53 protein-coding genes (2 of these 53 cut by a window edge) are annotated in these 55876 nt (G+C 64.7%); 34 read left to right on the top strand and 19 right to left on the bottom strand.

From position 1 onward, the window contains the following. Positions 1-566 carry the 3' portion of an NAD(P)/FAD-dependent oxidoreductase gene (locus ABFK29_RS17770; RefSeq protein WP_005859122.1) on the top strand. 469 nt of this gene lie to the left of the window's left edge, so the window shows 566 of its 1035 coding nt (coding positions 470-1035); the start codon falls outside the window, past its left edge; the stop codon is at positions 564-566. Positions 567-692: 126 nt separating this feature from the next. Here ABFK29_RS17770 and ABFK29_RS17765 read toward each other — a convergent pair whose 3' ends face one another. The 5 genes from ABFK29_RS17765 to ubiA all read right to left on the bottom strand — a co-directional run bounded on the left by ABFK29_RS17765 (position 693) and on the right by ubiA (position 5955). Next, on the bottom strand, positions 693-1136 hold the full coding sequence (locus ABFK29_RS17765) for a MaoC family dehydratase (RefSeq protein ID WP_040604606.1): 444 nt from the start codon (positions 1134-1136) through the stop codon (positions 693-695). Positions 1137-1239: 103 nt separating this feature from the next. Further along, positions 1240-2112 carry a TIGR01459 family HAD-type hydrolase gene (locus ABFK29_RS17760; RefSeq protein ID WP_005859117.1) on the bottom strand — a complete coding sequence of 291 codons (873 nt, stop codon included), beginning with the start codon at positions 2110-2112 and terminating at the stop codon, positions 1240-1242. A gap of 288 nt (positions 2113-2400) precedes the next feature. After that, positions 2401-2727 (bottom strand): hypothetical protein, encoded by a 327-nt coding sequence (locus tag ABFK29_RS17755; RefSeq protein ID WP_005859115.1) that lies wholly within the window; start codon positions 2725-2727, stop codon positions 2401-2403. A gap of 24 nt (positions 2728-2751) precedes the next feature. After that, positions 2752-4908, bottom strand: a complete 2157-nt coding sequence (locus tag ABFK29_RS17750) for an OmpA family protein (RefSeq protein ID WP_005859113.1) — start codon at positions 4906-4908, stop codon at positions 2752-2754. Positions 4909-4971: 63 nt separating this feature from the next. After that, positions 4972-5955: a 4-hydroxybenzoate octaprenyltransferase gene (ubiA, locus tag ABFK29_RS17745; protein ID WP_005859112.1), complete on the bottom strand. Its 984-nt coding sequence runs from the start codon at positions 5953-5955 to the stop codon at positions 4972-4974. 12 nt (positions 5956-5967) lie between these two features. Here ubiA and ABFK29_RS17740 point away from each other — a divergent pair, with 12 nt between their 5' ends. The 4 genes from ABFK29_RS17740 to ABFK29_RS17725 all read left to right on the top strand — a co-directional run bounded on the left by ABFK29_RS17740 (position 5968) and on the right by ABFK29_RS17725 (position 9819). Then, positions 5968-6699 (top strand): 16S rRNA (uracil(1498)-N(3))-methyltransferase, encoded by a 732-nt coding sequence (locus ABFK29_RS17740; protein ID WP_040604604.1) that lies wholly within the window; start codon positions 5968-5970, stop codon positions 6697-6699. A 308-nt stretch (positions 6700-7007) separates the two neighbouring features. Beyond that, complete coding sequence (locus tag ABFK29_RS17735; protein ID WP_005859108.1) at positions 7008-7859, top strand: GNAT family N-acetyltransferase; 852 nt, start codon at positions 7008-7010, stop codon at positions 7857-7859. Next, complete coding sequence (locus ABFK29_RS17730; RefSeq protein WP_005859106.1) at positions 7856-8380, top strand: hypothetical protein; 525 nt, start codon at positions 7856-7858, stop codon at positions 8378-8380. Before ABFK29_RS17735 ends, ABFK29_RS17730 begins: the two co-directional genes overlap by 4 nt. A gap of 68 nt (positions 8381-8448) precedes the next feature. Next, positions 8449-9819 carry a glutamate--cysteine ligase gene (locus ABFK29_RS17725; RefSeq protein WP_005859104.1) on the top strand — a complete coding sequence of 457 codons (1371 nt, stop codon included), beginning with the start codon at positions 8449-8451 and terminating at the stop codon, positions 9817-9819. A gap of 122 nt (positions 9820-9941) precedes the next feature. Here the strand turns inward: ABFK29_RS17725 and ABFK29_RS17720 are convergent, their stop codons facing one another. From ABFK29_RS17720 to ABFK29_RS17705, 4 genes are all read right to left on the bottom strand, one after another. Next, on the bottom strand, positions 9942-10562 hold the full coding sequence (locus ABFK29_RS17720; protein ID WP_005859102.1) for a DUF805 domain-containing protein: 621 nt from the start codon (positions 10560-10562) through the stop codon (positions 9942-9944). Positions 10563-10731: 169 nt separating this feature from the next. Next, the gene (gene ggt, locus ABFK29_RS17715; protein WP_040604568.1) at positions 10732-12309 is read right to left on the bottom strand and encodes a gamma-glutamyltransferase; all 1578 of its coding nucleotides are present in this window, start codon (positions 12307-12309) and stop codon (positions 10732-10734) included. 468 nt (positions 12310-12777) lie between these two features. Next, positions 12778-13236: an ATP-binding protein gene (locus ABFK29_RS17710; protein ID WP_157136484.1), complete on the bottom strand. Its 459-nt coding sequence runs from the start codon at positions 13234-13236 to the stop codon at positions 12778-12780. A gap of 23 nt (positions 13237-13259) precedes the next feature. Continuing rightward, positions 13260-13589, bottom strand: coding sequence for an STAS domain-containing protein (locus ABFK29_RS17705; protein WP_005859096.1), 330 nt, complete (start codon positions 13587-13589; stop codon positions 13260-13262). Positions 13590-13694: 105 nt separating this feature from the next. Between ABFK29_RS17705 and ABFK29_RS17700 the strand changes: the two genes are divergently transcribed. From ABFK29_RS17700 to ABFK29_RS17670, 7 genes are all read left to right on the top strand, one after another. Beyond that, positions 13695-14867, top strand: a complete 1173-nt coding sequence (locus ABFK29_RS17700; RefSeq protein ID WP_040604567.1) for an acetyl-CoA C-acyltransferase — start codon at positions 13695-13697, stop codon at positions 14865-14867. 175 nt (positions 14868-15042) lie between these two features. Continuing rightward, on the top strand, positions 15043-15609 hold the full coding sequence (locus ABFK29_RS17695; RefSeq protein WP_005859092.1) for a helix-turn-helix domain-containing protein: 567 nt from the start codon (positions 15043-15045) through the stop codon (positions 15607-15609). Between the two features lie 28 nt (positions 15610-15637). Then, positions 15638-16006 carry a GFA family protein gene (locus tag ABFK29_RS17690; RefSeq protein ID WP_005859090.1) on the top strand — a complete coding sequence of 123 codons (369 nt, stop codon included), beginning with the start codon at positions 15638-15640 and terminating at the stop codon, positions 16004-16006. Positions 16007-16009: 3 nt separating this feature from the next. Continuing rightward, a complete protein-coding gene (locus ABFK29_RS17685) occupies positions 16010-18472 on the top strand; it encodes a GcvT family protein (RefSeq protein ID WP_005859088.1) in 2463 nt (820 codons plus the stop codon). After that, positions 18469-19359 carry a homocysteine S-methyltransferase family protein gene (locus ABFK29_RS17680; protein ID WP_005859086.1) on the top strand — a complete coding sequence of 297 codons (891 nt, stop codon included), beginning with the start codon at positions 18469-18471 and terminating at the stop codon, positions 19357-19359. Before ABFK29_RS17685 ends, ABFK29_RS17680 begins: the two co-directional genes overlap by 4 nt. A 91-nt stretch (positions 19360-19450) precedes the next feature. Beyond that, a complete protein-coding gene (locus tag ABFK29_RS17675) occupies positions 19451-21895 on the top strand; it encodes a GcvT family protein (protein ID WP_005859084.1) in 2445 nt (814 codons plus the stop codon). Positions 21896-22143: 248 nt separating this feature from the next. After that, positions 22144-22788 (top strand): RluA family pseudouridine synthase, encoded by a 645-nt coding sequence (locus tag ABFK29_RS17670; RefSeq protein WP_005859082.1) that lies wholly within the window; start codon positions 22144-22146, stop codon positions 22786-22788. Positions 22789-22864: 76 nt separating this feature from the next. Here the strand turns inward: ABFK29_RS17670 and ABFK29_RS17665 are convergent, their stop codons facing one another. Beyond that, on the bottom strand, positions 22865-24304 hold the full coding sequence (locus ABFK29_RS17665; protein ID WP_005859080.1) for an aldehyde dehydrogenase family protein: 1440 nt from the start codon (positions 24302-24304) through the stop codon (positions 22865-22867). A 170-nt stretch (positions 24305-24474) separates the two neighbouring features. Here ABFK29_RS17665 and ABFK29_RS17660 point away from each other — a divergent pair, with 170 nt between their 5' ends. The 3 genes from ABFK29_RS17660 to ABFK29_RS17650 all read left to right on the top strand — a co-directional run bounded on the left by ABFK29_RS17660 (position 24475) and on the right by ABFK29_RS17650 (position 27340). Further along, positions 24475-25128: a peroxiredoxin gene (locus ABFK29_RS17660; protein ID WP_005859078.1), complete on the top strand. Its 654-nt coding sequence runs from the start codon at positions 24475-24477 to the stop codon at positions 25126-25128. Positions 25129-25435: 307 nt separating this feature from the next. Continuing rightward, entirely contained in the window at positions 25436-26476 is a 1041-nt protein-coding gene (locus tag ABFK29_RS17655; RefSeq protein ID WP_005859075.1) for a succinylglutamate desuccinylase/aspartoacylase family protein, read from the top strand. A 75-nt stretch (positions 26477-26551) separates the two neighbouring features. Further along, positions 26552-27340, top strand: coding sequence for an exodeoxyribonuclease III (locus tag ABFK29_RS17650; protein WP_005859073.1), 789 nt, complete (start codon positions 26552-26554; stop codon positions 27338-27340). 154 nt (positions 27341-27494) lie between these two features. Here ABFK29_RS17650 and ABFK29_RS17645 read toward each other — a convergent pair whose 3' ends face one another. After that, positions 27495-27737 (bottom strand): hypothetical protein, encoded by a 243-nt coding sequence (locus ABFK29_RS17645; RefSeq protein ID WP_157136483.1) that lies wholly within the window; start codon positions 27735-27737, stop codon positions 27495-27497. Positions 27738-27902: 165 nt separating this feature from the next. Between ABFK29_RS17645 and trxA the strand changes: the two genes are divergently transcribed. The 3 genes from trxA to ABFK29_RS17630 are packed head-to-tail and all read left to right on the top strand — an operon-like array spanning position 27903 to position 29698. Beyond that, a complete protein-coding gene (gene trxA, locus ABFK29_RS17640) occupies positions 27903-28817 on the top strand; it encodes a thioredoxin (protein ID WP_005859070.1) in 915 nt (304 codons plus the stop codon). A 27-nt stretch (positions 28818-28844) separates the two neighbouring features. Next, positions 28845-29483 carry an LON peptidase substrate-binding domain-containing protein gene (locus tag ABFK29_RS17635; protein WP_005859069.1) on the top strand — a complete coding sequence of 213 codons (639 nt, stop codon included), beginning with the start codon at positions 28845-28847 and terminating at the stop codon, positions 29481-29483. A 29-nt stretch (positions 29484-29512) separates the two neighbouring features. Beyond that, positions 29513-29698 carry a Trm112 family protein gene (locus tag ABFK29_RS17630; protein ID WP_005859068.1) on the top strand — a complete coding sequence of 62 codons (186 nt, stop codon included), beginning with the start codon at positions 29513-29515 and terminating at the stop codon, positions 29696-29698. Between the two features lie 18 nt (positions 29699-29716). Here ABFK29_RS17630 and ABFK29_RS17625 read toward each other — a convergent pair whose 3' ends face one another. Further along, the gene (locus ABFK29_RS17625; protein WP_005859067.1) at positions 29717-30688 is read right to left on the bottom strand and encodes a threonine ammonia-lyase; all 972 of its coding nucleotides are present in this window, start codon (positions 30686-30688) and stop codon (positions 29717-29719) included. 149 nt (positions 30689-30837) lie between these two features. Here ABFK29_RS17625 and ABFK29_RS17620 point away from each other — a divergent pair, with 149 nt between their 5' ends. From ABFK29_RS17620 to rpsO, 3 genes are all read left to right on the top strand, one after another. Beyond that, positions 30838-31362: a DUF1643 domain-containing protein gene (locus ABFK29_RS17620; protein WP_005859066.1), complete on the top strand. Its 525-nt coding sequence runs from the start codon at positions 30838-30840 to the stop codon at positions 31360-31362. 112 nt (positions 31363-31474) lie between these two features. Then, positions 31475-32689, top strand: coding sequence for a calcium-binding protein (locus tag ABFK29_RS17615; protein ID WP_005859065.1), 1215 nt, complete (start codon positions 31475-31477; stop codon positions 32687-32689). A 399-nt stretch (positions 32690-33088) separates the two neighbouring features. Then, a complete protein-coding gene (gene rpsO / locus ABFK29_RS17610) occupies positions 33089-33358 on the top strand; it encodes a 30S ribosomal protein S15 (protein WP_005859064.1) in 270 nt (89 codons plus the stop codon). Positions 33359-33427: 69 nt separating this feature from the next. Here rpsO and ABFK29_RS17605 read toward each other — a convergent pair whose 3' ends face one another. The 3 genes from ABFK29_RS17605 to ABFK29_RS17595 all read right to left on the bottom strand — a co-directional run bounded on the left by ABFK29_RS17605 (position 33428) and on the right by ABFK29_RS17595 (position 36202). Next, positions 33428-34039 carry a glutathione S-transferase family protein gene (locus tag ABFK29_RS17605; RefSeq protein ID WP_040604566.1) on the bottom strand — a complete coding sequence of 204 codons (612 nt, stop codon included), beginning with the start codon at positions 34037-34039 and terminating at the stop codon, positions 33428-33430. A 74-nt stretch (positions 34040-34113) separates the two neighbouring features. After that, positions 34114-35382, bottom strand: a complete 1269-nt coding sequence (locus tag ABFK29_RS17600; protein WP_005859062.1) for a cation:proton antiporter — start codon at positions 35380-35382, stop codon at positions 34114-34116. A 127-nt stretch (positions 35383-35509) separates the two neighbouring features. Beyond that, positions 35510-36202, bottom strand: a complete 693-nt coding sequence (locus tag ABFK29_RS17595) for a nitroreductase family protein (RefSeq protein WP_005859061.1) — start codon at positions 36200-36202, stop codon at positions 35510-35512. A 344-nt stretch (positions 36203-36546) separates the two neighbouring features. On the opposite strand from ABFK29_RS17595, the gene pnp reads away from it, so the two are divergent. Next, the gene (gene pnp / locus ABFK29_RS17590) at positions 36547-38688 is read left to right on the top strand and encodes a polyribonucleotide nucleotidyltransferase (protein WP_005859060.1); all 2142 of its coding nucleotides are present in this window, start codon (positions 36547-36549) and stop codon (positions 38686-38688) included. Between the two features lie 86 nt (positions 38689-38774). Here pnp and ABFK29_RS17585 read toward each other — a convergent pair whose 3' ends face one another. Further along, a complete protein-coding gene (locus tag ABFK29_RS17585) occupies positions 38775-39170 on the bottom strand; it encodes a nuclear transport factor 2 family protein (RefSeq protein ID WP_005859059.1) in 396 nt (131 codons plus the stop codon). Positions 39171-39379: 209 nt separating this feature from the next. On the opposite strand from ABFK29_RS17585, the gene ABFK29_RS17580 reads away from it, so the two are divergent. Beyond that, positions 39380-39745, top strand: a complete 366-nt coding sequence (locus ABFK29_RS17580) for a YigZ family protein (RefSeq protein WP_005859057.1) — start codon at positions 39380-39382, stop codon at positions 39743-39745. Positions 39746-39961: 216 nt separating this feature from the next. On the opposite strand, the gene ABFK29_RS17575 is transcribed toward ABFK29_RS17580, so the two are convergent. Continuing rightward, complete coding sequence (locus ABFK29_RS17575; RefSeq protein ID WP_005859055.1) at positions 39962-40648, bottom strand: response regulator transcription factor; 687 nt, start codon at positions 40646-40648, stop codon at positions 39962-39964. 165 nt (positions 40649-40813) lie between these two features. Between ABFK29_RS17575 and ribA the strand changes: the two genes are divergently transcribed. From ribA to ABFK29_RS17560, 3 genes are all read left to right on the top strand, one after another. Continuing rightward, entirely contained in the window at positions 40814-41890 is a 1077-nt protein-coding gene (gene ribA / locus ABFK29_RS17570; protein WP_005859053.1) for a GTP cyclohydrolase II, read from the top strand. A gap of 69 nt (positions 41891-41959) precedes the next feature. Next, on the top strand, positions 41960-42961 hold the full coding sequence (locus ABFK29_RS17565; RefSeq protein WP_005859051.1) for an LLM class flavin-dependent oxidoreductase: 1002 nt from the start codon (positions 41960-41962) through the stop codon (positions 42959-42961). After that, entirely contained in the window at positions 42961-43476 is a 516-nt protein-coding gene (locus ABFK29_RS17560) for a L,D-transpeptidase family protein (protein WP_005859050.1), read from the top strand. The genes ABFK29_RS17565 and ABFK29_RS17560 overlap by 1 nt, the downstream gene beginning before the upstream one ends. Positions 43477-43611: 135 nt before the next feature. Here the strand turns inward: ABFK29_RS17560 and ABFK29_RS17555 are convergent, their stop codons facing one another. Continuing rightward, a complete protein-coding gene (locus ABFK29_RS17555) occupies positions 43612-44808 on the bottom strand; it encodes a M24 family metallopeptidase (protein WP_005859048.1) in 1197 nt (398 codons plus the stop codon). A 720-nt stretch (positions 44809-45528) separates the two neighbouring features. Here ABFK29_RS17555 and ABFK29_RS17550 point away from each other — a divergent pair. From ABFK29_RS17550 to ABFK29_RS17515, 8 genes are all read left to right on the top strand, one after another. Continuing rightward, positions 45529-46632 (top strand): ABC transporter ATP-binding protein, encoded by a 1104-nt coding sequence (locus tag ABFK29_RS17550; RefSeq protein ID WP_040604565.1) that lies wholly within the window; start codon positions 45529-45531, stop codon positions 46630-46632. A gap of 114 nt (positions 46633-46746) precedes the next feature. Continuing rightward, on the top strand, positions 46747-47859 hold the full coding sequence (locus ABFK29_RS17545) for an extracellular solute-binding protein (protein WP_040604598.1): 1113 nt from the start codon (positions 46747-46749) through the stop codon (positions 47857-47859). A 154-nt stretch (positions 47860-48013) separates the two neighbouring features. Further along, positions 48014-49117, top strand: coding sequence for an extracellular solute-binding protein (locus ABFK29_RS17540; RefSeq protein WP_005859042.1), 1104 nt, complete (start codon positions 48014-48016; stop codon positions 49115-49117). 129 nt (positions 49118-49246) lie between these two features. Beyond that, positions 49247-49537: a DUF1330 domain-containing protein gene (locus ABFK29_RS17535; RefSeq protein ID WP_005859040.1), complete on the top strand. Its 291-nt coding sequence runs from the start codon at positions 49247-49249 to the stop codon at positions 49535-49537. After that, a complete protein-coding gene (locus ABFK29_RS17530; protein ID WP_005859038.1) occupies positions 49534-51246 on the top strand; it encodes an ABC transporter permease in 1713 nt (570 codons plus the stop codon). The genes ABFK29_RS17535 and ABFK29_RS17530 overlap by 4 nt, the downstream gene beginning before the upstream one ends. A gap of 3 nt (positions 51247-51249) precedes the next feature. After that, entirely contained in the window at positions 51250-52434 is a 1185-nt protein-coding gene (locus ABFK29_RS17525; RefSeq protein WP_005859035.1) for an ABC transporter permease, read from the top strand. Positions 52435-52591: 157 nt separating this feature from the next. Beyond that, a complete protein-coding gene (locus ABFK29_RS17520) occupies positions 52592-53842 on the top strand; it encodes a PAS domain-containing protein (RefSeq protein ID WP_040604564.1) in 1251 nt (416 codons plus the stop codon). Positions 53843-53925: 83 nt separating this feature from the next. Then, on the top strand, positions 53926-55185 hold the full coding sequence (locus tag ABFK29_RS17515) for a PAS domain-containing protein (RefSeq protein WP_005859031.1): 1260 nt from the start codon (positions 53926-53928) through the stop codon (positions 55183-55185). 83 nt (positions 55186-55268) lie between these two features. Here ABFK29_RS17515 and ABFK29_RS17510 read toward each other — a convergent pair whose 3' ends face one another. Then, positions 55269-55876, bottom strand: partial view of a branched-chain amino acid aminotransferase gene (locus ABFK29_RS17510; protein WP_005859028.1) — the 3' portion only. Its footprint extends 265 nt past the window's final position; 608 of the gene's 873 nt are visible here — the last part of the coding sequence; the start codon falls outside the window, past its right edge; its stop codon occupies positions 55269-55271.

Below are 55876 nucleotides of genomic sequence, written 5' to 3'. Positions count from 1 at the left end.
CCTGCTCCGCACTAGTGGCGGCGCTTCAGGCGACAGGCGTATCGGTGGTGCCCGACGCCGAGGACGCGGGCGCGGTCATCTGGGCGACCGGTTGGCGCGGCCTTGTGGAGCTGTCGGAGGCGCTTGGGCGCAAGGTTGGCGATGGGGTGAAAGGCCAGTCCGCGGCGTTGCGGTTCGAGGCGCGCGATGCGCCGCAGCTCTTTGTCGGCGGTCTGCACATCGTGCCGCATGCGGACGGGACGGTCGCCATCGGCTCGACGTCCGAACGCGACTTCGAAGATGGGGCTTCTCTGGATGCGCAGTGCGACGACCTGATCGCAGCGGCGCGCCGCGCGGTGCCGGGTCTCGCCGGTGCGGAGGTCGTGTCCCGCTGGGCTGGGGTGCGGCCCCGGGCACGGACGCGGGCGCCGGTGCTGGGCGGCTGGCCGGGGCGAGAGGGACACTACGTCGCCAACGGAGGCTTCAAGATCGGCTTCGGCATGGCGCCAAAGGTGGCGGAGGTGATGGCGGATCTTGTGCTCGATGGGACGGACGCGGGCATACCTGAGGGCTTCAGGCTGGACTGAGCTACGTCGATGCGCACCGGAGCGGAACGCCGGTTTGTGCGCCTGGACTGGCGAGGGAGTGGGCGCTGAGCTTTCTTTTTGAAAGCTCGCCTGCCCACCAGCCGAAAGACTCGGAGGTTTTTCGGCTTAGTCGAACTTGCGGGAGGGGGCGAGGACCTTGGCCTCGCCGATGACGACCTTCTTGCCGTCGACCGAGCAATGCGTTTCCAGCGTCACGCGGCGCTTGCCGATGTCTATGTCGGTGACCTTGACCTCGGCATAGACCATGTCGCCGGGGCGCACGGGGGCAAGGAACTTCAGCGACTGTCCGAGGTAAACGGTGCCGTGCCCGGGAAGCTGTTCGCCGATGACCGCGGAAATCAGCCCCGCGGTCAACATGCCGTGGGCGATGCGCCCTTCGAAGATGGTGTCCTGCGCATAGGCGTCGTCGAGGTGCACCGGATTCCGGTCGGTGGAGACCTCGGCGAACATCTCGATATCCTGATCCGTCACCTGTTTGCGGAGGTGACGGGTCATGCCCATCTCGATGTCTTCGATGCAGATCGTTCCGCGAGGCAGGTTGTCCAACATCTTGCCCTCCATGAGCATCCGTTCGGTAATAAAAGCGTCATCCCTAGGCGGGATTGGTAATTTTATTACTTTGCGGACGCAGCGAAAGCAAGCGGTAATTTTATTACCCCAGCGTTCCCATGGAGAAGGTCGGTGCCACCTTTTCCTTTTGCAGGTAAGACTTTAGCGCGTCCGGTTCCGGCTGCTGCGACGTTTTGGTCTCGGCCCGGGCGAGACCGCCGGTGATGAAGAGGGAATCGAGATCTTCGCCCATAGCGCCCAGAATGTCGGTGTGCGGTCCGTCGCCGATGGCAAGGATCGCGCTGTCGGGAACGTCGTCGCGATGCGCGGCCAGACGCCGGCGGGCCAGGTCGTAGATCGCCGGATGCGGCTTGCCGAAATAAAGGCTTTCGCCGCCCATCTCTGTATAGAGCTTTGCCAGTGCCCCGGCGCAGTACTCCCGGCGCTCTCCACGGTCGACCACGATGTCGGGGTTCGCGCAGAGCAGTTTCAGACCCTTCTGCTTGGCATAAAGGAAGTCGGGACGGTTCACTTCCGGTTCCGCGTGGGGATCGAAGGGTCCGCAGCAGACGATGCCCTCGGCCTCCTGCAGCGGTACGCGGCTCACCTCGACGGGGTTATCCAGAATCTGCAGCGGCTCGAAGAAAGACTGATCGAAGTCGAGCCCCATGAAGTACACCTTCGACCCCACGGCGCCCTGGAACATCGCGGCGCGTGCGGCGTCGCCGGATGTGGCGATGTCGTCGTAGGCGTCTTCCGGCACCTCGAATTTCGTCAATTGCTTTGCCACCTCGTGGCGGGAACGCGGCGCGTTTGTCACCAGAACCACGGCGCCGCCTTTCGCGCGGTAGTCCTGGAGGGCGGCGACGGCGGAGGGGATGGCCTTGATGCCGTTGTGCACACAGCCCCACAGGTCGACGAACAACGCGTCGTAGCGGTCGGATACGTCGGAAAGGGCAGAGATGATCTGGGTCATTAGGGAGTCCTAGTGGTCAGGAGTGTCTGGCCCCTGCATAGAGGCTGCCCGCGCAATGGGACAGGCTTTTCAGACAGCAGAGCGTGGGTGTTCCAAGGGGTGGTTTGCGGCGGGCGCAGAGGTCGCGCACGTCCGGGTGCCATGTCTTCGGTCAGACTGTCGGGACCGGTCCTGGCCGAATACGAACACTGCACCGCAGCCGATTGCTGCGCAAGTCTTGCCGCCTGTGGCATTCGCAGAGCGTTGATCCTGTCCCTGCTTGGCCACGGGCGTCCCGCGAGAGGCCTCTCAGCCTTGGCTCATCCGTTCGGCGTAGGCGCGCATTTCCTCGGCTTCCTGGCGGGCTTCGCGCAGGCCGTCCATTGCCGCCGCCAGTTCCGCCTCCGTCTGGGCAAGCTGATTGGTCAGCTCCGCCTCACGTTGCTGGAGGTAGGTGATCGCCTGATCCCGGGTTTCTTCCGCCTCGTGCAATTCCTGGCTCATGCGTTCGAGTTGATCGACATCGGCCTGGCTGACGCGGCGAAAGCGGTGGATCAGCCAGTGGGCGAACCAGCCCAGGCAAAAGGCGACAAAAAGAATGATCGCCGTTGCGATGATGAACTGGGTTCTGTCCATTTGTTTTTCTGTCCCTCAGGCATGTTAGCCGTCTTCGCCGGTTTCCGGCTTGAAATTCGCATCGCGTACCGCGCCTTGTGGCACCGCCTTGTCCGCCCCGATGCCGGCGGCGGCCTCGGTGGCTTCCGGGTCCTGCATCGGCGGGTTGTCCGTCGCTGTGTCGGTGGCGGCGTCCTCGCCGTTCGGCTCCTCCGCGTCGGTTGCGTCGGCAGCCGACGCGTCGCTGGCGTCGGTCGTGTCCGTGTTCGTGTCTGTGGCGGCATCCGCCGCGGCGTCGGCGGTCTCGTCCACGGCAGGTTCGGGTGCGTCCGTCGTTGCCGCATCGGTCGCCTCCTCCGCGGCGTCCTCTGCTTCGGCGACGGTTTCTTCCAGCTCGTCGATCAGCAGCTTGAATTCGATCCGGCGGTTGGCTTCGCGGCCTTCTTCGGTGTCGTTGTCGGCGATGGGCTGCGCTTCGCCGTAGCCCTTCACCTCGTACATCCGAACCGGCACGCGGCGTCCGCGCAGCGCGTCGAGCACCGACTGTGCGCGATCCCGGCTGAGCTGCTGGTTCATCGACTCGCGGCCCTGGCTGTCGGTATGTCCGCCGATTTCCAACGGGATGTCGCCGCAGGTCTTCAGCAGGTCGGCCAGTTCATCGAGGATGTCGCGGGCGGAAATGTCGAGGGTGGCAGAGCCCGGCTCGAAGTTGATCTTCCGCGTGCCGACCACTTCCTTGATCATGCCGACGCATTGCTCGGGCGTGGGAATGCCCAGCGTCGGGTCCAGCCGTTCGACGTAGGTCACATTGATGTCGAAGGTGGCATTTTCGCCGAGCTTGCCGGCCAGCAGCGTCGCGATCTGCGCGCTGGCCTCCTGGTTGCCGGTCTGGCCCGTCACGATCACATCGTCGGGTGTGACAGTGATAGAGCCATTGGCCAGCATCGACAGCGCCTCCAGCCCGGCGAGGGTGCGCACCGGCCAGTCGGAAGGCAGGTTGTCGGCAAGACGGGCGGCGGTATAGACCGCCTCCGACCCGAAGCGCGCACGTGCGTAGCTGTCGGCAGTCTGGCGGGCGATCTCCGTGGTCAGGCGGCCGCGCAGCTGTACCTTGCCCTCGGGCGACAGGGTGGCGGTGAAATCCGGCGGACCCTCTGCGTCCTGTTCCGGTGCCTTGGGCAGCACGGCATGCAGCGCGAAGACCTCCGGCAGGGTGGTCTCCAGTTCGCCGACGATGCGGTCGAAGGTGCCCTGCGGGGTGCCTTCCAGCGCCACAAGCGTGACATCGGCGTTGGAGAAAGTGATGGAGCCGCCGCCCACTTCCTTCAGCTTGGCGATCCCCAGTTCTACGGCGTCCGCCCAGCGGCGCGACGGCACGCCAAGGCCCAGTGTGCAGATGGCCTTGCCTTCAAGCCCCGCGCGCGCGGCGGCGCGCAAGATACGACCGCGCGCCTCTTCGGTGTCGGCAGAGCAGGCGTCGAAACGTGCGCCATCCTCGTCGATCAGGAAGCGCAGGGTGAAGGGCGTGATCACGGGGCGCGGTGCGGACAGATCGAGCGCCAGACGCAGGCCATCGGGCTTGCGTCGGGTGAGATTGGTTTCCAGACGGGCGCGCGCCTCGGCGCTTTCGGTCATCGCCTTGATTTCCACCCGGTCGGCATCGACCGAGACCTTGGACCTCGGCAGGTCGCGCAGCGCGCTGGTGGCGTAGCGCAGGGCCTGTTCCCAGCCGTCCGGCGCGGGGAAATCGGCGGACTCGAGCAGGTCGGACACCTCCTGCCCGCCGGCAATCTGGCGGAAACTCTCGATCAAGTCCTCGCGGTCGGTGGAATGCGGCACGAGCCCGATGATCGAGACACCCGCGTCGTTCCTCAGGATCTCGATCGAGAAGCGGGGCGGGGCCACGTCCTCCGGCTCTTCCACCAGCATCTGGTCGATCACGCGGGAGGCATCGACGACGCGTCCCGCGGTCGACAACGCCTTGAAGCGCGCGGCCTCGTCCGGTGCGGTGCCGATCAGAAAGACCTGCAGACCGTTTGTGTCCACCTCGGCCCAGGGCAACCCCTCGCGGTCGAGTTCGTTCAGCACGCTGGACTGCGAGGCTGTCTCGATCATCTGCGAGGAAAAGTAGGCAGTCAGTACGCTCAGCCCGCTGGCAGCGACAAATGTCCCGGCAATGGTGAAGAGCGAAGAGAGCCGCATGTACGTGGTGACGTCCCGGTTTCGAGTGTTACGTTAGATACGCAGTCCAAACGGTCTGTGCAATCAGGCGATTATGGCGGCGGCGAAAAACAGCACGACCAGAAGACCGGCATCGCGATTGGACCGGAAGAGCTGTAGCAGCCGGTCGTTGTCATCCAGTTTAAGCCGGCGCAATTGCCAGAGCATGTGCCAGCCCATCGCCCAGGGTCCGGCGAGAGCGACGACCAGTTTCAGGATCTCGCCGTCGGGCGCAGCCAGGACGATGGCAACCCCCTGCAGCGCGACGGTCAGGGCCAGGAACCAGGCGAGCCAGCGCGGCGTGGCCTCGTCGCCAAAGAGGCGGGCTGTGGACTTGACCCCGATCAGGGCGTCGTCCTCCTTGTCCTGATGCGCGTAGATGGTGTCATAGAACAGCGTCCATGCCATGCCCGCGACATAGAGGAAGACGGCGGGCCACTGCAGCGTGCCGGTGTGTGCGGTCCAGGCCAGCAATGCGCCCCAGTTGAAGGCGATGCCGAGGAAGATCTGCGGCCACCAGGTGAACCGCTTGGCAAAGGGGTAGACCGCCACAGGCGCCAGCGACAGCACGCCAAGCGCGATGGCCATGGGCGGGAAGGTCAGCAGGATCAGCAAGGCGATCAGCGACTGCGCCACGGCCCAGGCCAGCGCCTGCTTCGCGGTCACCTGCCCCGACGGGATAGGCCGCGAGGCGGTGCGCGCCACCGAGCCGTCGATGTGGCGGTCGGTGATGTCGTTCCACGTGCACCCGGCGCCGCGCATCAGGATGGCCCCGACACCGCACCCGACAAATATCCATAGGTCGAACCAGCTTGCCCGGCCGTCCGAAACCATGGCCAGTGTCAGCCCCCACCAGCAGGGCAGAAGCAAGAGCCATGTCCCGATTGGCCGGTCGGCCCGGCTCAGCCGAAGGTAGGGGCGTGCAAAGGCGGGGGCGCGATGATCGACCCAGTTGCCCGTCACGGCATCCGAAACGCGCCCCGAGGCTTCGGGTTTCTGCGCCTCTGGCGTCTGCTGCGCACCGGTCATATGGTCCCCTCCATGTCATTCGAGAAACCGAAAATCCGCCTCTGTGTAGACCAGCCTTTGGCCGAGGAACAGGCGGTCGCACTGTCCCGCGACCAGGCGCACTACCTCTTCGGCGTCATGCGGCTCGAACGGGGTGCGCGTGTCGCCCTGTTCAATGGACGGGACGGCGAATGGGCGGCCGAGGTGGCGGATGCAGGCAAACGCGGCGGGACCCTCGTCTGCCGTGACAGGCAGGCGGCGCAAGGAACGCCGCCAGACCTGTGGCTGCTGTTCGCGCCGGTCAAGAAGGCCCGCACCGACTTCATCGTCGAGAAGGCGGTCGAGATGGGCGTGCGCCGTATCCTGCCCGTGCAGACCGACTTCACCAATTCCGAGCGCCTGCGTGTCGACAAACAGCAGGCGCACGCGGTCGAAGCGGCAGAACAATGCGGCGCCACCTTCGTGCCGGAGGTTGCAGAGATGGCACGGCTGGAGCGTCTCCTGTCGGAGTGGGACACCACGCGCCAGATACTGTTCTGCGACGAAACCGCAGCCGGTGCCCCCACGATCCTGGGCGGCCTCGAACCCGGGCCATGGGCGGTGCTGATCGGCCCCGAAGGCGGGTTTTCCGACCGGGAGCGCGCCCGGCTGGCGGAGATGGACTGCGCGCGGGCGGTCAGTCTCGGGCCGCGAATCCTGCGTGCGGAAACAGCCGCGGTCGCGGCGCTCGCGCTCTGGCAAGCGCACCTCGGCGACTGGACATGACGGTCGCACGTGGTCAACGGACTGAAAACCCTCCGGCCTAGGCGCGCCTTTCAAATCGGGTCTTCAGGTATTTATGGCCAAGATGAAGGAGACGCGCCTTTGACTTCATCTTGGCGACAAATACCTCGGGGGAGGCGCCCGCAGGAAGCCGGGGGCGGAGCCCCCTCCAAGAGCGGCCGGCCAGAGCAGGCGCGTGCCGGGAGGCGGCTTGCTTCCGTGATGGCGGCACGGCATCGTAAGGCCTCTGGCTCCGGCAAGGTGGAGCGCACTGTTCGTGGCGCGAAGATCCGGTGTGAAGGAACGATAAGATGATCCGCAAGGCCACACAGGCAGATATCGGGCAGATGGTCGCGTTTCTCGAGGAGCGGATCGCGCATTCCATGTTCCTGCTCGGCAACCTCGAAGCGCATGGAGTGGGCAACACCAAGCATCCGCATGGCACGTCTTTCTTCCTGCGCGAGACGGGCGAGGGCATCACAGGTGTCTTCGGCGCGACCAACGGCGGTTTCCTGATGTGCCAGTTGCCCGGTCTTTCCGCCACCGAGGCACAGACCTATGCACATCTGCTGAAGGGCTACACGGTGACCGGGATGACCGGCGACGTGCGCCAGATGGATGAGATACTGAGCGCCCTGCGGATACCGGCGGATGCGCTGTCCCTGAACCGGGTAGAGCCGCTCTATCGGCTGACGCTGTCGGGGCTGGGCGCCGCGCCGGCTGTGCGGCAGGCACGGGAGACCGATGTGACCCAGCTTGCGGACTGGTGGGCGCGATACCTTTCGGAGACCGGCACCTGTCCGCCTGCGCGTATAGACCGCGAAGCCGCGGTGCGCGCGCGCGCCGCGGTCGGTTCCCCAGACACGCAGATCATGGAAGAACGTGGCAGGCCAGTGGCCATGGCGCGGATCAACGCGCATGCGCGGCGGGCAGTGCAGGTGGGCGGCGTCTTCGTTCCGGAAACCCTCCGCGGCGAAGGCCGCGCCGGGCGAGTCGTTTCCGGCCTGCTGGCGACGGCCCGGGCGCGCGGGGCGGAACTGGCGATCCTCTTCGCCGCGTCGCCCGTGGCGGCGAGGGCCTACGAGAGGATCGGCTTCGTCCGTTGTGGCGACTATCGCGTGACGATCCTGCGCGATCCGTTGCCCCTGGGGGCCGCAGCATGATCCGCGCGGAGGCACGCAGGCTGTTGTGGCGGTGGCGCGAGGTGGCCGCCGCGGCCTGTGTCGCGGCGCTGGGGTTTTTCTGGGCCGTCGCGGCGACCGGTCCGGTTCTGGCGGTGATCGGCTGGACGCTGGTGGCGGCCGGGGGGCTGCTGGCGGCGGCTGGCGTGCAGCGCGCGCGCTTCCGTGTGGGCAGCGACGGACCGGGCGTGGTCCAGATCGTCGAGAAGCGGATCAGCTATTTCGGGCCTCTCGACGGTGGCGTGGTGGACCTCGAGTCTTTGTCGAGCGTGGTCCTCGACCCCTCCGGCAAGCCGCCGCACTGGGTGCTGCGCGTGCCCGGTCAGGCGCCCCTGTCGATCCCCCTGACAGCGCGTGGCGCGGAGGGCTTGTTCGATGCTTTCGCCAGCCTGCCCGGCATCCGGACCGAACACATGCTGAAACAGATGAAGGCGGGGTCGCGCATCCCGGTCGTGATCTGGCGCGCAGGTCCCCTGCGCAATGCACCAGATCGGTTGCATTGACAGTCCGCGAGAATGCCGACAGGACGGTAATCTGAACGAAAACGAACAAAGATCGGGAGCCTCCCACCATGTCCATCCCACAGTCCGGCGGCGGCCCCATCGAATCGTTTGACCAGATGGCGGATTACCTCGCCTCCGGATGCAAACCCAAGGAAGACTGGCGCATCGGGACGGAACACGAGAAGTTCGGGTACTGCAAGGACACCCTGAACCCGTTGCCCTTCGAAGGCGAACGTTCCATCCGGGCCGTGCTGGAGGGGCTGCGGGACCGCCACGGCTGGGCGCCGGTCGAAGAAGGCGGCCATCTGATCGGCCTGACCAAGGACGGGGCGAATGTCTCGCTGGAGCCGGGAGGCGCGCTGGAACTGTCCGGTGCTCCGCTGGAGACGATCCACCAGACCTGCGACGAGGTCAACGAGCACCTGCGCGAGGTCAAGGGCGTTGCGGACGAACTGGGCGTCGGATTTATTGGGCTGGGCGCGGCACCGATCTGGACGCACGACCAGATGCCGCTGATGCCCAAGGGCCGCTACAAGCTGATGGACGCCTACATGCCCAAAGTGGGCACCACCGGCCGCGAGATGATGCGCCGGACCTGCACGGTGCAGGTGAATCTCGACTTCGGGTCGGAGGCGGACATGGTGCAGAAGATGCGCGTGGCGCTGGCTCTGTCGCCAGTGGCGACCGCGCTCTTCGCCAACTCGCCGTTCTTCGAGGGCAAGCCGGTGGGCGTGAAATCGAAGCGGATGCAGATCTGGGAGACGCTGGACGACTCGCGCACCGGGATGCTTCCCTTCGTCTTCGAGGAGGGCTTCGGCTTCGAACGCTGGGTGGAGTACGCGCTGGATGTGCCGATGTACTTCGTCTACCGCGATGGCAAATACGTCGACGCGCTTGGCATGTCGTTCCGCGATTTCCTGGAGGGCAAGCTGCCTGCGCTGCCGGGCGAAACGCCAACCCTGTCCGACTGGGCGGATCACCTGACAACGGCCTTCCCGGACGCGCGGGTGAAGAAGTTCATCGAGATGCGCGGTGCGGACGGTGGCCCGTGGCGGCGGCTGTGCGCTTTGCCGGCCTTCTGGGTGGGTCTGATGTACGACCAGACCGCGCTGGACGCGGCCTGGGACCTGTGCCGCAACTGGACGGCAGAACAGCGCGAGGCGCTGCGGCTGGCGGCCACGCGCGATGCGCTGGCGGCGGAGGTCGACGGTATCCGGATGCACGACCTCGCGCGCGAGGTGCTGGAGATCTGTGAAGCGGGCCTGAAGGCTCGGGCGCGTCCCGGTGCGGGCGGTCTTGTCCCGGACGAGACGCATTTCCTCAGCGCGCTGAAGGAAAGCGTCGAGAGCGGTATGACCCCGGCGGACGAGCTGCTGGAGCATTATCACGGCGACTGGAACGGCGATCTGAGCCGGATCTACGCCGCCTATTCCTACTGAGGCGCCGCGGACCCCGATGGCGAAGGGCGGAGAATCTCCGCCCTACATCGGGTCATGCTTCCTGGCGGGACATGGCGTACGTACGGCCTGAAGCGACCGGCGTGTCGGGGCGTGGTGCTGGATCACTCGGCCGGAATTTCCTTGAGGATATTGCGGCGGTAGTAGTCGCTGATCTCCGCCTTACGGGCCTGTTGCATGGCGGGACTGGGTGCGGCGTCCACCTGCAGGATGACGTGGGCGCTGTCCCACGCCGTCGACTTCTTCGGCCCCTTGGCGCCACGTGCCTTACCGGCAGGCATCGGGTTCGCCCCGCCGGACGCCGCCTCTCGCAGCGGGCGATCCGGGCCGTCGTGCGGGTTTGAGCCGTACCGGTTCATGTCGTCGGACGGAAGCAGCATGAGGAATATGAACCAAAACGGACCGATCAGCGGTACGATCAAGATGAAGTACCACCAGCCGGAACGTCCCGTATCGTGCAACCGACGCATGCAGAGCGTCAGGCCAGGGACGAGGAGCGCTGTCATCACAAGGCCGTAGATCTGCATGACCATCCCCGGGGCACCGGTGGCGGGATCGAACAGCAGAGCCAAGGGAACCGTGTCGGTCGCGATGACCGCGACGAGGCCTGCCGCCTGCGCGACGTAGGCCAGTTGCACCCACCAGAACTCGGCCCGGGTTGCGCGGCCGCCGAAGTCCAGGGCGCGGGTGAAGAAACGGCCGATGGCCTTGAAGGGTCCGGTCATGGGGCAAACTCTCCGACGGTTGACACCTTAAGGTTGAGGTGTGACCGGGGCGAGATTGCGGCGGCGTTAAGATTTATTGACGGCTTTCGAGATCGATTCCCGCGAAAGGGGCGTCGGGCCGACGCCGCTTGCAGTGAGGCGGCGCACGGGGAAGGGCGCCGCCCGCCGGTCAATAGCCAATGGCGCAGCCATCCTTGCGCGGATCGGACGCGCCTTCGAGCACACCCGACGGATGGATCAGGATTGCCTGAGCGCCGCCGATCGGGGTGACGGGCGTGTCCACGGCGTGCCCCTTTTCGGCCAGTGCGGCGGCAACCTCGGGCGCATACCCACGCTCCACCATCAGCTTTCCGCCTTCGGCAAAGCTGCGCGGAGCGTCGAGCGCCGCCTGAGGGTCCATGCCGTAATCCGTCATGTTGGACATCACTCGGGCGTGGCCATTTGGCTGGTACTGCCCGCCCATGACTCCGAACGGCATAGTCACGCGGCCTTCGTCCCGCACCATGGCCGGGATGATCGTGTGCAGCGGGCGCTTGCCGCCGGCCATCTCGTTGGCGTGGCCCTCGGCCAGCGAAAACCCGGCCCCACGATTCTGGAAGAGGATGCCGAACTTCTCGGAGGCGATGCCGGAGCCGAAGCTGTGGAACACCGAGTAGATCAGCGACACAACCATGCGGTCGCGGTCCACGACGGTCAGATAGATCGTATCCTTGTGCACCGCCTCGGAGACTGTCGTGGCCGAAGCCATCGCACGGTTGGGATCGATCAGCGCGGCGAGCCGTTCCGCCGTCTCGGGCGCCTGAAGATGGGCGAGGCCGGTCATCGTGTCGGGGTCGGAGAGAAAGCGGTTGCGGGCGTCATACGCGAGTTTTGCAGCCTCCGCCTCCACATGCGCGCGCTCGACGCCGAAAGGATCCATCGCCGCAAGGTCGAAGTGGGACAGGATGTTGAGCATCAGGTGCGCGGTGATGCCCTGTCCGTTGGGCGGATGCTCCAGCAGTTCGCGGCCCTTGTAGTGGCCCGCCAGCGGGTCGGCAAAGGTTGTCCGGGCGGCGGCGAAGTCCTCGGTGGTGTGGCGGCCGCCACCGGCGTTGAGCGCGGCCAGCATGTCCTCGGCGACCTCGCCTTCGTAAAAGGCGCTGCGGCCGTGTTTCGAGATGCGGCGCAGGACTTCTGCCTGCCCGGGCAAGGCAAGGATGTCGCCGGTCTTCAGGGGCTTGCCGTCCTTAAGGAAGTGGTGGCGGGCGGCGCCCTGAAGGTTTTCGTGCGCCTGCGCGTAGTCGAAGGCGACGCGCGGTGGGATCGGCACGCCCTCGTCCATGTATCGGATCGCCGGGGCCAGACTGTCGGCAAGGCCCAGCTTGCCCCAGCGCTCGGACATTGTGCAGAAGGCGTCGATGGCGCCGGGGACGGTGACGGCATAGGGATGGTCGAGCGGCACCGTGCTTTTCCCCTCATCGCGCAGCAGCGCGGCGTTGTGACCGGCGGGCGCCCGTCCGGAGCCGTTGACGGCCACCACGTCTTCGGTGCCAGCGGGCGACACGAGCGCAAAGCAGTCGCCGCCGATCCCCGTCATGGCCGGTTCACAGAGGCCGAGCAGCACGGCCCCGGCGATGGCGGCGTCCATGGCGTTGCCGCCCCTTCGCAAGACATCCACCGCCGTCGAGGCCGCCAGAGGATGCGAGGTGGCGCAGAGGCCGTTCATGGCGAGGACGGGGGACCGTCCGGGTTTCTGGAAATCGCGCATGCTCTGCCTCCCTGAGTGTTGCGCGCAGGATAGGCGGCTATCCGGGGGCGTCAATCCGTGCGGTGGAGGGAGACAGAACCTCGACGCCGCGCACTGGGTGGGGGCTGATAACGCGCGGCGCCGAGGTGAAGCCATATGCAGCTACATTCCAAGGTATGCTTCCGGAACGGGGCGCAAATGTGATCCGGGCCAGGTCTTTTCATGGCCGGGACGGCGCCGCGCAAGCAGGGTGCGCAAACGCAAGAACACGCCCGCGAAGGGGCGTGTTCTGGATGCATAGAACCTCGGTACCGCGCACTGGGTGGGGGCTGAAAACGCGCGGCACCGAGGTGAAGCCATATGCAGCTACAAGACTGAAGATGACGCTCCAATCGGGCGCGATTGTGGCTGCCGTAGGGTCATTTCGGGAACAGGCACCGTTTGGGCAGGCGCGGGCGGCAGTTCTTCCACAGGCACGAACGGCGATTGTCAGGATGCGTGGGACAGAAGCATTTCCAGCGCGAGGCGGTTGGTGCCTTCGGTGCAGGAATAGTCGAGGTCCGTCACGAGCGTACGGATGAGGTGCCAGCCAAATCCGCCTTCGGGAAGGTCGGCGATCGGGACGTCCAGGTTCGCGGCCATGCCCTTTGGCGGGGTATGACCCGGCATGGCGACGCCGGTATCGCGGAACTCCGCGCGCAGGCTGTCGGGGCGAAACGTCAGGTGCAGACTGATGGTCCCGGCGCATCCGTCGGCATAGGCGTGCTCGACGATGTTGTTGAGCACCTCTGCCACGACGATTTCCCAGGAGAGGTCCAGGTCGGAAAAGGGCGGGCGACGGTCGAGATGCGCGCGTACCTGATGGAGCGCCAGAGTGACGGCCTGCGGCGTGTTACCTAGAACACCTTGAATGACGAGCGTGCCGCCATCCCGCAGTTCTGCATTCATCTCGGCCTCCACGGCACGGCCGGTCAGGCGTTCAGCGCGGTGACGGCGGTCTCGTGGATCTGGAATATCGAATCCATGCGGGTCATGCGAAAAACCTTGTCGACGGCCGGGGACAAACCGGCCAGTTCCAGCTTGGCATTCGGTGGCATCAGCTTCATGGCGGCGACAATCGCGCCAAGGCCGCTCGAATCGATAAAGTCCACCCTTTCGAGGTCGAGCACGACGCGGCCCGACGCATCCCCGAGAATCTCGCGCATCCGATCCTTGAAGGCGATTGCGACGGCGGCGTCGATGCGGTCGGCGTCGACCCGGATGATGGCCACGCCGTTGTCGGATGTGGTGCTGAGTTGCATGTCTGCCCTTTCCCTGGTGCGGCGCACACCGCGTCCCTCGGCGACGGACCCTAGACGCGAATCCTTACCATTCGGTATGCATGTCTTCAGATGGGAGGGTTCCAAATGAAGGACGTAGTTATCACCGGGGCGTCTCGGACGCCGATGGGCGGATTCCAGGGTGTCTTTGCCGAGCAGGAAGCGTGGAAGCTGGGCGGTGCTGCGATCCGCGCCGCGCTGGCGGGTCATGCGGACCGCACCGTGGACGAGGTTCTGATGGGCTGCGTGCTTCCGGCGGGACAGGGACAGGCACCGGCCCGGCAGGCAGGCTTCGCGGCCGGACTGGGCGAGAACGTCCCGGCGACGACGCTGAACAAGATGTGCGGCTCGGGCATGAAGGCGGCAATGCTGGCATGGGACCGGCTGGCGCTTGGTCACGCGGATTGTATCGTGGCCGGCGGCATGGAGTCGATGACCCTGTCGCCCTACCTGCTGCCAAAGATGCGCAGCGGCGCGCGCATTGGCCACGGCCAGGTCGTCGACCACATGTTCCTCGACGGGCTGGAGGACGCCTATGACAGGGGCCGCCTTATGGGCACCTTCGCGGAGGATTGCGCGGAGGCGTTCCAGTTTACCCGTGAGGCGCAGGACCAGTACGCTTTGGCCTCGCTGTCCAACGCATTGGACGCGGAACGCTCCGACGCCTTCGAGAACGAGATATGCCCCGTGACGCTGCACACGCGCCACGGGGAAGAGGTCATCACCCGTGACGAACAGCCCGGCAAGGCGCGCCCCGAGAAAATCCCGCTGCTGAAACCGGCGTTCCGCAAGGATGGCACGGTGACAGCGGCGAACTCCTCGTCGATTTCGGACGGGGCGGCGGCACTCGTCATGACGACGCTCGATTCGGCGGTGCGTCGGGGTGTGCTGCCCCGCGCCCGGGTGCTTGGCCACGCCAGCCACGCGCAGGCGCCGAAGGATTTCCCGACCGCGCCGATCCCCGCCGCCCGCAAGCTGCTGGACCGGATCGGCTGGAAGAAGAACGAGGTGGACGTCTGGGAGGTGAACGAGGCGTTTGCCGTCGTGCCCATGGCCTTCATGAAAGAGATGGGCCTGCCACGCGATGTTGTGAACGTGAACGGCGGGGCCTGTGCGCTGGGGCATCCCATCGGAGCGTCGGGCGCGCGGATCATAGTCACCCTTTTGAACGCGCTGGAAAAACGCGGCGCGCGTCGGGGTGTCGCGGCGATCTGCATCGGCGGCGGCGAAGGCACGGCCATCGCGATCGAGCGCATCTGAGAGGTTCGCGGCGGGGGCTGTTCGCCAGTCCTCCGCCGACCGGTCCCGGCATGGCTGTGCGCCCGCGCGTAGGGCAGCGGGGGGCTTGGATTAACCCGCGCGGCGCCGTGAAAATTTTCCTTGATATTTCATCCGCTCCCGGCATCATGAAAAAAGCAGGGAGAATTTCACGAGCATGCAGATGGACGCGCCTCCGGCCACGCTTGGCTCTGACTTGCGGACGCTGCGCCGGACGCGGGGTCTGACCCTGCAACAGCTTGCGGACAAGCTGGGTCGCTCGGTTGGATGGTTGAGCCAGGTGGAGCGCGATTTGTCGGAGCCCTCGATCACCGATCTGCGCCACCTCGCGGCGGCGCTTGATGTCTCCGTCTCCATGCTGGCCCGCCAGGATGCGGCCGCGCCGGAAGAGGTCGGGCGGATCGTGCGGCAGGGCATCCGGCGGCCCATCGGTTCGCGCGTGTCGGGATTGGTGGAGGAGCTTCTGTCACCTGACCTCGCCGACGATTTCGAGATGGTGCACTGCCGGTTCGAGCCGCATTCTCAGATCGGCGAAACGGTGACACGGCCAACGCAAGAGCTGGCCTTCCTGCTGTCGGGGCGCCTGGAAATGACCATTGGCGAGGACCGGTTCAGCATCTTTCCGGGCGACAGTTTCCGGATCAGGGGAGAGCCTTTCCGCTGGGAAAACCCGCATGACGAGGCGGCGGTTGCGATCTGGGTGATCGCACCGCCGGTGTATTGAGCGCGGCGACGGAGAAGGGGCAGATACGATGATCGAGGGTTTTTGCCTGTGTGGCGCGGTCCACTTCCGGACGGAAGCGCCGCCGCAGGGGGCCAGCGCCTGCCACTGCCACCAGTGCCGGCGGATGTCCGGGCACGTCTGGGCCTCTGCCTATGTGCCGAAAGACGCACTGACGATCACGGGCGACGTACGCTGGTTCGACAGCTCGGACGCGGCGCAGCGCGGCTTCTGCCCGACATGCGGTTCTTTCCTCTTCTGGCAGGCGCACGCGGAGGACACGATCAGCTTTGCCCTCGGCGCGCTGGACGCGCCAACCGGGTTGCGGCTGACCAAGCACATCTTCACTGCCGACAAGGGCGATTACTACGACATCGCGGACGGCGTTCTCCAGAGGTGATCCATGACTGACAGTGCGACACAGGATCAGGGGCGGCTGCTTGCGCAGGCGCGCGTGGTCATCATCGGCGGCGGGGCGGTCGGTGTGTCCTGCGCCTATCACATCGCGCGCGCCGGCTGGGACGTCGTCTTGCTGGAGAAGAACCAACTGACCGCCGGGTCGACATGGCATGCGGCGGGGAACTGCCCATCGTTCTCCACTAGTTGGGCGGTCATGAACATGCAGCGCTATTCGCTGCAACTCTATCGCCGGCTGGCGGCCGAGGTCGACTACCCGATGAACTACCACGTTACAGGGTCGATCCGACTGGGCCATTCGCGCGCGCGCATGATGGAGTTCGAGCGCGCCCGCGGCATGGGCCAGTATCAGGGCATGTCTCTGGAAATGCTGCAGGTCTCGGACCTGAAGGACCGCTATCCGTTCCTCGAAACGCACGACCTGGCGGGCGCCCTCTACGATCCGGATGACGGCGACATCGACCCGGCGCAGCTCACTCAGGCCCTGGCCAAGGGCGCGCGTATGGCGGGCGCCCGGATCGAGCGGTTCTGCGGCGCGACCGGGATACGGCGCGAGGGCGACGACTGGATCGTCGAGACGGAGAAGGGCGAGATCCGCTGCGAACAGGTGGTCAACGCCGCAGGATACTACGCGCAGCGGGTAGGCGCGTGGTTCGTGCCGTATGGCGGGCGCACAGTGCCTATGGCGGTGATGAGCCACCAGTATTTCCTGACCGAACCGATCCCGGAGCTTGAGGCCTGGTCGAAGGACAACGGCAAGCTGCCGCTCCTGCGCGACGTGGATTCCTCATATTATCTGCGGCAGGAGAAATATGGCCTGAACCTCGGCCCCTACGAGCGGAACTGCAGGGCGCACTGGGTGACGCCCGACGATCCCATGCCGGAAGATTTCTCGTTCCAGCTCTATCCCGACGATCTCGACAGGCTGGAATGGTACATCGAGGACGCCATGGCACGTGTGCCGATCCTCGGGCAGGCGGGTGTCGGCCGGGTCATAAACGGCCCGATCCCCTATGCCCCGGACGGCCTGCCGTTGCTCGGCCCGATGCCGGGGGTGCCGAACGCCTACGAGGCCTGCGTCTTCACCTTCGGCATCACGCAGGCGGGCGGCGCAGGCAAGGTTCTGGCGGAGTGGGTGACGGAGGGCCGGACGGAGTGGGACATGTGGTCCTGCGACCCGCGCCGGTACACCGGCTATACCGATCCCGACTATTGCCTCGCCAAGGCAATGGAGACCTACGGCCACGAATACGCGATGCACTTCCCCCGTCACCGCTGGCCCGCGGCCCCCGACCGGCGGTTGTCACCGCTCCACGAGCGCCTGTCGGCGGCGGGCGCGCAGTTTGCACCCTACAACGGCTGGGAAAGGGCTACATGGTTCGCGCATCCAGACGACGATACCTCGGATGCCGCGACCGAAACATGGGAACGCGACGGCCCGTGGCAGCCCCGCGTGCGCGAGGAATGCGAGGCCGTGCGCGACGGGTGCGGCGTGCTGGAGATCTGCGGCTTCACCCGGCTGATGGTCAGCGGTCCGGGCGCGCGCGCCTGGGTCGACAGCCTGACCGCCTCCCGCCTTCCGGCAGAGAAACGCGTGGGCCTGCTGTATTTTACCGACGATCGCGGTCGAATCCTGACGGAGATGACGGCGCTCAACTACGGGCCGGATCAGGTCGGCCTCATCACCGCCGCCGTGGCGCAATGGCACGACCGAGATCTCCTGACGAACGGCGCGCCGGAGGGCGTCACGGTCGAAGATCTCTCGGACGCAGCGGACTGCCTTCTGGTCACCGGCCCGAAGGCGCGCGAGGTGCTTGACCAGATTTCCGACGCGGACCTGTCGCTGCCGTGGCTGTCGGTGCAGCACGACGCCACGGTCGCGGGCAAGGCCTGCGCGCTCCTGCGGGTTGCCTACGCCGGAGAACTGGGGTGGGAGATCCACTGCGATCCGGACGACGCCCCGGCGATCTGGGGGGCGCTGACGGTCGCAGGGGCGAAACCCTTCGGGATGTTCGCGCTCGACAGCCTGCGGATCGAGAAGGGCTACCGGACTTGGAAGGGCGACCTGTCGTCGGACTACACGCTGCTGGAGGCCGGGCTCGACCGTTTCATCGATCTGTCGAAGTCCGACTTTCCCGGCAAGGCAGCCCTTGTGGCGCAGGCCGAGGCAGGTGTGGCGAAACGCTTCGCGCCGCTGATCGTGGCGGCCGAGGGCTGCGATGCCCTCGTGATGGCGACCGTCTGGCAGGACGGCGAAGTGGTCGGGGAAGTCACCTCCTCGGCCTGGGGTTATCGGGTCGGGGCCTCCGTGGCGCTGGCGATGCTGCGCGCGGATCTGGCTGCCCCGGGAACGGAAGTCGAGGTCGACATCTTCGGCAGACGCTGCAAGGCCAGGGTCCAGAGCGACGCACCGCTCTGGGACCCGAAGAACGAAAGGATACGGGCATGAAAGTCACGCTTCTCGATGGCGGCATGGGGCAGGAACTGATCCACCGCGCAGGCGACCGGCCGACGCCGCTGTGGTCCACGCAGGTGATGATCGACCGGCCCGGCCTCGTGCAGGAGATCCACGCAGACTATTTCGCGGCGGGCGCCACCGTCGCGACGGCCAACAGCTATGCCGTCCTGCGCGACCGGCTCATCCCTGCCGGGATCAAGGACCGATACGAGGAACTGGTCGAGGCCGCCATGGCAGAGGCGACGCAGGCCCGCGATGCCTTCGGGGGCGGCAAGATCGCCGGCAGCACAGCGCCGCTGGGCGCCACCTATCGCACCGACAAGCACCCGGATCTGCACGAAGCCATCCCGCTCTATGCCGAGAAGGCCCGCCTCATGGCGCCCCGCGCCGACCTGATCCTGATCGAAACCGCCGCGTCGCTCCTCACCTGCCGTGCCGCGCTCGAAGGCGTCCTGCAGGCGGGCCGGCCAGTCTGGCTGTCGATCAGCGTCGACGACGAGGACGGCTCGCGCCTGCGCTCCGGCGAAAAGGTCGCCGACGTTCTGCCCATCGCGCGCGACGGAGCTGCGGCTGTGCTGATCAACTGTTCCGCGCCAGAGGCGATGCCGGCCGCGCTCGACATTCTGGCGCGCGTGGACCTGCCCATCGGCGCCTACGCCAATGCGTTCACCCGGATCACGAAGGACTTCCTGAAGGACCAACCCACCGTCGACAGCCTCGAGGCACGCCGCGACATGGGGCCGGAAACCTATGCGGGACATGCCATGTCGTGGCTGGACCACGGGGCCACGATCCTCGGCGGCTGCTGCGAGACCGGCCCGGCCCATATCGCCGAGATCGCCAGCCGCCTGCGCGCCGCCGGGCATGAGATCGCCTGATGTCTTCTCTGCTTTCCAAATACTCGAATTCGCGCCCGAAGGGCGCGCGGGTCGGGTCGCCGCAGGCGAGCCGAAACCCTAGGAGCCGGTCATGACCCTTCCCACGCAGGCCCGCGTCGTCATCATAGGGGGCGGTGTCATCGGCTGTTCCGTTGCCTACCATCTGGCCAGGCTCGGCTGGTCGGACATCGTCCTGCTGGAGCGCAAGCAGCTCACCTCCGGCACCACTTGGCACGCGGCGGGCCTGATCGCGCAGCTCCGCGCCACGGCCAACATGACGCGGCTCGCGAAGTACAGCCAGGAACTCTATGGCACGCTTGAGGAAGAAACCGGCACCGCGACCGGCTTCCGTCGCACCGGGTCGATCACCGTGGCGCTGACCCGCGAACGACACGAGGAGCTCAGGCGGCAGGCGGCGATGGCCCGCGCCTTCGGTGTCGAGATCGACGAGATCGGCGTGGCAGAGATCGCGGCGAAGTATCCGCATCTCAACACCGACGGCGTTGTCGGTGGAGTCTATCTGCCGAAGGACGGGCAGGGCGATCCGGCCAACATCGCGCTGGCCATGGCCAGGGGCGCCCGGATGCGCGGCGCGGTGATCGCGGAAGGCACGAAGGCGGTGCACTTCACCCGGCAGGGCGACCGTGTCGGCGCCGTCGACTGGCGGGCGGAGGACGGCACGTCGGGCACCATCGCCTGCGATCATGTGGTCAACTGTGCCGGGATGTGGGGGCGCGACGTCGGGCGAATGCTGGGCTCCGACGTGCCGCTTCAGGCCTGCGAGCATTTCTACATCGTCTCGGAACCCATCGCGGACCTGGGCGCGCTGCCGGTCCTGCGGGTGCCGGACGAATGCGCCTACTACAAGGAGGACGCAGGCAAGCTGATGCTCGGCGCTTTTGAGCCGAAGGCCAAGCCCTGGGCGGTCAAGGGCCTGCCCGCCGACTTCGAGTTCGACCAGTTGCCGGAAGACTTCGACCACTTCGAGCCGATCCTCGAACAGGCTGTGCACCGGATGCCCGTGCTGGCGAAGGCGGGCATCCACACCTTCTTCAACGGGCCGGAGAGCTTCACCCCGGACAATGCCTACTACATGGGGCTCTGCCCGGGCACCGATAACGTCTGGGTCGCGGCGGGCTTCAACTCCATCGGTATCCAGTCGGCGGGCGGCGCGGGCATGGCGCTGGCGCAATGGATGGTGGATGGCGCGAAGCCCTTCGATCTGGGCGACGTGGACATCGCCCGCGCGCAGGGGTTCCAAACCAATCCCGCCTACCTCTCGGCTCGGGTGTCCGAGACGCTGGGGCTGCTCTACGCCGATCACTTCCCCTACCGTCAGAAGGCCACCGCGCGTGGCATCAGGCGTTCGCCCCTGCACGACCGGCTGGAGGCGCATGGCGCCGTCTTCGGGGAGCTCTCGGGCTGGGAACGCGCCAACTGGTTCGCCGGAGCGGGGCAGGCGCGGGAATATGCCTATTCGTGGGGGCGGCAGAACTGGTTCGACAATCAGCGGGTCGAACACATGGCGCTGCGCGACGGTGTTGGCCTCTACGACATGTCCTCTTTCGGCAAGCTGCGGGTGGAAGGGCGCGATGCGGCGGCCTTCCTGAACCACGTCTGCGGCGGCGATGTCGATGTGCCTGCGGGGCGGATCGTCTACACGCAGTTCCTGAATGCGCGTGGCGGGATCGAGGCGGATGTGACGGTGACCCGGCTGTCGGAAACCGCCTTCCTCGTGGTCACACCTGCCGCCACCCGGCGCGCGGATGAAACCTGGCTGCGCCGTCACGTTGGGGATCGCAACGCCGTCATTGCCGACGTGACGGCGGGCGAGGCGGTCATAGCGGTCATGGGGCCGCGCGCCCGGGCGGTTCTGGAAGGTTGTTCGGACGGTGATTTCTCCAACGCGACCAACCCCTTCGGCACAGCGCGGCAGGTCCATGTCGGGATGGGCGAGGCGCGGGTGCACCGTGTGTCCTACGTGGGCGAACTGGGGTGGGAGGTTTATGCCTCCGCCGACATGGCCGTGCATGTCTTCGACGCGCTGATGGCGGCCGGAGAGCCCGAAGGCCTTCGGCTGTGCGGCCTGCACGCAATGGATTCCTGCCGGGCGGAAAAGGCATTCCGCCATTTCGGCCACGACATCACCTGCGAGGATCATGTGCTGGAGGCCGGGCTGGGTTTTGCCGTCAAGACCGACAAGCCGGACTTCATCGGGCGCGACGCCGTTCTGGCCAAGCGTGAGGCCGGGCTGGACCGACGCCTCGTGCAATTCCTCCTGACCGACCCGGAACCGCTGCTCTATCACAACGAACCGATCCTCAGGGATGGGGAGATCGTCGGACATCTGTCCTCCGGCGCCTATGGCCATGCCTTGGGGGGCGCGATCGGTTTGGGCTATGTGCCCTGCACCGGTGAAAGCGCCGATGCGCTGCTGTCGTCCGCTTTCGAGATCGACGTGGCGGGTGTCCGGGTGGCGGCGCGCGCCTCGCTGAAGCCGATGTACGATCCGAAGGGCGCGCGGACCCGGGCCTGAGACAAACGCCTTCCGGCGCGCCCGTTCAATGCCTTGGCGGGGTCTTCATGCAGAGGGCTTGGATGGCCTTGGCATCCTTTGGTTGTCTGCGGGTACAGGGGCCCGGCCTCGGTTTTGGACCTGAGCGCGCAGTAGGTATTTTTGCCAAGATGAAGGAGGCGGTTGCGTGCCTGTCATTCCGGCGGGCGCTGTGAGGGCAGGGTGTGTGCCCCTTGCCGAGGCAGGGGCATTCTGGCAGAGGCTGCGGCATGAGCGAGTATTCTCCGCCTTCCGGCGACATCGTGGTGCTGCATGAAGACAGCGATCTGCTGGTGGTAGACAAACCGGCGGGACTGCTCTCGGTGCCGGGAAAGGGCGCGGCGCTCGCGGATTGTCTGCTGAGCCGGCTCGAGGCGGCCTTCCCAACGGTGCGGCTGGTGCACAGGCTGGACCGCGACACATCCGGCGTGATGGTGTTCGGCCTGACGGCCCACGCACAGCGGCATCTGGGCGCGCAATTCGAGGCCCGGAAGACAAAGAAGACTTATGTGGCGCGCGTGGCCGGGAGGCTCGCGCCAAAAAGCGGCGAGGTAGACCTTCCGCTGATCGTCGACTGGCCGAACCGTCCGCGCCAGATGGTCTGTCACGATAACGGGAAGCCTGCGCTGACCGGCTGGAAGGTGATGAAGGCGTCGGACGCGGAAAGCCGGGTGCGTCTTTTCCCGCACACCGGACGCAGCCATCAGCTTCGCGTGCACATGCTGGCGCTCGGGCATCCGATCCTGGGCGACGAATTGTATGCTCCGGAGACGGCGGCGCAGTATCCGCGCATGATGCTGCATGCGGAAGAATTGCGGTTGAGCCATCCGGAAAGCGGCCGGGGCATGAGCTTCCGCCAGCCCGCGCCGTTCTAGGCGGCGCGCGGCGCATGTCGGACAAGCAAAAGGGCCCTTCCGGGCCCCTTCGGTCATTCAGTGCAGTGTGCGCCGGTTATTCCGCGGCCCAGCCGGAAACGGCCTTCACCTCGACGAAGTCGTGGATGCCCCAGCTTCCGCCTTCGCGGCCATTGCCGGAGGCTTTCATTCCGCCGAACGGCGCGCCCGGGCCGCGGGACTTGCCGTTCGTTTCCACCATGCCGGAGCGCAACTGCCGCGACAGGCGGTGGCGGCGTTCGGTGTTCTCGGACTGCACGTAGTTGGTCAGGCCGTAGGGGGTGTCGTTGGCAATCCGGACGGCCTCTTCCTCGGTGTCGAACTTCATGATCGAAAGCACCGGGCCGAAGATCTCCTCGCGCGCGATGGTCATGTCGTTTGTCACGTCGGCAAACACGGTCGGGCGCACGTAGAAGCCCTTGTTCAAGCCGTCGGGACGCCCGGTGCCACCGGTTACCAGCCGCGCGCCTTCGTCGATGCCCTTCTGGATCAGATCCTGGATCTTCTCCCACTGGGTCTTGTTGACCACGGGTCCGATGTGGCGGCCTTCTTCGGAGGCGGGACCGACCGTCACCTTGGCGGCGGTGGCGGCGGCTTCCTCGACGGCGGCGTCGTAGCGCGATGCTTCCACCAGCATCCGCGAGGGCGCGTTGCAGGACTGACCGGAGTTGTTCATCATGTGCAGCACGCCACGCTTCACAGCCTTTTCATCCGCGTCGGCAAAGACGAGGTTGGCGCCCTTGCCCCCCAGTTCAAGGTGCACACGCTTCAGCGAATCGGCGGCGGCCTTGGAGATCAGGATGCCCGCACGGGTGGAGCCGGTGAAGCTGACCATGTCGACATCCGCATGGGACGACAGTTGCGAACCAACGCCCGCGCCATCGCCGTTCACGAGGTTGAAGACGCCCGGCGGCAGGGCGGCCGCATCCATGATTTCGGCGAAGACCATGGCATCGATCGGGCTTTCCTCCGATGGCTTCAGGACCATCGTGTTGCCAGCCACCAGCGCCGCGCCGACCTTCAGCGTGATCTGGTTCATCGGCCAGTTCCACGGGGTGATCAGCGCGCAGACGCCGACCGCCTCGTGCAAGATGCGGGTGTCGGGATGATCCGGGTTCAGCGGCTTTTCCCACTCGAACGCCTTTGCAGCGTTGATGAAGTTCTTCAGGTGGTTGAGGCCGGCGCCGATCTGTGCCGACCGTGCGAGGTCGAGCGGGGCGCCCATCTCCATCGAAATGGCCTTTGCGAGGTCCTCGGTGCGCTCCTTGTAGGCGGCGTAGACACGTTCGAGCGCGGCGATGCGGTCCTCGGGCGGCGTGGCCATCCAACCCGGAAGCGCGGCCTTCGCGGCGGCGACGGCGGCATCCGTGTCGGCCTGACCGCCAAGCGAGATCACCGCGCAGGGGTCCTCGGTCGAGGGGTCGATCACTTCGTGGTCGCGACCGTCCAGCGGGTCGACCCAAGCACCGTTTATGTAGAATTGACGACGTTCGATCATCTGAGTGACCCTCCCAGTCCGGTGTTTTCCCGACCGTACGGTCGGATAATGGCATTACTCTTGCACCGAGGAGAGGTGGGTGCAAGGGAGGGGTTTACAAGGGCAGTCTGGAACGTATCTAAGTCCCGCAACCCTGAACCCGAGACAGTCGGACAGAAAGGACCCCTGCCATGGCATTGCGCATCAACGACGAGATTCCGAACCTCCACGTCGCCACCGATTTGGGTGAGTACGACCTGCATGACTGGATCGGCGACAGCTGGGCGATCCTGTTCTCGCACCCCAAGGATTTCACTCCGGTCTGCACGACCGAATTCGGCGCCGTTGCACAACTGGCGGACGAATGGGCCAAGCGCGGGACCAAGGTGATGGGGATCTCCGTCGACGGCGTCGAGGAGCACAAGAAGTGGAAAGGCGACATCGAGAAGACCGCAGGCGCGACCGCCGGTTTCCCGATCATCGCGGATGACGGGCTCGAGGTTGCGAAAGCGCTCGACATGCTGCCCGCCGACGCCTACCTGCCGGATGGCCGCACCCCAGCGGACAGCGCCACCGTGCGCTCGGTCTTCATCATCGCGCCGAACAAGAAGGTGCAGCTGATGATGACCTACCCGATGTCGGTGGGGCGCAACTTTGCCGAGGTGCTGCGCGCTCTGGACGGGCTGCAGCGCACGTACAACCAGCCTCTCGCGACGCCGGCCAACTGGGAGACCGGTCAGGACGTGATCGTGGCCCTGTCGCTGGACAACGAGGCGGCTGCGGCGAAATACGGCGAGCTGGACATCAAGCTGCCTTACCTGCGCTTCGCGAAAAACCCGGACTGAGCCGGAAAGCCCCCGGCCAGCGACAGGGCCCGTAGGCAAGATGAATCGACGCCTCCGCAGACATTTGCGGGGGCGTTTTCGTTCGCCTCTTGGGCGCTCGGCCGTTTCGGATGAGCGGTTATGCGTGACGGCTGGACGTGCTCTTGCACCGGGGGCGCGGGTGGACCACGTGCCAAAGCGCGGCGGACGGGCTCGCAAGGTTTATTGACAAATGGCTTTCATGGTCGCGTTCGGCGCCTGTGCGCATGGCGGCCCGGCTTGAAGTTTCCCCGAAATCCGTTCCCTATGAAGGGGAAAGGGGCAAGACATGCGTGAACCGTTCCAGTTGGGCAACGAAATCGTGAGACCGGGCGAGCGCCGGACCGTGGACCTTCCGGTCTCCGTTCTGTCGGATCACACGCCGGTCACGCTGTCTGCGCATGTGATACATGGCCGCAAACCCGGACCGGTGATCTTCGTGTCGGCAGCGGTGCACGGCGACGAGGTCATCGGAGTGGAAATCGTGCGCCGCCTGTTGCGGGCCGGGCCGGTGGGGCGCCTGTCGGGCACGCTGATCGCCGTGCCGATCGTGAACTCCTTCGGGTTTCTCAACCAGTCGCGCTACCTGCCGGACCGGCGTGACCTGAACCGGGTCTTTCCGGGGCACAGCGAAGGGTCGCTCGCGGCGCGGCTGGCAGAGTTGTTCATGACCCAGGTCGTGCGGCGCTGCGACGTGGGCATCGATCTGCACTCTGCCGCCGTGGGGCGCGAGAATTTTCCGCAGATCCGTCTGACACCGGGCAGCGCGCGTCTGCGGGAACTGGGCGATGCCTTTGCCGCGCCGGTGACGATGATCTCCAAGGTGCGGGACGGATCGCTTCGGCTGGAAGCGGGGGCGGCGGGCGTGGACGTGCTGCTGTACGAGGCGGGCGAGGGGCTGCGGTTCGACGAATTCGCCGCGCGGGCCGGTGTCGCGGGTATCCTGCGGGTGATGGAAAAGCTCGACATGATCCCGGGTCGTGGCGTGCCGAAGGCACGGGGGCTGTCGGTCTTCTGCGAGCGCTCCGCGTGGGTCAGGGCGCCGTCCGGGGGCCTGTTGCGGACCCTGAAGGGCAACGGCGAATACGTCGACAAGGGGACCGTTCTGGGAATCGTGACCGACCCATTCGGCGAGCAGGAGGCCGAGGTCCGGACGGACACGGCGGGCATCGTCATAGGGCGGACGAACCTGCCGGTCGTCAACGAAGGCGACGCGCTGTTCCATATCGCCCAGCCCGCGCTCCGCAAACAGGCCGAGGCGGCGGCCGACGGCGGTTTCGATGGACACCTCGACGCGCCCGCGCTGTTCGACGAGGACGAAATCATCTGAGCGCCGGACCCGCGGGAGGTTGCGCACCGCGCGGTGGCTTGCGATACCGCCCGGGCAGCAGACGAGGACCGCCCGATGAGCTTTACCCTTGCAACCTGGAACATCAACTCTGTGCGCTTGCGGAAGGCGCTGGTGTCGAAACTGATGCAGGAAGAGGCGCCGGACGTGCTGTGCCTGCAGGAGTGCAAGTCCCCGGTGGAGAAGATCCCCCACGAGGTCTTTGCGGAGCTGGGCTACCGATACATGGTCGGGCGCGGGCAGAAGGGCTACAACGGCGTGGCCATACTGTCGCGGCTCCCGTTGGAGGACGTGGGCGACAAGGACTTTGCGGCCCTCGGACATGCACGCCACGTGGCGGCGCGGCTGGAAAACGGCGTAACGATCCACAACTTCTATGTCCCGGCGGGCGGTGACGAGCCGGACCGCGAGAAGAACATCAAGTTCGGGCAGAAGCTGGATTACCTGACGGAGATGCGCGACTGGTTCCACACGGAGCGACCGGAAAGGGCGATCCTCGTGGGCGACCTGAATATCGCCCCGCGCGAGGACGATGTTTGGGACCACAAGAAACTGCTCAAGATTGTGTCGCACACCCCTATCGAAGTGGAACACCTGGGGGCCGCGCAGGATGCGGGCGGCTGGGTGGACATCACGCGAAAGGACATCCCCGACGGCCGGCTCTTTTCGTGGTGGTCCTACCGCGCGAAGGACTGGGACGCGGCGGACAAGGGGCGGCGGCTGGACCACATCTGGGCCACGCCCGACATCGCGGACGCAGGCCATTCGAGCCGTATCCTGCGCGCCGCCCGAGGTTGGGAACAGCCCTCCGACCACGCCCCGGTGTTCGCGACCTTCGATCTTTGAAAGGAGGTGGGGTGTAACCCCACCCTACGCTTGGCCGGACGGTCCGGGCGCGTGTGCCACGATCGTCCGTCTGGCGCTGTCGTGAAACGGTTGCGAGGGCGCGGCCCGCGGTGTGGCGAGGTCGGTATACCCGACGCACAGACCACGGCTTGTCTCAGGGGGCCTGCGGGGCTGCCGCGCCATCGGGCAGGGCCATTGGCCGGAGTAGACTGCGTGAAACGACGTCCTCTTCTTCGAAACCCATGCGTGGCGCGAGGGTCGCGAAGACGATCAGGGACACCACAAGCGACACGAATGCGGTGAGGCGTCCGTTGAACGGCCTGAACGGGGTGACCACGGCGATAGCGGAAAAGGCGATTGCAAGGCCGATCAGCATGACCGGAATATCCGATGACACGGGATGCCCTCCTCTGACTACGCCGTCTGCGATCATGGTTACTCAGGTGTTATTAACAAAGGGATAAGGCACGCCCGGACACCTGCGGCGCGCCGCACCCTTGCAACATGTCCCTGCGTGAGCCATCTAGCTGTCTGACGCATTCGAACCCGGAGGGGAGAGACGATGGAGCTGAATCTGCAGCCGCAAGGCCAAACGGCGGGCGATCTGGTCAAGGACATCACCGAGGCGGACTTCATGGCAGAGGTCGTTGACGCCTCCATGAAGACGCCGATCATCGTCGATTTCTGGGCGCCGTGGTGTGGCCCTTGCAAGCAACTCGGGCCTGCGCTCGAGAAAGTCGTGACCGCCGCCAAGGGCGCGGTGAAGATGGTGAAGGTCAACGTCGATCAGGCTCAGGCGATTGCCGGTCAGCTGCGAATCCAGTCGATCCCCACGGTCTATGCCTTCTGGCAGGGACAGCCGGTGGACGGCTTTCAGGGCGCGTTGCCGGAGTCGGAACTGAAGGCCTTTGTCGATCGTGTGGTGCAGGCGGCCGGTGGTGACGCGGGCGGCGGTCTGGATGACGCGCTTGCCGCCGCCGAGGAAATGCTGGAGCAGGGCGCTGCCGCAGATGCGGTCGAAGTGTTCGCCGCCGTTCTCGAAGAGGACCCGGTGAACGCCAAGGCCTACGGCGGGATGGTCCGCGCGCATATCGCCACGGGCGATCTCGATACGGCAGAGGCGGTCCTGAACGGCGCTCCGGTGGAGATTTCCAAGGCTCCTGAGCTTGAAGCCGCACATGCGCAGATCGAACTGGCAAAGCAGGCCGCGCAGGCCGGCCCGGTTGCCGAACTGACCGCGCAGGTGGAAGCGGAACCCGACAACCTTCAGGCGCGCTTCGACCTTGCGAAGGCGAAATACGCGCATGGGGATTCGGAAGGTGCCGTGACGGAGTTGCTGGAGGTGTTCCGGCGGGACCGGGAGTGGAACGACGGCGCGGCCAAGGCCCAGCTCTTCACCATCTTCGAGGCGCTGAAGCCCAACGATCCCGTGGTGCTCAACGGACGCCGCAAATTGAGCTCGATGATATTTGCCTGACCGGGCATGCGGTCTAGGTAGCCGGGTATGACACGCATTGGCGATCTCCCGGACATCATTGCAGTCTTTCCGCTTCCCGGGGCACTTCTGCTGCCCCGTGCAAGGCTGCCGCTTCACATCTTCGAGCCGCGTTATCTTCATATGCTGGACGACAGCCTGAAGACGGACACACGCCTGATCGGCATGGTGCAGCCGCTTGCCACGCCGGGGCGAGAGGGCGGGCTGAACAAGATCGGTTGCGCTGGCCGCGTGACGCAGTTCTCGGAAACAGAGGACGGGCGTTACATGATTACCTTGTCCGGAGTCTCACGGTTCCGGGTGAAGGAAGAGCTGGAGGGTTTCCATCCCTATCGGCGGTGTCGTGTGAGCTGGGAAGGCTTCGACCGGGACAAGGCAGGCCCGGAAGCGGACCGTTGCCTGGATCGGGACTCGTTCCTCGATCTGCTGGACCGGTATTTTTCCGCACGGGACCTGTCGGTGGACTGGCAGACCCTGCAAGAGGCGGAAGACGAGCTGCTGGTCAACTCGTTGTCGATGCTTCTGGATTTCGGGCCAGAGGACAAGCAGGCGCTCCTTGAGGCGCCGTCTCTGACGACCCGCCGCGAAACGCTGGTGACGCTGATCGAATATGCCCTGCGGGGCGGCGAAGAGGATGTGCTGCAATGAATGCTAAAACGCAGGATCCTGGGCAAGGGATGGCCGAGGCGGTGAGCTTCGACCGCAGGATGCTGGAGGCGCTGGTCTGTCCGGTGTCCCAGTCGGTCCTGAGCTACGATGCCGACCGGCAGGAGCTGGTGAGCGAACCCGCCGGTCTCGCCTATCCGATCCGCGATGGCATCCCGGTCATGCTGGTGGACGAGGCGCGTCGTCTCGACCCTTGAAGACAGCGACCGGCCGTGTCAGGCGTAGTTGAGCGCGCGGGCGAAGACGCCGGTATCGGCATTGCCGCCTGACACGGTGCAGATCACGTTGTCCGACTCAAGCTCGTCGCCGTGAAAGAGGGCTGCCGCGAGCGCCACGGCGCCACCGGGTTCCGCCACGATGCGCAGTTGACGGAAGGCCATGGCCATGGCGCGCAGCGCCTCTTCGTCGGACACGACCACACCCGGCCCGCACAAGCGGCTTACGATTGGGAAGGTGATTTCACCAGGTTGGGGCGTCAGGATGGCATCGCAGAGACCGCCTGCCTCGACCTTGTTGCGCTCGCGCATACCTGAGCGAAGCGACCGAGCCGTGTCGTCGTAGCCCTCTGGCTCGGCGGGACGCACGCGGAACTCCGGCGCGCGGGCCTCCAGCGCCAGAGCGATCCCGGCCGTCAGCCCGCCGCCGCCGCAACAGGTCAGCACCTCTGCCTTTGAAATGCCGAGGTCCGCCGCCTGTGCTGCGATTTCCAGCCCACAGGTTCCCTGTCCGGCAATCACCTCGGGCTCGTCATAGGGGCGGATCAGGGTCAGTCCGCGCGTCTCGGCGATTTCTGCCCCGATCGCCTCGCGGGAGGCGCCGCCGGCTCGATCGTAGAGGATGACCTCCGCACCGTAGGACCGCGTGCCCTCGATCTTCGCCGAAGGGGCATCGGCGGGCATGAGGATCACTGCGGCGGTGTCGAGCAGGCGGGCCGCATAGGCCACGCCCTGCGCGTGATTGCCGGAGGAAAAGGCGATCACGCCCCGGGCGCGCAATTCGGGAGAGAGAGCGCTGAGCGCCGCGTAGCCGCCGCGGAACTTGAAACTGCCGGTCTTTTGCAGGCACTCCGGTTTCACGTAGACCGCCCGCCCGGCCAGCGCGTCGAGCGCCGGGGAAGACAGGAGCGGCGTGCGGCGCACGACGCCGTCTAGACGCGTTGCGGCGGCCTCTATCATCTGGATGTTCATTAATATCTCCGGGGGAGGCGGCGCACAGCCCCGCCCTACATTTTGTCGCGCGGGGAAGGTGCTGTGCACGCCGCGCACTGTCAAGCGTTGCCAGCCGGCGTCACCCCCGATCTTGTGCCGGGGCGCGCCAAGCGGCACAAGGCGTGGCGATGATTGAACGGATGGCGGAAGCGGATGGAATTCGGAGCTGGGCGTACTATTCGCCTTGCGAAGCGTGGCGCTACGGGCTGCGGCGGGTCTGGGGGGAGGGACCCGAACTTCTGTACGTCATGCTGAACCCCTCGACTGCGACAGAGCTGGCCAACGATCCGACCATCGAACGTTGCCAGCGGCGGGCCGTTCAGCTTGGGTTCGCTGGAATGCGTATCGCCAATCTCTTTGCATGGCGTGCGACCCGCCCGCAGGACCTGCGCAAAGCCACCGATCCCGTGGGGCCGGAGAACGCGGCGCTGCTGGACGACTGGTGTGACGGGGCCAAGATGACGCTGGCCGCATGGGGCGTCCACGGTGCGCTGATGGATCAGGGTCCCGGGGTGGCGCGTGGACTGACCGGTGATGTCCGGCACTTGGGGCTGACCCGCGAAGGCCATCCGCGCCATCCGCTCTACGTGCCCTACGCGCGTCAGCCCGCCCCGTGGCCGGTCGACGCGCGCTACGCCCCCGCAGGAGGGTAACGGGAATTCTCCGGAAGCGCGCGACGCTTCCTTAACCTGTTTCGGGGAATTTCGTTGTCGGGACTCGGGTGACCTGTGATCATCCGCAAGCTTTGCATCGGGACAGCGTACCATGTTTTTTCTCGTCGGATTGTTGGGCATGATGGCCGTGGGATCTATCGTGATCGCCGGCACTGCCGACGTGGAGGAAGATCTGGCCGACAATGGTATGGGCCCGGACGACACCTCCAACGAAGAGGATGCCGGTTCGGACGGCAGCATGATCACCGACTTGGCGGACACGACCGGGACCTCGTGCGGGGGAGAGGTGATCGCATGGCCTGGACCGTCTGCCGACCCGGCGGACATCCATGACGAAGATCCGGAGGTCGGCGGACCTGATGCGTCCGAACTGCAAAGTCTGTTCGACTTGATGGGACTGTCCGGGCTGTTCTCCAAGAGCCAGGCGGATACGTCTTCGGTCTTGCCGGCGCCGAATGTCACAGCCGCCGGCGACGGGGCCGGCGAAGGCGGTGCTGGCTTGAACGCCGCTGGGACGGACGACAGCGACACGCTCAGCGGCACCGACGCCACGGATCTTCTGAACGGAGGCGGCGGCAACGACGTCATCGACGGGAAGGCGGGATCAGACGACCTGCGTGGTGGCGACGACGCCGACACCCTCCTGGGCGGGGAAGGGGACGATACGCTCCACGGCGATGGCGGAGACGACGTCCTGCAGGGGGATGGCGGTGCAGATGTCCTGTACGGACACGACGGCAACGACAGCCTCGCCGGGAACGGCGGCGATGACGTGTTGCAGGGCGGATTGGGGGAGGACGTGCTGGACGGCGGCACCGGCAACGACGCCCTGCATGGCCGCGAAGGTGCCGATCTTTTGCGCGGCGGGCGCGGCATCGATACGCTGTTCGGCGGCTGGGGCGACGACGTCCTTGTCGGTGTCACGCGCGATGCCGAAGGCACGGACCTGGATGCGGGCGACTTTCTGAACGGCGGGGATGGGGCGGACACGATCATCGTGGGCTCCGGCGACCTCGTGCATGGCGGCGAGGGTGCGGATTCGCTGATACTGGGCGACTGGATGACCAGACAGGCGTCGGAGCTTGTCGATTTCGACGCGGTCGAGGATCAACTGGTGATCGTGTTCGACGACGGTCCCGGAACACCTGAACCGGAATTGGAAATCCGTGTGTCTGCCGATAACTCCGAAGTCACTGAGATTGTCCTGAATGGGCAGGTGCTGACAACCCTGCCGACCAACGACGCGCCGACCTTGGATGGGCTGGTGCTTGTGGGCGAGAGCATGGCCGACGCATTGGTGGGGTAAGGTGGGGCCCAGCACCAGACTGATGCGATCAGCCGGGGCGGATGTGCCGCAGGTGTTGTGGATAGGGCCTGGCTTTGACCGGGGACATACCCGTGAAGAACCACATATGGTTCGCACCCGTTGGCGCCAGGACGGAGCATCTGGTGCCCGACACTTCGGTTCCAGGTGTTTCCGGTTCCGTTCAATTGATGGATAAACGAGCTGCGCTTCCTAAGTGATCGCCGGGAGCAGGCGGATGCAAAGTGTGTCAGGGCACCGCGGCACAAACGGTCTTTCCAAACCAGATGGAATCGCGTATGCGCACGCATCCGTTCGGGTCAGCCGGGCGGATTTCTCCACGGGCCCTGCTGGACGACATCCCGGCTTGCGCCATGACCCTTAATCCGAAAGGAGACCCCGATGTCGATCACTGCAGAAGAAAAAAACCGTCTGATGAAGGAATACGCGACGAAAGAGGGCGACACCGGTTCCCCGGAAGTCCAGATCGCGATCCTGACCTCCCGTATCACCACCCTGACCGAGCACTTCAAGACCCACAAGAAGGACAACCACTCCCGTCGTGGTCTGCTGAAGCTCGTCGCACAGCGCCGTAAGCTGCTGGATTACCTGAAGGCCAAGGAAGAGGCACGTTACACGAACCTCATCAAGAGCCTTGGCATCCGCCGCTAAGACATTCGGATTTTTCCGAGGGACAGGCGCCCGCTCCGACAGGAGCGGGCGTTTTTCGTTTGTCGATGCTTACTCCACGGTGGCAAGCGCCGAGTCGCGCGCCATTGTGTTTTGCGACGCGGGGCGGGCATTGCACCGTTCGACCCAACCGCGAATACCTGCATCGTCCGGCACGAGGTCGGGCATCCACCGGAACAACGAACTCACGATGAGATCGGCGACGGAGAAGCTGTCGCCAACGAGGTATTCCCGTGCCTTCAATGCGCTTGAAAGGCGGTCGACCACCTCTTGCCAGCCGCGGAAGTTGGATCGAAAGCCCGGATTTTCGATGTTGAGGAACTTGGCCACCACCACAGGCTCCACCACTCCTGCGTACCAGGCCAGCCATTCCAAGCACTTGGCACGGTCGGGCGTACCGGAGGGCGGCAACATGCCGGCGTCCGGGAAAAGCTCGCACAGATGCTGGGCGATCGCGATACTCTCGACGATGACTGTCCCGTCGTGATCCAGTGCGGGGACCTTCTTTTCCGGGTGCGGATTGCCGGCGTCGGGGCCGCCAGACCCATCCGCACGGGTGATGTTGACCGTGCGCACGGCGACGGCGTCCTCGGCGCCGAGTTCCTCGATCAACGTGACGATGCGCGAGGATCGGGACATCGGAGAATGGTAGAGCGTTAGCATGGCTTGGTCCTTGTTGCAGTGTGTACCGCTAGCTAACCCAACCCCCTGCCAGTTTATGGCAGGGAAGGACCGCCTCACACCAGGTCGGGTTCCCGTCCGACGCGGTTGGCGAGCCTGCCGATTGTCAGACCCTGCACGATGATCGAGAAGACGACGATCACGTAGGTGGCGGTCAGGATCAGCGATTTCCATTCACTCTCGGGCAGAGACAGGGCGAGGGCGACGGAAATGCCGCCTTTCAGCCCGCCCCAGGTCATGATCGGGATGACACCCCGAGCGAAGGTCTGGAAGGGTTTCAGCATCAGGACCGGCACAACGACGGCAACCGACCGCCCCAGCAAGGCCAACGCGATACAGAACACTCCGGTGACGAGCGCGTCCATGTCGAGTTGCACGGCAAAGATTTCCACGCCGATCAGCATGAAGAGCACCGCGTTCAGGATCTCGTCGACGAGCACCCAGAACTTCTCGACGTATTCGCGGGTCGTCTCCGACATGCCGTGCTTGGCCCCGATATCGCCGATCAGCAGCCCGGCACAGACCGCTGCGATGGGGGCGGAAACATGCAACGCAATGGCAAGCTCGTAGCCGCCGAAGGCAAGCGCGAGCGTCATGAGGACCTCAAGGGAGTAGTCGTCGATGTGACGCATCACCCGGAAGGTCAGCCAGCCCAGCACGAGGCCAAGCGCCGCCCCGCCGAGGGCCTCTTGCGCAAAGAGCCGCAGCGCTTCGAGTGCGGGGGAGGCTTCGCCGCTGCCATGCGCCCCGTGCGCTGCGGCTGCCGGGAAAGCGAGCCCGATCAGCACGAGGTAGACCACGTATCCCACACCGTCGTTGAACAGGCTCTCGCCCGCGACCTGCGTTTCAAGGGACTTGGGCAGGTTGGCCTCCTTCAGGACGCCCATGACCGCGACCGGATCGGTGGGCGAGATCAGCGCCCCGAAGACCAGGGCCACAAGGATCGGCGCGCCGGTCAGCCAATGAAAGCCAAGACCGATGACACCGGTCGACAGGGCGACGCCTGCGGTGGCCATCAGCAGCACGGTCGGCCAGACGTCCTTCAGATCTGACAGTTTGACGTGCAGCGCACCGGCAAAGAGCAGCAGGCCCAGCATGCCTTCGAGCAGGGCATCGGAAAAGTCGATGTCTGTGACTATGGTCCTCAAGTCGTCCGCCAGCGTGAGGCTTGGCACGACCCTGTCCAGCAGGAGGGCACCGATGGAGGTAAGCAGCGCCACGACGAGGATGCCGATGGCGGAGGGCAGCTTCAGAATGAAGTAGTTGATCGTGCCGAAGAGGGCGGAGAGGACGATCAGAAGCGATGCGATCTGGAGAATGTTCATTGGCACTGTCCGGAAATGACTGGTTTTTTGCCGTCCATAACACGCCCTGAGCCGGACGCAGATGCAAAACCGTCAGCCTGGTCACTTTGTTGGACAGCCGTGACCCGGGTGACATCCGGAGCGTGGATCACTCGGCGATGGTGAGGATCTCGGAGAGCGGCTTCTTGATCGTGGCGGCGCGGGGGATCGTCGCGTCGGCGGCGGGATGACCACAGGCGAGGATCATGATCGGTTTTTCGCTTTCGGGCCGGCCCAGAACTTCTGTGAGGAATTTCATGGGATTCGGCGTGTGCGGCAGGCAGGCAAGCCCGGCCTGGTGCAGCGCCGCGATCAGAAACCCCGCTGCGATGCCGGTGCTTTCGGGGACGTAGTAGTTCTTGTAGCGCGTGCCGTCGTCGAACAGCCCGTACCGTTGGGCGAAGACAACGATTAGCCATGGGGCATCTTCCAGGTGCGGCTTGGACGGGCCGGTGCCAATCGGTTCGAGCGCGGAAAGCCACTCGTCGCCGGCGGCTCCGTCGTAGAAGCGGGCCTCTTCTTCTTCGGCGGCGGCGCGGATGCGGCGTTTGAGGTCCGGATTCGCCACGGCGACGAAGTGCCAAGGCTGGTGGTTGGCGCCAGAGGGGGCGGAGCCGGCTGTGCGGATGCAGGTCTCGATCAGCTCTCGCGGCACCGCGCGGGGCGAGAAGTCACGCACCGTGTGCCGGGTCTGCATGGCGGCAAGGAACAGGTCCGCCGCATGGCGCATCTGCGCGTCGGAGAGCGCGTCGCGTGTGGGCAGGGGCAGGGCTTCGTAGGCGAGGGCTGACTTCGTGAACATGGTGGCTCCGACCTTGGGGTGGCCAAGGGTTGCGAGCCTTGCGGGCGCTGTCAATGGCGTGTCCCCGAACGGCGCGCAACCGTGGCGCAGCATCGGCCGAACCGGTGTCGGTCGCCGTGCCCGGCGCGGTCCCGGCAACGCCCGTTCAACCCGTATTCACAGTCGGTTTTGCCGTGCTCAAAGCGGGTTTCCATGACACCGCTTTTCCTGTATGGCCCCTTCATCTGAGACGTGACGCACTGACCCCGGCGCATGAAACGATGAGAGGGGTCGGCGGCAATGGGGCCGCCATGCAAACGGAGGACCCGAGAGGGCTCGGGAGTGCCTCCAGACAGGATACGACGATGTTCAAAGAAGTGAAGAAAACACTCCAGTGGGGCGAAGAGACGCTGACACTGGAAACCGGCAAGGTTGCGCGCCAGGCAGACGGCACCGTGATCGCCACTCTGGGCGAGACCTCGGTCATGGCCAACGTGACCTTTGCAAAGACGCAGAAGGAAGGGCAGGACTTCTTCCCGCTGACCGTCCATTACCAGGAAAAATACTACGCCGCCGGCAAGATCCCGGGCGGCTTCTTCAAGCGCGAGGCGCGTCCGACCGAGAAGGAAACGCTGACCGCGCGCCTGATCGACCGTCCGATCCGCCCGCTGTTCGTCCCCGGCTTCAAGAACGAAGTGCTGGTGATGTGCACCGTGCTGAGCCATGACCTCGTCAACGATCCCGACATCGTGGCGATGATCGCGGCCTCTGCCGCCCTGACGATCTCTGGCGCGCCCTTCATGGGCCCGATCGCCGGTGCACGCGTCGGCTACGAGGACGGATCCTACGTGCTGAACCCGACCGTCGACGACATGCACCTGCTGCGGGACAACCCGGATCAACGTCTGGACCTCGTGGTTGCGGGCACCAAGGACGCCGTCATGATGGTGGAGTCCGAGGCTTATGAGCTGACCGAGGACGAGATGCTGGGCGCCGTGATGTTCGCGCACGAACAGATCCAGCCGGTCATCGACCTGATCATCGACCTGGCCGAAGATGCGGCGAAAGAGCCGTTCGAGTTCACCCCGCCGGATTACTCGGAACTGTTCGGCGTCGTGAAGGCGGCGGGCGAAGAGAAGATGAAGGTCGCCTATGCGATCTCTGACAAGCAGGAGCGCGTTGCCGCTGTTGCCGCCGTCAAGGACGAGATCAAGGCAGGGCTCAGCGAAGAGCAACTGGCCGACGCCAACCTCGGCTCCGCGCTGAAGAAGCTTGAGTCCCAGGTTCTGCGTTCCGACGTGGTCGTCAACAAGCGCCGCATCGACGGCCGCGCACTGGACCAGGTCCGGTCCATCGTTTCGGAAACCGGCATCCTGCCGCGGACCCACGGTTCGGCCCTGTTCACACGTGGCGAGACGCAGGCGCTGGTCGTGACCACGCTGGGCACCGGCGACGACGAGCAAATGATCGACGCGCTGCAGGGCACTTACAAGTCCAACTTCCTGCTGCACTACAACTTCCCGCCGTACTCGGTCGGCGAAGTGGGCCGCGTCGGCTCCCCCGGCCGTCGCGAGATCGGCCACGGCAAGCTGGCATGGCGCGCCCTGCAGGCAGTCCTGCCCGCGGCAACGGACTTCCCCTACACAATCCGCTTGGTCTCCGAGATCACCGAGTCCAACGGTTCGTCCTCGATGGCGTCCGTCTGCGGCGGTTCGCTGTCCATGATGGACGCGGGCGTTCCGCTGAAGTCGGCCGTGGCCGGTGTGGCCATGGGGCTGGTGCTTGAAGAGGACGGCTCCTACGGGATCCTGACCGACATCCTCGGCGACGAGGATCACCTTGGCGACATGGACTTCAAGGTCGCAGGCACCGAGAACGGCATCACGTCGCTGCAGATGGACATCAAGGTCGCGGGCATCACCCCTGAGATCATGAAGACCGCGCTGTCCCAGGCCAAGGAAGGCCGGATGCACATCCTCGGCGAGATGTCGAAAGCCATCTCCGAGGCGGGCTCGTTCTCTGAACATGCGCCGCGCATCGAGACGATGAACATCCCGACCGACAAGATCCGTGAAGTGATCGGGTCCGGCGGCAAGGTCATCCGTGAGATCGTGGAAGTGTCCGGCGCGAAGGTGGACATCAACGACGACGGCGTGATCAAGATCGCCTCGCCGAACGGGGAAGCCATCCAGAAGGCCTATGACATGATCTACGCGATCGTCGCAGAGCCGGAGGAAGGCCATGTCTACAAGGGCAAGGTCGTGAAGATCGTCGACTTCGGCGCCTTCGTGAACTTCTTCGGCAAGCGTGACGGCCTTGTGCACGTCAGCCAGATCGAGAACCGCCGCCTGAACCACCCGTCGGATGTTCTGAAGGAAGGCCAGGAAGTCTACGTGAAGCTTCTGGGCTTCGACGACCGTGGCAAGGTGCGCCTTGCCATGAAGATGGTCGACCAGGAGACCGGCGAAGAGATGGCGAAGGAAAAGGAAGCCGAGCAGGCTGACTGACCTTCGGGCCGGGTGGCGCACAGCCCCACCCTACGATAATGCGGGCGGTCCGGACTTCGGGCCGCCCGTTTTCGTTTGCGGCGAGCCTACCGGGCGCGGCTGGCATGACGGTGGATCAGCTTCCACCCGCTTTCGGTTTCGCGGAAAATCTCGGTCACGCGCAATGTCATGGGCGTCTTGCCGTCCTCGTCGGCGAGGCAGACCTCGGCGTGCTGGAAGCCGGTCCAGAACCCGATGCCGCCCGCCGCGCCCTGATCGAGGATCTCGAAGTGCGTCGTTCCGCCCGGCGCGAAACGCTCCGCTGCGGCTTCGTTGGTGTTGTTCACCGCGACGGCCCCTGCTGTCACGCCGCCCATCGGATCGTAGAACGTCGACTGGCCTTCCTCGACAGAGAGCGCCAGCAGCGCCTCGGGACGGCCCTGCACGTATTCCCGGGCAGCAGCCTCTCGCGTTTCCATGAAGGTGTTGAAATCCTGGGCCATGGGCTCTCCTGACTGGTGTATTCTCCGTTCAACGCCGGAAGGCGTGCAGGCGTTGCTAGCGTTATCGCCACCTATTTCACGGCAGCCAGATTTTCACACGGTTTCCAAAGAACGGTTGCTGTCAACAGGCGGATTGGCAGTGCGATCTCGCCGAGGGAAGATCCGGCCCCTCTTGCGATGTAACGACCGCCCGGTGTAGGCGCGCTGTCATGCTGATCCTTCAGAACATCATCTCCGATCGCGGCTCGCGCTACGCAGTATCCGGTGGACCGTGCGCATCAGGTGAGGCGGCGCAGGCTTTTCTGGCTCAGCTCAAACGGAACAAGAAGTTCGCGAAGGCCACCCACAATTCCTGGGGTCTGCTGACCGAAGATGGCCCGATCAAGAACGACGACGGCGAAAGCGGCGCAGGCATGGTGATCCTGCGGATGCTGGAACGCGAGGGTCTGACCGGAGAAATCGTCGTGGTGACCCGCTGGTACGGAGGCAAGCACCTGGGCGGCGACAGGTTCCGGCACGTGCAGGACGCGGTGCGGATCTACCTGGATGCGCGGAAGGACGCGACCGGCGCCTGACCAGTCCCAGCGGGAAAAAAAGACCCGGGCGAATGCCCGGGCCAAGTCCAACAGGGAGGTGCATATGATGACCCGCATATGCGACGGGAACTGTTACCTGCATGTAAGGTGCAGGCTCGATATTACTTTGATCCATGACAACTGAGACTGCGACATGTTCTGCATGCGATCAGAGTGTTGCGCAATTGCCATGGTCCTCAAGGGGGCGACTATCAATCAGGATACGAGCCGGTAGCCACCGGATTCTGTAACCAGCAAACGCGCGTTGGACGGATCCGGTTCAATCTTTTGACGCAGACGATAGATATGCGTCTCGAGCGTGTGCGTGGTGACGCCCGCGTTGTAGCCCCAGACCTCGTGCAGCAGCGTGTCGCGCGGCACCACGCCATCCGTCGAACGGTATAGGAACTTCAGGATGTTGGTTTCCTTCTCCGTCAGGCGGATCTTGCGATTGTCCTCGGTCTCCAGCACCTTCATCGCCGGTTTGAAGGTGTAGGGGCCGACGGTAAAGATCGCATCTTCCGACTGTTCGTGCTGACGCAGTTGCGCCCGGATACGCGCGAGAAGGACCGGGAATTTGAACGGCTTTGTGACGTAGTCGTTTGCGCCCGCGTCGAGGCCGAGGATGGTGTCGGCGTCCGAGTCGTGGCCGGTCAGCATGATGATCGGGGATTTCACGCCTTGTTTGCGCATCAGGCGGCAAAGTTCCCGGCCGTCGGTGTCCGGCAGGCCCACGTCCAGAATGATCAGATCGTAGACCTGCTCCTTCGCGCGGGACATCGCGGTCGCTGCGCTGTCGGCTTCGAAGACCTCGAAGTCCTCGGTCATGATCAATTGCTCTGCCAGAGCTTCCCGCAGATCCTCGTCATCGTCGACGAGAAGGATATTTCTGAGTTGCGCCATCGTCGGGCTCCTCGATGTTGTCTTTTCAGGCAGATGGCGCCATGCAGGGGCGCTGACAAGGAATGTGGCAGTCGGTTCACGGTCTCGTGTGTGAGACCGGGGATTGTTACAAATTCGGCCCCCTGCCGAAACAGCCACTGAAACAACGGTCTGGAGGCGCGATTCATGAGGCCGGATCTGAACGAGACACTGGCGCGGGCACGCGCGGACCTGCGTATGGGTGTGCCGGTGGTGCTGACCTCTGGCGAATCTGCCGTGCTGGTCGGCGCGGCGGAAACCATTGCCGCAGGGCGGTTGGCGGGTATGACGGCGCTTGGCGATGTGGATCTGGCCATCACCGGCCGCCGGGCCGAGACGCTCAAGGCGCGGGCCTACGACGGTGACATTGCCCGGGTCGCTGTGCCGAACGGGGCAGCCCTGTCGTGGGTGCAAGGCGTTGCCGATCCTTCCGAGGATCTGTCAAAGCCGATGAAGGGCCCGCTGATGACACGGCGTGGTGGGGATGCAGGGCTGCACAGGCTGGCCGTCATCCTTTGCAAGGGCGCGCGCCTGCTTCCGGCCGCGCTCGTCGTGCAGGTAAAGCCGGACTTCGCCGCGGTCGAGGCGCTGGTGTCCGTCGACGCGAATGCCGCCGCGCCCTTCCTTGAGGCAGCCCCGGTCCTGCGCCACGTCGTCTCAGCCCGGGTGCCCCTGCGCGCGGCGGAGGACGCCCGCCTGCATATCTACCGTCCAGAAGACGGCTCGGAAGAGCATTACGCCATCGAGATCGGCCGCCCGGATCGCGCCAAGCCGGTCCTGGCGCGCCTCCACTCCGCCTGCTTCACTGGCGATCTGCTTGGCTCGCTGAAGTGTGACTGCGGGCCCCAGTTGAACGCGGCGCTTATGCAGATGGGGGCCGAGGGAGCCGGTGTGCTGCTCTACCTCCAGCAAGAGGGCAGGGGCATAGGGCTGGCCAACAAGATGCGCGCTTACGCCCTTCAGGACCAGGGTTTCGACACGGTAGAGGCCAATCACCGGCTCGGGTTCGAAGATGACGAACGCGACTTCCGTCTCGGGGCGCAGATCCTCGACCGGCTGGGATTCGGGGCCGTGCGGCTGATGACGAACAACCCGGCAAAGCTGGCGATGATGGCGGACTGCGGGATTGCCGTGGCCGAGCGTGTGCCCCTGAAAGTCGGCGAAACGCCCTTCAACGCCCGTTATCTTGCAGTAAAGGCCGAGAAGTCGGGCCACCTGTTCTAGCGACGGCAGGGCGGCGCGGGTCTTGCGCCGGGCGCCCGCAGGCATAGGTTTGTCCCGAAGGAGATCCCCATGCGTTATTCCCTGCTCGACCTCGCTCCGGTGCCCGAAGGCAGTTCAACCGCCGATGCGCTGCGCAACACCGGTGACCTCGCCCGCCGCGCCGAGACGATGGGCTATCACCGCTACTGGCTTGCCGAACACCACAACATGCCGGGGATTGCCTCGGCGGCGACGGCGGTCCTGATCGGGCATGTCGCCGGCCTGACGGAATGCATGCGCGTCGGCGCGGGCGGGATCATGTTGCCCAACCACGCGCCATTGGCGGTTGCGGAAGCCTTCGGCACTTTGGCGACGCTTTACCCGGGGCGCATCGACCTGGGGCTCGGCCGTGCGCCGGGCGGTGATCACGCGGTGATGCAGGCCTTGGGCGTGCACCCTGAAAGGGCAGAGAATTTCCCCAACGAGGTCGCCGAACTGCGCGCGCTCTTCGGTCCGCGCGTCGAAGAACGCACGGTCCGCGCCCATCCCGGCGAAGGCACGGAGGTGCCGCTCTGGGTTCTGGGGTCGTCCCTCTACGGCGCACAGGTGGCCGCGGCACTGGGTCTTCCCTACGCCTTCGCGTCGCATTTTGCCCCGGCCGCACTGGAGCAGGCGTTCGAGGTCTATCGCCGCTACTTCCGGCCGTCCGAAACCTTGGACAAACCCTACGCCATGCTCGCGGTCAACGTCTTCGCTGCCGAAACCGAACGCGAAGCCCGCCGGTTGAGAACGACCATGCAGCAGGCCTTCTACCGCCTGCGGACCGGAAAGCCGGGCAAGCTGCCCGCACCCGTCGACGACCTGTCCGATGTGGTGCCGCAGGGCGCCATGCCGGCGCTCGACGAAGCCCTGCGCATCAGCGCCGTAGGCGACCCCGCGCAGGTGGAGGCGCAGCTGCGCGCCCTGATCGCCGAGCATCGCCCCGACGAGGTCATCTTCACTGGCCAGATCCACGATCACGATGCGCGCGTGAAGTCCTTCGCGATTGCGGCAGAGGCGATGCAGCGCATTTCGCGGGCCGAAGCCGCCTGATGCGCGCGCACTCCCGCAACGACCTCGTTCTGACCCGGCAAGGGCTCCGGTTCGCTGGAAACCTGTGGCCGTGCAGCATCGGGCGAGGGGGTGTGCGCGTCGACAAGCGCGAAGGCGACGGCGCAACGCCCTCCGGCAAGCATGACATCGTAGGGCTGCTTTATCGCCCCGACCGGATCGCCAGGCCCGCCCCCTGGGCGGTGCCCATCCGGCCCGGCGACCTCTGGTCCGACGACCCGCGCCACGAGGACTACAACCTCATGGTCCGGGCCCCCTACCCATGGAGTCACGAACGCCTGCGCCGCGGGGACCGCCTTTACGACCTCGTGCTCCTGACGGACTGGAACTGGCCTTGGGCCGAGAAAGGACGCGGCTCGGCCATCTTTCTCCACCGTTGGCGCCGTCAGGGTTTCCCGACCGAAGGCTGCGTGGCATTCCGGCCCGACCATCTCCTGAGCATCGCGAAACGGATCAGGATCGGCACACGGCTCATTGTGCCTGAAACGCTCGTCTGACGCCCCCGCCCGGACCAAGGATCGCCTGCAACAAGTGCAAACCTGAAAGGGCAGGCGCACCCTCTCCCTTCATCTTGGTCCAAATACCTGATCCTCGCCGGCCACAGGCGCTACCGGACGCCGAAGGCGTCGAAATCACTTCACGAAAAGCTTCCGGGGCCGGTCGCATAGGCATTCCGCTGCCTGGCCGTCGCGGATGACAATCGATTCGGTGATCTCCAGCCCCCAGTTTTCCATCCAGAGCCCCGGCATGAAGTGGAAGGTCATCCCCGCCTCAAGAACGGTTTCGTCCTCGGGACGGATCGAGATCGTGCGCTCGCCCCAGTCCGGCGGGTAGCTGAGACCGATGGGATAGCCCGACCGCGCTCCTCGCGTGATGCCTGCCTTGATGAGCGAGGCGTTCAGAGCATTGGCGATGTCGCAGGCGCGGTTGCCGGCACGGGCGGCCTCCAGTCCGGCTTCTATGCCTTCGACCAGCGCGGCCTCTGCGTGCAGGATGTAGTCCGGCGGCTCGCCCAGAAAGATCGTACGGCAGAATGGCGCGTGGTAGCGGCGCACGCAGCCCGAGATCTCGAAGAACGTCGCTTCGCCGGTGGCAAAGGGCTTGCCGTTCCATGTCAGGTGAGAGGCCGCGGCATCGGCGCCCGAGGGCAGCAACGGCACAATGGCAGGATAATCGCCCCATTGCCCCTCCGTGCCGGTGACGGCATCGCGGTAGATCTCCGCTACAATCTCGTTCTTTGGTATTCCGGGTTCGACCCTTTCCAAGAGACCGTCGATGATCTTCTCCGATATCCGGGCGGCGGAGCGCATGTAGGTCAGCTCTTCGTCCGACTTTACCGCGCGCTGCCAGTTCACCAGCGCCGTGGCGTCCTCGAAATGCGCGTCCGGCAGGGCCGCGCGCAGGGTCAGCCAGGCCTTTGCGGAGAAATAGTAGTTTTCCAGCTCCACGCCGATCCGGGCGGTGGCATGACCGAGGTCGTGCAGGCGGGCGGCCAGTTCCTGCATGGGGTGCTTTTCGGTCGACTGGATGTAAGTCTCATCGTAGCTGGTGACGCGCTCATCATCCATCCAGACCGTACGCAGGGCGCCTGCGCCGTCCTGCCGTCGGCCCCACCACATCGGGTCGTTGCCGGGGTCGGCGAAGATCAGCACCCCCTGGTGCACGTAGAAGGACCACCCATCATACCCGGTGATCCAGGCCATGTTCGAGGGGTCGGTGAGCAGGAGCACATCCAGATTTCGCCGCGCCATGGCGGCACGCGTTTTGGCCAGCCGGCGGTCGAATTCGGACTGCGAGAATGGCAGCGATTTGGCGAACTGATGCGGCACGGCGGGCTCCTGCAGTAAGTGTCTTCGGGCACCCTAGGGGCCGGGGTTCCGGGCGGTCCAGACGGGAAGCGACACGGAAGGACGCTTTTTCGCCGGGCTGCCCGACAAGCGGGCTGATCCTGAGGGGGCCGGATCGCCAGGCCACGTGCAGCCCCACCTCGGAAGTGCCCTGTTCAAGCGGTCGTTCCCGGACCGGGACACCCCCGATCTGGCCGGTATCGACATTTCGCGGCACGCTTTCTGGCACGAGAAATGGCGGCCGACATCGCCGGCGATTCGCTTGCGATGCGAGAGAATCACCCATCGCGAACCGATTCTGCGGCAGGGCGGAGCATCCGTCGGGACCGGGCAAATTGCGTGTCTGCGCCCTCTTTTCAGGGTTGTGCGTTGAACGATCAGCTCCGGGTGTGCGTGCCATAAAATTGGGCGGCCATTGTGTGAGAGGAACGATGCAAATGCGTGTATGCACACCATTTTATCACGTCTTAGGCGAGAAAGCCGGTGGTGATCGGTGTTCCCACTGCAGGAGGATTGCCGGAACCCCCACAAATCTCCCGTCGATTGTCCTGCTTGATGCCGTTTTTCTGACCGGAAGTGCCGGATTTGCCTGCCTGGTGTGCGAGTATCGGGGAGATGCTTGCAGTCGTGAGCGTAACCGGTTTTAGTTTGAAGCTATAAAAGCGGATCAAAGCCGCGGGACAAAAACACAGGGAGCCTGCTTTGGCAGATGGATCTTCGGGCGACGCATTCGTCGCATTCGAGCGTGTGCAGAAGAGCTACGACGGCGAAACGCTGGTCGTGAAAGACCTCAACCTCTCGATGCCGAAGGGCGAGTTTCTGACGATGCTCGGGCCCTCGGGGTCCGGCAAGACCACCTGCCTGATGATGCTCGCCGGTTTCGAGACCGCCACGCATGGTGAAATTCTTCTGGACGGAAAGCCGATCAACAACATTCCGCCGCACAAGCGCGGGATCGGCATGGTCTTCCAGAACTACGCGCTCTTCCCCCACATGACGGTTGCGGAAAACCTTTCGTTCCCGCTCGAAGTGCGCAAGATCGGCAAGTCCGAGCGCGAAAAAAAGGTCAAGCGCGCGCTGGACATGGTCCAGATGGGGGCCTTTGGCGGGCGCCGTCCGGCACAGCTTTCGGGGGGGCAGCAGCAGCGGATCGCGCTGGCCCGCGCCTTGGTTTTCGAGCCCGAACTGGTGCTGATGGACGAACCGCTCGGCGCGCTCGACAAGCAGCTTCGCGAGCATATGCAGTTCGAGATCACCAACCTGGCGCACAGCCTCGGGATCACGACGGTTTACGTGACCCACGACCAGACAGAAGCGCTGACCATGTCTGACCGCGTGGCGGTTTTCGACGACGGACGCATCCAGCAGCTCGATCCGCCAGATGTGCTTTACGAGGAGCCGAAGAACAGCTTCGTCGCGCAGTTCATCGGCGAGAACAACACGCTTGAGGGCGTGGTGCAGGAGATCAAGGGCGACCACTGCGTGGTCAAACTGGACGGGGGCGAAGTGATCGACGCGACGCCGGTGAACGTGACGAAGGTCGGTGAGCGGACCAAGGTCTCCATCCGGCCCGAGCGGGTCGAGTTCAACAAGGACCGCCTGCAGCCCGGCGCGCACACGCTGAAGGCCGAGGTGTTGGAGTTCATCTACATGGGCGACATCTTCCGCACACGGCTGAAGGTGGCGGGCAAAGACGACTTTGTCATCAAGACGCGCAATGCGCCCGACCAGGTGCGTCTGGAGCCCGGCAGCACGGTCGAAATCGGCTGGCTCCCGCAGGACTGTCGCGCGCTCGACGCCATCTGAGCGACGGGAAGAATACCGCCCGTTCCCGGACAGGGCGAAGGCGGTTGCAATTGGGCCGGTCGTGTAACCCGTAACCCGGCTCTTTCTTCAACGGGTGTTGTTATGGAGAAATGGATGACACTCACGCGGAACCTTCTCGCCACAACCTGCCTGTCGCTTGCGGCAGGATCGGTCAGCGCGCAGGACATGGCCGACAGCATGACCATCGTCAGCTGGGGCGGAGCGTATCAGAACAGCCAGGCCGAGGCCTATGCCAAGCCCTACATGGAGGCAAACCCCGGCGTGTCGATCACCTGGGACGAGTCGTCCAATGAAGCGGTGGCCAAGCTGCGCGCGCAGGCCGAAGCCGGCAACATCACTTGGGACCTCGTGGACGTCGAAGGCCCCGACAGCCAGCGTCTGTGCGACGAAGGTCTCGCGATGGAGATCGACTTCGACGAGGATCTTGCCGCCGGTGACGACGGTTCCAGCGCGACCGACGACTTTGGCCCGTCCATCATCAACGACTGCTTTATCCCGCAGATCGTGTTCTCCACCACTTTCGGTTACCGCACCGATGTGGCGGAGTGGAACGGCGCGACACCCGACAGCGTCTGTGCGATCTTCGACCTCGAGAAGTTCCCGGGCAAGCGTTCGCTGGAGAAGCGCCCGAAGAAGAACCTGGAGTGGGCGCTGCTTTGCGACGGTGTCGCGAAAGAGGACCTCTATGACGTGCTCGACGAGGATGGCGGCGTGGAACGCGCGCTGGCCAAGCTGGGCACCATCAAGGACCAGGTGGTCTGGTGGTCCGCAGGCGCCGACACGCCTCAGTTGCTGGCGGATGGCGAGGTCGTGATGGGATCGACCTACAACGGGCGCCTCTTTTCTGTTATCGAAGAACAGAAGCAGCCGGTTGCCATGCTTTGGGACTGGCAGGTCTTCGACTTTGACGGCTGGATCATTCCCGCCGATCTGCCCGAAGACCGTCTGGCGCGCGTCAAGGACTTCGTGAAGTTCGCCACCGACACGCAGCGCCTCGCCGACCAGGCGAAATACATCTCTTACGGCCCGGCCCGCGCATCGTCGCAGCCGCTGGTGTCGACCCATGCCGATCTGGGGATCGAGATGGGGCCGCACATGCCGACGAACCCCGCCAACCAGAAAAACTTCCTCGTGAACAACATCGAGTGGTGGGCGGACAACCAGGACGACGTGGAAGCGCGCTTCCAGTCCTGGCTGGTCAAATAGGACAACCGGGTGGGGCGGCCGCGAAACCGCCCTACCTGTCTTACCGGAGCGTGGCCAGCCGGCCCGGTCCGGAAAAGGCGGAGCGGAACATGCCGCTCTGCGTGAACTGCGGGTCGGATGAAGAAACCGTCCCGCGACGACAAGGGAGACCGAAATGAAATTCACCAAGACTCTGATGGCGACGACGGCACTCACCGTGGCGGCCACCGGTGCCTTCGCGGAGAGCCATGGCAACATGGCGTCCGACATGACCCTCGTAAGCTGGGGCGGTGCATACCAGAACAGCCAGCAGAAGGCCTATGTCGAACCGTATCTCGAAATGCACCCGGACGTATCCGTGTCGTGGGACGAATCCTCGGCCGAGGCCGTGGCCAAGCTGCGTGCCATGAACGAAGCGGGCAACGTGACCTGGGATCTCGTGGACGTTGTGGCCTCTGACGCCATCCGTCTCTGTGACGAAGGTCTGGCCATGGAAGTCGACCACGACGAGATCCTCGCGGAAGCGCCCGACGGCACGTCCGCTTCGGACGACTTCGGCGATCTGATCGTCTCCGACTGCTACATTCCGCAGATCGTGTATTCGACCACCGTCGGCTACCGCACGGACCTCGTGCCGGACGGCACCGAGCCGCCGTCCGACATCTGCGCCGTCTTCGACCTGGAAACCTACCCGGGCAAGCGCGCGCTGGAAAAGCGTCCGATCAACAACATGGAGTGGGCGCTGCTCTGTGACGGTGTGGCCAAGGACGAAGTCTACGACGTGCTCGAGACCGAAGCCGGTCAGGACCAGGCGCTGGCCAAGCTGGACACCATCAAGGACCAGGTCGTCTGGTGGAACGCGGGCGCCGACACGCCGCAGCTTCTGGCCGACGGCGAAGTGTTCATGGGATCGACCTACAACGGTCGTCTGTACTCCGCCATCGTCGAGCAGGATCAGCCGATCGGCATGCTGTGGGACGCGCAGGTGTTCGACCTTGACGGCTGGATCATCCCCGAAGGTCTGCCCGAAGACCGTCTGGCGCGCGTGAAGGACTTCGTGAAGTTCGCCACCGACACCCAGCGTCTTGCAGACCAGGCGAAGTACATCTCTTACGGTCCGGCACGTTCGTCCTCGGCACCGCTGGTTCCCGAAGACATGAAGATGCACATGCCGACCGACCCGGCGAACGCGGGCAACACCTTCCTCTACAACTACGAGTTCTGGGCTGACTACCGCGACGACATCGACGCGAAGTTCCAGGCCTGGCTCGCTCAGTAAGGAACCGGGCAGGGCGGCGGCGCAAAGCCCCGCCCTACCTACCGACATCGTCCGTGGCGGGGCATCCGCGCCGCCACGGGCCACAAAACAAGACGACAGTCTGAACGCACGACAGGGGGACGGGGCACCATGCCCAAGGGCTACATCATAGGCCACATCACGGTTAAGCACCCTGAGGCCTACCGCGAATACGTCGAACGCGACACGCCGATCCTGAAACGCTTGGGGGGCACGTTCATCGTCCGTGGGGGACAATCCCAGGTCGTCGAGGGCACGGCCCACGACCGCCACGTCGTCATCGAATTTCCCAGCTACGCGGCCGCGCTGGCGGCCTACAACGATCCGGAGTACCAGGAGGTCGCCCAGATCCGCCACAACACGGCGGACAGCGTGATACTCGTGGTCGAGGGGGCAGAATGACCGACGCGACCACCGATCCAGACAAGATCGAAGGACCGACACCCGACAACGCCCTGCGGGCCGCGGACAAGGCTCAGTCAGGGCCGATGCTCGCGGCGGATGGCACGCCGCTGAAAAGGAGCCTTGCGCGGGCGCTGCGAAGGCAGAAGATGCGGGCTTTGCTGCTTATTGCGCCGCTGCTGATCTTCGTGCTGGTGACCTTCATCGCACCGATTGTCGATATGCTGTTCCGCTCTGTCGAGAACCAGATCGTCTCCGAGACCCTGCCAAAGACGGTGGTTGCGCTTGAAAGCTGGGACGATGAGTCTGGAGAGTTGCCCGGCGAAACGGTGTTCAACGCCGCCTACGAAGACATCTTCCTGGCCGCTGAACGGAAGCTTCATACACGCCTCGGCACCCGTCTGAACTACGAACTGACCGGCGTTTCCTCGCTGTTCCGCAAATCTGGCCGCGGTCTCGATGACATCGGCGAAGTGTATCAGGATCAGTTCGAGGACCTCGACGAGAACTGGGACGAGGCGCTGCCGTGGGCTCAGCTCATGGGCGATCCTGAGTGGATTGCCGCCCAGGAGGAGTGGGACAACGCCTCCGAGGATGATCGCGGACGGATGCCGAAATTCGAACTGCGCGACGACATCGTGCAAAGGCTGCCCAACGCCTCCATCGCCTATCGCGACTTCGCCCGCTTCCAGCAGACCGAGGAAGAGAAAAGCCCGCTGGAGGAAGAACCCTGGTCGCTGGTGCACACGATGCTCTATCGCGACCTCGCGGCGGGTGACATGTCCGACTACACCGGCCCGCAGGCCGAGATGCTGAAGGCCGCAGATGCGCTTGTCGACAGCCCGGATTTCGAGACCGTCGACGTCCGCACCGTTTTTGAGGACATCGACAAGGACTGGATGGACATCGACGTCTGGAAGACGATCAAGATGTATTCGCCGAATTACACCAACGGCTACTTCCTCAACTCCATCGACATGCAGAAGACGCCAGAGGGGCCGGCGCTGCGGGATGAGGACGAGCGGATCTACGGGCTGCTGTTCAAGCGCACGATGTTCATGTCGATGGTCATCACTTTCAGCTGCATTGCTCTGGCCTATCCCGTGGCCTACCTGCTGTCCAACCTGCCGGCACGCACCGCGAACCTCCTGATGATCCTGGTGCTGTTGCCCTTCTGGACGTCGCTTCTGGTCCGGACGTCCGCCTGGAAGGTGATGTTGCAGCAACAGGGGGTCATCAACGACGTGCTTGTCTGGATCGGCCTCGTGGCGGACGACAACCGGCTGGTGATGATCAACAACCAGCTCGGCACGATCATCGCCATGACACACATCCTGCTGCCGTTCATGATCCTGCCGATGTATTCGGTGATGGCGACCATCCCGCCGACCTACGTCCGCGCGGCGAAGTCGCTGGGGGCCACCAACTGGACGACCTTCTGGCGGGTCTACTTCCCGCAGTCGGTGCCCGGCATCGGCGCGGGCTCGATCCTTGTGTTCATTCTTGCCATCGGGTACTACATCACGCCCGAGATCGTCGGTGGCACGACGGGTACGTTCATCTCGAACCGGATCGCCTACCACATCTCCTCGTCGCTCAACTGGGGTCTCGCGGCCGCGCTGGGGACGATCCTGCTGGCGGTGGTGCTGATCCTATACTGGGCCTACGACAAGATCGTCGGCATCGACAACGTGAAGCTGGGGGGCTGATCCATGGCTGTTGAAACGCAAGCGATCAAGAAACCCATCAGCTTCATCGCCCCTGTCATGGGCGGCTTCGGGGCCTTCGCCGGGGTGTTCATCGGCGCTGCCAACGGGTCTGTCCTTCTGGGCATCGTCCTGGGGTTCGTGGTGCTTGCCGCGATCACCTATGTCGCGATGGAAGTCCTGGACCCGAAGATGGAAACCTCGGTCAAGTGGGGGCTCGTGGCCCTTCTTGCCGTGGCCGGTTTCCTCTTGGCCGGCCTGCCTGGCGCCGTCATGGGCGCCATCTTCGGCTACGTCTTCGGCATCCTGATCTACTGGATCGGCATGGGCCGCTACCGCGTTCCGCTGCCGCCGTATCTCACCTCTGGACAGGTCCTGTGGCACTACAGTTTCCGCACAATCTGCGGCGCGATCTTCGTGTTCCTGATCACGCCGATCCTCGTGGTGATGCCGCTGTCGTTCAACGCGGAGAACTTCTTTACCTTCACGCCAGAGATGCTGCGCTTCGACCCTGCGGGCTACTCGTTGAAGCACTACCGTGATTTCTTTACCTCGTCGGAATGGCAGCAGGCGCTGCGCAACTCCCTGATCATCGCGCCTTTCGCAACGTTCCTGTCGGTCAGCTTCGGGACGCTTGCGGCGATCGGCCTCTCGTCCGAGCATGTGCCGTTCCGCCGGGCGATCATGGCGATCCTGATCTCTCCGATGATCGTGCCGCTCATCATCTCGGCCGCGGGCATGTACTTTTTCTACTCGCGCATCGGTCTGCAGGGCACGCTGTTCGGGGTGGTTCTGGCCCACGCGGCGCTTGGCATTCCCTTTGTCATCATCACTGTGACCGCCACGCTCGTGGGCTTTGACCGGTCGCTGACGCGGGCCGCGGCGAACATGGGCGCCAACCCGGTGACGACGTTCTTCCGGGTCCAGATGCCGCTGATCCTGCCGGGCGTGATCTCCGGTGGTCTCTTCGCCTTCATCACCTCTTTCGACGAAGTGGTGGTCGTTCTTTTCGTCGGTTCGGCCAAGCAGCAGACCCTGCCGTGGCAGATGTTCACCGGCCTCCGGGAGCAGATTTCGCCGACAATCCTTGCAGTGGCGACAATCCTCGTGGCGATCTCGATCATGCTCCTGACAACTGTCGAGATTCTGCGACGCCGGTCGGAACGGATGCGGGGCATGAGCCCGGGCTGATCGTTCGAATTGTCGGGGTCCGGTTAACCGGAAACTGGGTTAACCCCTCAATTTTACGAAGAGAATTGACGGCGGGCGCTGCGATGTGCCTGCCGTTTTCACGTTCTGACAACATATCTTGCGGATGCTGGCCGGCGAACCCAACAAGGATCCGGTCATGAGCCAGCACGACAGACAACTTGCCCCCCAGACCAGGACCTTGTCCGGTGCCGAAGTGGCATTCGATCCCGGCGAGCTCTTTTATTCCCGCACGGACGACCGCGGCGTTATCGTCGAGGGCAACCAGGTCTTCCGCCGGATTTCCGGGTTCGGCTGGACCGAACTGAAAGGCGCGCCGCACAAACTGGTCCGCCACCCCGATATGCCCAAGGGTGTTTTCCACCTGTTCTGGAACCGTCTGAAGTCCGGCAAGAAGATGGTGGCCTATGTCAAGAACCGCACGAAGGACGGACGCCATTACTGGGTCACGGCCCTCACCTGGAAGATCCCCGAGGGCTACCTATCGGTCAGGATGAAACCGACGACAGAACTCAGGGCAGAGATCGAGGCGATCTACAAGGACCTCCTGGACGCGGAGCAAAACGAGGGCGTAACTCCGGAACAAAGCGCTGAGCGTCTCCTGGCGAAAATCGCCGACATGGGTTTTCTCGACTACGAAGCCTTCATGGCGCACGCCTTGCGCACGGAGATGGAGAACACCTCGAAACTGGTTCACATGCCACTGACACCGATGCAGCTGCGCTTCTTCGCGATGTTCGACACGATCAGCGAACTCGGGGCAGAGGTCGAAGGTCTCGTGGATGTCATCAGCGCCATCCGAACCGTGCCGATGAACATGCGCATCCTCGCCTCGCGTCTGGAAAGTTCGGGCGGTCCGATCAGCGCGATCTCGGTCAACTACAGCCAGATGCTCGAGGAAATGTCGACTTGGATCAAGCAGTTCGCCGAAGGACCGGATTGTACCTTTGCCCGCATCAAGTCCGCGATCCAGCAGGGACAATTTCTCGTCTGTGCGTCGTCGATGCAGTCCTCCATGTCGCTTTGTTTCGCAAATGACCTGGCGGGCATAAAAGACGCCACGCTCTTGGCCGAGGACAAGGAAACTCTTGAGCGCGAGGCGCTTCGTTTCCAGGACGAGGCGCAGGACTCCCTGAAGCTGATCGAATCCGAAGTGCGCCGTCTCAGCCGCAGCGTTCTCGACATGAAGCGCTATGTGACCGGCCTCAGTTCCACGCGGATGATGTGCAAGATCGAGAGCGCCTCGCTGGGGGACTCGGACACGGCCCTGAACGGCATCGTCGAACAACTCGACGAGCGGCAGGACGAGATCGAGCGCCGCCTCGCGAAGGTGGTGGAACTGAACTCGAACATTCAGGGTCACAGTGCAATGCTGAGAAGCATGTCCTGAACTGCGCGGGGCAGGGAAGGCATTCATGATTTCTCAAGGCATCCGGCACAGAGTGAGCCGGGTCGTTTTCAGGGGCCGGACGAATGACAGACCAAACTACGCGATTTATCGCCGACAGCAGCTACGCGGGATCGGAGGCACAGTTCCATCTTTCGGAGCTGTTCTACTCCCGCACCGATCAGCGGGGTGTCATCCAGGCCGGAAACACCGTGTTCCAGCGGGTCGCAGGATATGACTGGGACGAACTCATCGGCGCCCCGCACAAGCTCGTTCGTCATCCTGACATGCCGAAAGGTGTTTTCGAACTGATCTGGCGCCGCCTGGCTCAGGGCAAACCTACTGGCGGATACGTCAAGAACCGGTGCAAGAATGGCCGGTACTACTGGGTGTTCGCGCTTATCGCCCCGATCGAAGGCGGCTATGTGTCGACCCGGCTGAAGCCCGCCTCGCCACTGCGGGGCACCGTTGAACAGATCTACAAGGCCCTTCTGGCCCGGGAACGGGAAGAAGGGTTGAAACCCTCCGCCAGTGCCGACGCCTTGCTGGAGACCCTGAAAAAGGCCGGCTATTCGAGCTATGACGCTTTCCAGAGCCACGCCATGGCGACGGAGGCTGAAACCCGTGCTCAGCAGATGGGCCGCCAACTGGACCCGCTCCAGCGGCGCTTCCTCGACATGTCGCGCGCAATCACGCAGGTGCATGTCGAAACGACGGAGATGACCGAAGCGTTCAAAGCGATCCGTACCGTACCGATGAACATGCGGATCATCGCCTCTCGCCTGGAAAATGCCGGCGGCCCTATAAGTGCGATCTCGGTCAACTACAGCCAGATGCTCGAAGAGATGTCGACCTGGGTGGATACCTTTGTCGACGGCGATGCCTGCGTTTTTGCCCGCATCCGCGACGCGATCTTCAAAGGCCAGTTTCTGGGATTCGCCACGCAGGTCGAGCGTGAGATGATCGGCATCTTCGAAGAGGAGCGGGAAAAGCACCGCGACGCTTATCCAAGCAACGTGTCGACCGAAACGGAGGCGGCCCGATGCGACGAGGTGCGCAACAGTTTCCTCGAAGCCACCGCCGAATCGCTCGGCGATGTAGAAGCGGAAGCAAAGCGCTTCGCCCGTAGCGTGCTGGACATGAAGCGTTACGTGACCGGCCTCAGCTCCACGCGGATGATGTGCAAGATCGAGAGCGCGGCGCTGAACAATTCCGGTACGGCCCTGTCCGGGATCGTCGAACAGTTGGATGCCTGTCAGGACGAAATCGAACGCAGGCTGGCTCGTGTCGTGGAACTCAATTCGGTCATCCAGGGAAACACGGCGATGTTGCGGTCCCTGATCTGAGCCGAAGCAAAGTTTGTCGTCGCGTGACGGCGGCGCCCCGATGAACAGAACGTAGGGCGGAGTTGTACTCCGCCCCCGTCAATTCAGCTGCGGACCAGCTTTTCGTAGTCCTGCGAGATCTCTTGCGTCATGGCGCCGACCTCGAAACTGTAATCGCCGATCTGGCCCACGGGGGTCACTTCAGCGGCGGTCCCGGTCAGCCAACACTGCTCGAAACCTTCCATCTCCTCGGGCATGATGTGCCGCTCGTGGACCTTGATCTGCTTTTCTTCCAGCATGCCGATCACTGTCTGGCGGGTCAGGCCGTTGAGGAAACAGTCGGGCTTCGGGGTGTGCACCTCGCCGTCCTTGACGAAAAAGATGTTGGCACCGGTCGCTTCGGCCACGTAGCCGCGGTAGTCCATGAACAGCGCGTCGGAGCAGCCTTTGGCCTCCGCAGCATGCTTGGACGTGGTGCAGATCATGTAGAGACCGGCGGCCTTGGCATGAACCGGGATCGTCTCGGGCGAGGGGCGTTTCCATTTCGAGATGTCGAGCTTCGCGCCCTTCATCTTCGCGTCGCCATAGTAGTTGCCCCAGCCCCATGCGGCGATAGCCAGGCGCACGGGGTTGCGGGCCGACGAAACACCCATGTCAGGACCGGCGCCGCGCCAAGCCACCGCGCGCACGTAGGCGTCGGTAAATCCGTTGG

The sequence above is a fragment of the Sagittula stellata E-37 genome (genome assembly GCF_039724765.1).
Classification (GTDB): domain Bacteria; phylum Pseudomonadota; class Alphaproteobacteria; order Rhodobacterales; family Rhodobacteraceae; genus Sagittula; species Sagittula stellata.
The sequence above is the reverse complement of the archived record's forward strand: the minus strand, read 5'-3'. Positions and strand labels throughout refer to the sequence as shown.

Excerpts from the sequence above, each read along its gene's own strand:
- ABFK29_RS17670 (WP_005859082.1), top strand. The coding sequence starts at position 22,144 with ATGAGCGAGTATTCTCCGCCTTCCGGCGACATCGTGGTGCTGCATGAA.
- ABFK29_RS17660 (WP_005859078.1), top strand. The coding sequence starts at position 24,475 with ATGGCATTGCGCATCAACGACGAGATTCCGAACCTCCACGTCGCCACC.
- ABFK29_RS17615 (WP_005859065.1), top strand. The coding sequence starts at position 31,475 with ATGTTTTTTCTCGTCGGATTGTTGGGCATGATGGCCGTGGGATCTATC.
- ABFK29_RS17695 (WP_005859092.1), top strand. The coding sequence starts at position 15,043 with ATGCAGATGGACGCGCCTCCGGCCACGCTTGGCTCTGACTTGCGGACG.
- ggt (WP_040604568.1), bottom strand. The coding sequence starts at position 12,309 with ATGCGCGATTTCCAGAAACCCGGACGGTCCCCCGTCCTCGCCATGAAC.
- ABFK29_RS17740 (WP_040604604.1), top strand. The coding sequence starts at position 5,968 with ATGTCATTCGAGAAACCGAAAATCCGCCTCTGTGTAGACCAGCCTTTG.
- ABFK29_RS17635 (WP_005859069.1), top strand. The coding sequence starts at position 28,845 with ATGACACGCATTGGCGATCTCCCGGACATCATTGCAGTCTTTCCGCTT.
- ABFK29_RS17575 (WP_005859055.1), bottom strand. The coding sequence starts at position 40,648 with ATGGCGCAACTCAGAAATATCCTTCTCGTCGACGATGACGAGGATCTG.
- ABFK29_RS17560 (WP_005859050.1), top strand. The coding sequence starts at position 42,961 with ATGCGCGCGCACTCCCGCAACGACCTCGTTCTGACCCGGCAAGGGCTC.
- ABFK29_RS17710 (WP_157136484.1), bottom strand. The coding sequence starts at position 13,236 with ATGAATGCAGAACTGCGGGATGGCGGCACGCTCGTCATTCAAGGTGTT.
- ABFK29_RS17565 (WP_005859051.1), top strand. The coding sequence starts at position 41,960 with ATGCGTTATTCCCTGCTCGACCTCGCTCCGGTGCCCGAAGGCAGTTCA.
- ABFK29_RS17735 (WP_005859108.1), top strand. The coding sequence starts at position 7,008 with ATGATCCGCAAGGCCACACAGGCAGATATCGGGCAGATGGTCGCGTTT.
- pnp (WP_005859060.1), top strand. The coding sequence starts at position 36,547 with ATGTTCAAAGAAGTGAAGAAAACACTCCAGTGGGGCGAAGAGACGCTG.
- ABFK29_RS17730 (WP_005859106.1), top strand. The coding sequence starts at position 7,856 with ATGATCCGCGCGGAGGCACGCAGGCTGTTGTGGCGGTGGCGCGAGGTG.
- ABFK29_RS17750 (WP_005859113.1), bottom strand. The coding sequence starts at position 4,908 with ATGCGGCTCTCTTCGCTCTTCACCATTGCCGGGACATTTGTCGCTGCC.
- ABFK29_RS17685 (WP_005859088.1), top strand. The coding sequence starts at position 16,010 with ATGACTGACAGTGCGACACAGGATCAGGGGCGGCTGCTTGCGCAGGCG.
- ABFK29_RS17650 (WP_005859073.1), top strand. The coding sequence starts at position 26,552 with ATGAGCTTTACCCTTGCAACCTGGAACATCAACTCTGTGCGCTTGCGG.
- ABFK29_RS17705 (WP_005859096.1), bottom strand. The coding sequence starts at position 13,589 with ATGCAACTCAGCACCACATCCGACAACGGCGTGGCCATCATCCGGGTC.
- ABFK29_RS17515 (WP_005859031.1), top strand. The coding sequence starts at position 53,926 with ATGACAGACCAAACTACGCGATTTATCGCCGACAGCAGCTACGCGGGA.
- ABFK29_RS17755 (WP_005859115.1), bottom strand. The coding sequence starts at position 2,727 with ATGGACAGAACCCAGTTCATCATCGCAACGGCGATCATTCTTTTTGTC.
- ABFK29_RS17675 (WP_005859084.1), top strand. The coding sequence starts at position 19,451 with ATGACCCTTCCCACGCAGGCCCGCGTCGTCATCATAGGGGGCGGTGTC.
- ABFK29_RS17725 (WP_005859104.1), top strand. The coding sequence starts at position 8,449 with ATGTCCATCCCACAGTCCGGCGGCGGCCCCATCGAATCGTTTGACCAG.
- ABFK29_RS17585 (WP_005859059.1), bottom strand. The coding sequence starts at position 39,170 with ATGGCCCAGGATTTCAACACCTTCATGGAAACGCGAGAGGCTGCTGCC.
- ribA (WP_005859053.1), top strand. The coding sequence starts at position 40,814 with ATGAGGCCGGATCTGAACGAGACACTGGCGCGGGCACGCGCGGACCTG.
- ABFK29_RS17595 (WP_005859061.1), bottom strand. The coding sequence starts at position 36,202 with ATGTTCACGAAGTCAGCCCTCGCCTACGAAGCCCTGCCCCTGCCCACA.
- ABFK29_RS17580 (WP_005859057.1), top strand. The coding sequence starts at position 39,380 with ATGCTGATCCTTCAGAACATCATCTCCGATCGCGGCTCGCGCTACGCA.
- ABFK29_RS17520 (WP_040604564.1), top strand. The coding sequence starts at position 52,592 with ATGAGCCAGCACGACAGACAACTTGCCCCCCAGACCAGGACCTTGTCC.
- ABFK29_RS17535 (WP_005859040.1), top strand. The coding sequence starts at position 49,247 with ATGCCCAAGGGCTACATCATAGGCCACATCACGGTTAAGCACCCTGAG.
- ABFK29_RS17620 (WP_005859066.1), top strand. The coding sequence starts at position 30,838 with ATGATTGAACGGATGGCGGAAGCGGATGGAATTCGGAGCTGGGCGTAC.
- ubiA (WP_005859112.1), bottom strand. The coding sequence starts at position 5,955 with ATGACCGGTGCGCAGCAGACGCCAGAGGCGCAGAAACCCGAAGCCTCG.
- ABFK29_RS17540 (WP_005859042.1), top strand. The coding sequence starts at position 48,014 with ATGAAATTCACCAAGACTCTGATGGCGACGACGGCACTCACCGTGGCG.
- ABFK29_RS17545 (WP_040604598.1), top strand. The coding sequence starts at position 46,747 with ATGACACTCACGCGGAACCTTCTCGCCACAACCTGCCTGTCGCTTGCG.
- ABFK29_RS17655 (WP_005859075.1), top strand. The coding sequence starts at position 25,436 with ATGCGTGAACCGTTCCAGTTGGGCAACGAAATCGTGAGACCGGGCGAG.
- ABFK29_RS17665 (WP_005859080.1), bottom strand. The coding sequence starts at position 24,304 with ATGATCGAACGTCGTCAATTCTACATAAACGGTGCTTGGGTCGACCCG.
- ABFK29_RS17760 (WP_005859117.1), bottom strand. The coding sequence starts at position 2,112 with ATGACCCAGATCATCTCTGCCCTTTCCGACGTATCCGACCGCTACGAC.
- ABFK29_RS17690 (WP_005859090.1), top strand. The coding sequence starts at position 15,638 with ATGATCGAGGGTTTTTGCCTGTGTGGCGCGGTCCACTTCCGGACGGAA.
- ABFK29_RS17630 (WP_005859068.1), top strand. The coding sequence starts at position 29,513 with ATGGCCGAGGCGGTGAGCTTCGACCGCAGGATGCTGGAGGCGCTGGTC.
- ABFK29_RS17530 (WP_005859038.1), top strand. The coding sequence starts at position 49,534 with ATGACCGACGCGACCACCGATCCAGACAAGATCGAAGGACCGACACCC.
- ABFK29_RS17605 (WP_040604566.1), bottom strand. The coding sequence starts at position 34,039 with ATGCTAACGCTCTACCATTCTCCGATGTCCCGATCCTCGCGCATCGTC.
- ABFK29_RS17700 (WP_040604567.1), top strand. The coding sequence starts at position 13,695 with ATGAAGGACGTAGTTATCACCGGGGCGTCTCGGACGCCGATGGGCGGA.
- ABFK29_RS17720 (WP_005859102.1), bottom strand. The coding sequence starts at position 10,562 with ATGACCGGACCCTTCAAGGCCATCGGCCGTTTCTTCACCCGCGCCCTG.
- ABFK29_RS17525 (WP_005859035.1), top strand. The coding sequence starts at position 51,250 with ATGGCTGTTGAAACGCAAGCGATCAAGAAACCCATCAGCTTCATCGCC.
- ABFK29_RS17765 (WP_040604606.1), bottom strand. The coding sequence starts at position 1,136 with ATGTTGGACAACCTGCCTCGCGGAACGATCTGCATCGAAGACATCGAG.
- ABFK29_RS17680 (WP_005859086.1), top strand. The coding sequence starts at position 18,469 with ATGAAAGTCACGCTTCTCGATGGCGGCATGGGGCAGGAACTGATCCAC.
- trxA (WP_005859070.1), top strand. The coding sequence starts at position 27,903 with ATGGAGCTGAATCTGCAGCCGCAAGGCCAAACGGCGGGCGATCTGGTC.
- ABFK29_RS17600 (WP_005859062.1), bottom strand. The coding sequence starts at position 35,382 with ATGAACATTCTCCAGATCGCATCGCTTCTGATCGTCCTCTCCGCCCTC.
- rpsO (WP_005859064.1), top strand. The coding sequence starts at position 33,089 with ATGTCGATCACTGCAGAAGAAAAAAACCGTCTGATGAAGGAATACGCG.
- ABFK29_RS17625 (WP_005859067.1), bottom strand. The coding sequence starts at position 30,688 with ATGAACATCCAGATGATAGAGGCCGCCGCAACGCGTCTAGACGGCGTC.